This is a genomic window from Escherichia sp. KTE52, assembly GCF_000408325.1.
Classification (GTDB): Bacteria; Pseudomonadota; Gammaproteobacteria; order Enterobacterales; family Enterobacteriaceae; genus Escherichia; species Escherichia marmotae.
Map to the genome: position 1 here is coordinate 2,519,759 of NZ_KE138680.1, position 48,465 is coordinate 2,568,223.

Sequence of the window (48,465 nt, forward strand, 5' to 3'; positions counted from 1 at the left end):
TTGAGAGCTTGTCGGAGATCGACAGCCTTTACCAGTCAACCGCTTCTTCATATTTAGGGGGGGCTGTATCGTCGAGAATGCGCCCCGGCAAATTGGCTGCTAATGCATGTTCTTAATACACTGAAATTGCAGAACATGAAATTTTGCTGGCATTTCGCGCATTATTATCCTCGGATGAGGAACGATTTAAGCAGTCCACCTGGCAGCGATTCATTCATCAATTAAATCATTGCTCAATGGAATAGATTGATAAGTTACGCTGGTTGCTGTGCAGGATAACCATGAATGCTGCCTATTTATCTTTCGAGTATGTCGTGTTATTAGCAGAAAGAGTGCGGTGGTTGCAGGAGGAAAATGCCGGGATAATAGACGAAAAAGAACTGGAATCCTTTTTATATGCCATTGACAGGGGTAATGTTTTTAACTTCCAGACCATCCTGTATTTACCCGTTGCATTCTCCATTTAGTTGGCTGATAAAAATCTTAATGTGCGGGAAGCTCTGCAAGTAATTCTTCCGCATTTTTATAATGTTGTTCCGCTGCCAGTTTCAACCATTTGCGGGCTTCATAATTATTGACGTTTATGCCTGTGCCGTTTCTGTAGATCAAACCCAATGTGTATTGTGCATGAACATACCCTTGTTTAGCGGCTTCTTTATACCAGAGAATTGCTTTACGGGTATCGGGTTTGACTCCCAGCCCTTTCAGGTAGATCCACCCTAGTTTGCTCTGCGCGCGCGGATTTTCCTGTTCCGCCGATTGCTCATACCAGTACCTCGCCATTGCATAATCCAGCGGTTTACCATTACTACCATGAAGATAAAATTCGCCAAGGCGATATTGCGATGTTGAGTGACCATGAATGGCGGAAAGTTCCGTTGCTGCCGTGGTAAACGGAAGGCTGCCCGGTGCGCTTAAATAATCAAAGACATAATTCGCCATAGCTTTATCGCGCAAGGTCGTTTTCTTAGGTTGGCTAATACAAGTGATTGCCGCAACTATAAATATTGTGAATATAAAATATATTTTTTTGTTCATTTATCAATGCTTCGATTTTCTTTTTATTTTGAAAGCGTCAAGTTTATACTCATCATTAATAAAAAAGTAGTCAGTTAATGTACTTAAAGGATTGTTAATAAATGGATAAGGATGAACAACACCTTCTATTTGCGCTTTCTACGCCAATGGAAATTCTTAATCAGGGATGCAAGCCTGCACACGACTCGCCAAAAATGTATACCGGAATAAAAGAATTTGATCTCTCATCATCCTGGGGAATAAATAATCGTGATGATTTAATTCAGACTATTTACCAAATGACTGATGATGGCCACGCGAATAATTTAGCTGGTTTATATCTGGCATGGCATCGCTCTTCCCCTGATGAGTGGAAAGCATTAATTGCTGGTGGCTCCGAACGCGGGTTGATTTATACCCAATTCGTTGCCCAAACCGCTATGTGCTGTGGGGAAGGGGGAATCAAAGCCTGGGATTATGTTCGGATGGGGTTTTTGTCGCGCGTCGGTGTACTCAATAATTGGCTGACAGAAGACGAAAGTTTATGGCTGCAATCGCGCGTTTATGTTCGGGCACACTATTACTATCACAGTTGGATGCACTATTTTTCCGCCTATTCGTTAGGGCGTCTCTACTGGCAATCCTCCCAGTGTGAAGACAACGCTTCGCTACACGAGGCGCTAACCCTGTACAAATACGATAGTGCCGGAAGCCGAATGTTTGAAGAATTGGTGGCAGGAAGCGATCGTTTCTATGCCACGCTTCCCTGGCGGCCATTAACTGTTCAGCCTGAATGCCCGGCAACGCTTAAGGATGTGAGCGACCTATGAAAACATGTTGGCAAATTCTCGAAATCGAAAGCACAACGCAAATTGATATTATCCGTCAGGCTTATCTTGCTCGCTTACCGTTGTGTCATCCCGAAACCGATCCGCAAGGGTTTAAAGCATTACGTCAGGCCTATGAAGAGGCGCTGCGACTGGCGGTAAATTCTGTAGAAGAATCAGTTGATGAAAAGAGCAGCACCGCAGTTGAACATGAAGCACTGAGCGCATTCAGGGCATTACTGAATTCAGAAAGTGAACGTTTTCAGCCCTCCGCCTGGCAGAAATTTATTCAGCAATTAAATAACTACAATATGGAAGAGGTGGATCAATTACGCTGGTCGCTGTGCGCAATCGCCATAGAAGCGCGATACCTTTCATTAAATTGCGCTTCTTTGCTGGCCGGGCGTTTGAACTGGCATTCATTTAGTGACAGCGAAGGAATGGATGAAGAAGAGCGGGAGGCTTTTCTTGAGGCTATTCAGGCTGGGGATTGTTTCGATTTTCTTAGCCTTCTGGAATACCCCGTCGCGTTACAAAACCAGACGATTGAGTATTACTTCGCGCTGGAACGCTGCTGTCGTTACCATCCTGACTATGTTACTGCGTTTTTAGCGATGGAGGGTCCGTGGTTCATTCCTGATGATGCGAAGTTACATCGCAAACTGTTGCGCTGGTACAGCTCGGTGCAAACAGGTATGGCGGAACTCATTCCTGTGGCTCAACAGTGGCAAGCGGCAGAACCAGAAAGCGAAGATGCCCGTTATTACCAGTGTGCACAACGGTTGTACTGCGGCGAGGGGGAAAGCCTGCTTGCCGATCTCTGTGCATACTGGGAGAGTCATTCATCGACGCAAGCGGATAATTTGTTGTTGCAGTGGAGTGCGCAACATTGCCCGGATTATTTCGCGCTGTTAGTGATGGTTATCGAAGCGCAGAGCATGGTTGATGCACAAGGTAAGCCGCTGAAATATGTTCCAGGCGAGAGCGCCCGAACACGGCTTTTGTGGGCGCAAATATTACATAGCGGTAAATTATCGTCTTTAGGGCAATCATTTATTGAATCGCTGTTTTATAAGCGCAAAGCATGGGCGTGGTGGAAATCAAAAGTCGGTAGCGAGACAGAGCAAGATTCACCGTTACTGAATCTGTATCAGGTAGCGGAACAGGTTGTGCTGGAAGCGTTTCCGAAACAAGAGAAGCTGGCCCGCCTGAAGGCGCGGCTGGAATGCGGAGAAGCACATCCGTTAGAAGCGATTATCACTCGTATGCTGTTGACGAAAGTGAAGCTGGAGCCGGTGGATGAAGATGTCGATGAGCCAATACCTGAAAAACATGAAGAGAAGAATGATGAGATTGAAAAACCACAGAGCATTATCAGCATTATCAAAATCAGCTTAACGGTGCTGGTGATAGGTTATGCACTCGGCAAAATTGCGATGTTGTTCAGTTAGATGTGAGGCTAACGCATCCTATCCTTCAATGTCGGATGCGATGCTAACGCATCTTATTCGACCTACGGGTAGGCCGGATAAGGCGTTTACGCCGCATCCGGCAGCCGTGCTTAAGGGATCTCAATGGCCAGATAATCGCTCGCCCGCCGACGAACTTCATCGACGCGCGCTATGTCGTTTGACTGCAATGCCGCATCAAAATCGGCAATCACCCGGCCAATCTCTTCTCTTTCATCGCCCAGCGCTCGTGCCCATAACTCTTCCAGTTTGGCTTTAAAAGTTCGGTTAATAAGCATATCGCGCGGATAAATTTTTAATGCCGATAACCGCGCCCGACTCTCTTCTATTTGCTGCGCATTTAACGTCACCGGGCTGTGATTAATCACTCTGGACTTAACGTTACCATCTTCCAGAAGCACGTCAACTTCAAGCAATCCGTTGATATCATAGCTAAAACGAATATCGATAGACTGGTAAGCGCCGGTTTTTTTCAGCGGCACATCGAAGGACTCCACCAGAATATTGTTCTTAACTTTGTGGTTTTCCCCCTGGTAGACATTAACCGTAATTGAATCCTGCTCCGGGTGCATGGTCGAGTAAGTTTCTACACGCGATACAGGTACAGTCGTGTTTCGTTCAATAATCGGTGAGAAAATGCCGGAAACCCCCTGACGGTTTACTTCTACGCCCAAAGAGTAAGGGCAGATATCGGTGAGGATCACTTCTTCAATATCTTCACTGCGTAAGCGGCAGGCGGCCTGGATTGCTGCGCCCAATGCGACAATGGTGCTCGGATCGTAGCTTTGATACGGCAACTTGCCAAACAGACGTACCGCAATTCGCTGTACTAATGGCATTTGCGAAGCGCCACCAACCAGCACCAGACTGTCGATTTGACTCGGTTTCAAACGTGCATCGCGCAATGCCTGTTCGATAGGCACACGCAAGCGGTTGAGTAGCGGTAACCACAAATCTTCCAGTTCGTTCTCGTAAAATTCGCACTCCCGCGTTTCTTCCTGGTACTGCCAGTGAATGTGCAGCGGTAATTGATTGCCACATTTTGCCGCTTCTACACAGACATACAGCGCCGCCAGTTCACTTTCGTTGAGCGTGTTTTTAGCCACTGCGGCGCGTTTTAACACTTCATCCACCAGCATATGAGTAAAATCTTCGCCACCAAGGAAGTTGTCGCCAGCGGAGGCGTGAACTTCAATCACCGGCGTGGCGTATTCGAGCACCGTGACGTCAAACGTGCCGCCTCCGAGATCAAAAACCAGCGAGCGGGTGTTTTGTTGCGTATGCAGGCCATACGCCATCGCGGCTGCTGTGGGTTCATTAATTAAGCGTACTGCATTTAACCCGGCTAACTCCGCTGCTAAACGGGTATGCTTGCGTTGTTCATCGCTGAAATAAGCCGGAACGGAGATCACCACATCTTTAATCGGACGTTGCAGAAATTCTTCGGCATCTTCTTTTAATGAGCGTAATACCAAAGAGGATAGTTCTGGCGCGTTAAATGTGTCGCTGCCTAACCGCCAGTTGGTATTACTGCCCATTGCGCGTTTAAATAACGCTGCGGTTTTATCCGGATGCGAAGTGCGCCGTGATACAGCCGGTTTTCCGACCAGAATATGATTATTTTCATCCATGCTAATTATGGATGGTGTTAAATATTCACCGAATTTATTTGGAATTAATTGTGCGGCACCGCCTTTCCAGACGGCAATTAAACTATTGGTAGTACCGAGATCGATACCAATGGCGAGTTCTGCATTATCCATTGCATTTATATCTTGAAGGAAAAAGAGAGAGTCAGAGTAAGATCACCCCATTTTCACGTGGTGATCTTAATCAATGACGTGTATTAAGCGTAAAATTTCAGACGATCGGCCAGTAAATCAACAAAGCCCTGACGATCCACATCGACCATTATGGTGGTATTTGGTTTATTACCAGTGAGATAGTAATAATCAACAACCGTCATACCCTGAGTATATTTCCCTTGTGTTTCGACACCAACCCAGCGTTCAACGGTGGTAAACAGTTCAGGTTTTAGCAGCCAGGCGATGGTGCATGGATCATGCAACGGTGCGCCGACAAAGCCCCATTTTTCGTCTTTGTGATATTCGAGGAAGAAATCCAGCAGTTCGGCAACGATGGTTGAAACAGGGTTACCAATAGCGCGGAAACGCTCGGTATCCTCAACGTGAATTTGCGCTTTGTGGGTGACATCCAGACCAGCCATCACCACCGGAATCCCTGACTGGAAGACAATTTCCGCCGCTTCCGGGTCAACGTAAATATTAAATTCTGCCGCTGGCGTCCAGTTACCGAGTCCCATCGCGCCGCCCATAATCACAATTTGAGCGATTTTGTTATGCAGCTCCGGGTGGCTGTTGAGCAACAACGCAACGTTAGTTTGTGGTCCGGTGGAAACTATCGTGACGGGTTCAGCACTTTCGCGCAGCGTTTTCGCCATCAGCTCCACCGCCGTGCAATTTTGCGGCGCAAACGCCGGTTCCGGCAATGCCGGGCCGTCCAGGCCGCTTTCGCCGTGCACATTGTCCGCGATAATCAAGTCACGCATTAACGGTTTTACTGCGCCACCAGCCACCGGAATATCGGTGCGATTAAGTAGGGTCAGCATACGCAGAACATTACGTAATGTTTTATCGGGCGTCTGGTTTCCGGCGGAGGATGTGATGGCTTTGACATCAAGCTCTGGTGAGGCGAGGGCGAGAACTATTGCGATAGCGTCATCATGACCTGGGTCGCAATCTAACAGAATTGGCAGTGCCATTGTTGCTCCTTGTTGTGTGCTTCTTTGCGACAAGGGTAACGCCGGGATGTAACAGATACGAGAGGCGAAACGATAAAGCGTGAGATGGCGCGCACTTGAGTATGCGCGCCTGACTTATTAGTGCAGTATTTTCGCGAGGAAGTCTTTTGCGCGGTCTGATTTCGGATCATCAAAGAACGCGTCTTTTGGCGAGTCTTCGACAATTTTACCTTCATCCATAAAGATCACCCGATTTGCTACTTTACGGGCAAAGCCCATTTCGTGGGTGACCACCATCATAGTCATTCCTTCATTCGCCAGCTCCACCATCACATCCAGCACTTCGTTGATCATCTCCGGATCCAGTGCCGATGTCGGTTCGTCGAACAGCATCGCAATAGGATCCATACATAATGCGCGGGCAATCGCTACACGCTGCTGCTGACCACCGGAAAGCTGCGCCGGAAACTTATTGGCATGCGCAGAAAGTCCCACGCGTTCCAGCAGTTTCAGGGCCTTTTCGCGGGCGGGCGCTTTATCGCGTTTAAGCACTTTTACCTGCGCCAGGGTCAGGTTTTCGATAATCGACAGATGGGGAAACAACTCAAAATGCTGGAACACCATTCCGACGCGGGAACGCAGTTTTGCCAGATCGGTTTTCTTATCGTTAACCACGATGCCATCAACGGTGATTTCACCTTGCTGCACCGGTTCGAGGCCGTTGACGGTTTTAATCAGTGTCGATTTACCGGAGCCGGACGGGCCGCAAACCACCACCACTTCGCCTTTTTTTACTTCGGTTGAGCAGTCGGTCAGCACCTGAAAGTGACCATACCATTTTGAAACATTTTTCAGGGTAATCATTATGCTGTCCTTCTTTTCAAGTAGCTGACCAACAACGATGCGCTAAGGCTAATGATGAAATAAACAAATCCGGCAAACAGGATCATCTCCACCTGCGTACCATCACGTTCACCAATGGTTGAGGCGGTACGGAAGAAATCGGCCAGAGATAACACATACACCAGCGAGGTATCCTGAAACAGGACGATGCCCTGAGTGAGCAGCAGCGGCACCATCGCACGGAACGCCTGCGGCAGAATAATCAGTTTCATCGACTGCCAGTGGGTCATTCCTAACGCCAGCGCAGCGCTCGACTGACCACGAGAAATACTTTGAATACCGGCGCGGATAATCTCGGAATAGTAGGCCGCTTCAAACATCGAAAATGCCACCATTGCAGAAATTAAGCGGATATCGGTTTTGGGTGATAATCCCAGCACGTTTTGCAGAAAACCCGGCACGATCAGGTAAAACCACAACAGAACCATCACTAACGGTATTGAACGGAACACGTTGACGTAGGCTTTGGCAAACCACGCCACGGGTGCAAAGCTGGACAGGCGCATTACCGCCAGCATCGTGCCCCACAAAATACCAATCACGACTGCCGTGATGGTGATTTTCAGGGTGATCACCAGCCCATCCAGCAGATACGGCAGGGAAGGAACGATTGAACTCCAGTCAAACTCGTACATTATTTGCCTCCCATGTTGCCGGGCAGGCGAACTTTACGTTCGACCAGCGTCATCACCAGCATAATAACGGCGTTAATCAGCACATACGCCAGCGTGATGGCGGTAAACGATTCCCAGGCGTGGGCGGAGTAATCGAGCAATTTTCCGGCCTGTGCTGCCATATCTACCAGACCAATGGTTGAGGCGATGGCGGAGTTTTTCACCAGGTTCATCATCTCAGAGGTCATCGGTGGGACGATAACACGATAGGCGTTAGGTAACAGAACATAGCGGTAGGCTTGCGGCAGCGTCAGCCCCATCGCCAGTGCGGCATTCTTCTGCCCTCGTGGCAGCGACTGGATCGCGGCGCGTACCTGTTCGCAAACACGAGCGGCAGTAAACAGCCCCAGGCAGAGCATGGAAGAAAGGAAAAACTGAATATTGGGATCCAGCTCCGCCTTAAACCACATGCCGATTTTTTCCGGCAGTAGTTCTGGGATCACCAGATACCAGGTAAAGAATTGCACAATCAGTGGCACGTTGCGGAACAGTTCGACATACAACGTGCCCAGACCGGAGAGAAAACGGTTTGGAACGGTACGTAAAATGCCGAATAACGAGCCGACGAGGAAAGCGATAATCCAGGCGCAGATCGACAGAGCGATAGTGACCTGAAAGCCGCTCCAGATCCAGCCGAGATAGGTGGTGTTGCCGAACGGGGCTTGTTGTAAAAAAATACCCCAGTTCCAGTCTATAGACATAAATCTACTCCAGAAAAAAAAGGGTAGCAGCGTTAACTGCTACCCTCGAAGATTGTTACCCAGCGTATTGCGGTTTTCAGGCCCGATGGGGAACGACCATCAGGCGTATAGTCTGTCCGTGCTACGTAACAATCGAGAGGGCTGAACTTTCCGCCCCTGGTTCTTGTAATTAGTTCAGTGCTTTGTCATTAGGTTCTTTGAACAGTGCTTTCATTTCGTCCGACAACTCGAAATTCATGTTCAGGTTTTTCGGTGGAATGGGGTTTTTGAACCACTTATCAAACCATTTTTCCGCTTCACCGGAGGTCTGCACCTGGGCGATGGTGTCATCCATCAGCTTTTTGAATTGCGGATCATCTTTGCGCAGCATGCAGCCGTAAGCTTCCTGAGACTGCGGTTTGCCGACGATTTCCCAGTTATCAGGCTTCTTCGCTTTCGCACGTTCACCGGCCAGCAGGGCGTCATCCATCATAAAGGCAACGGCACGACCGCTTTCCAGCGTGCGGAAAGAGTCACCATGGTCTTTGGCGCTGATGATGCGCATATTCATCTTCTGATCTTCATTCAGTTTGTTGAGCAGAACTTCAGAAGTGGTGCCGGAAGTGACTACTACGGCTTTGTCTTTCAGATCAGCAAAATCTTTAACATCGCCGTCTTTTTTGGTCAGCAGGCGCGTACCGACCACGAAAATGGTGTCAGAGAAAGCCGCCTGTTTCTGGCGTTCGAGGTTGTTGGTGGTAGAACCACATTCAAAATCGAAAGTGCCGTTTTGCAGCAGCGGAATACGGTTTTGTGAGGTGATCGGGATCAGTTTCACCTGCAGATCCGGTTTGTTGAGTTTCTTTTTCACTGCCTCGACAATGGCGTTGGAATAATCCTGAGAGTAACCCACCACTTTTTGCTGGTTGTCGTAATAAGAGAAAGGCACCGAAGATTCGCGGTGACCGACGACAATCACGCCGTTTTTGGCGATTTTGTCCAGCGTACTGCCTGCAGTCGGGGCAGTGTCTTCTGCCTGTGCCAGACCTGCGGAAAGCGCCAGGGCCAGGATTGCTGTGGCAGATTTACGTAATTGCATATCCAACTCCTTTATCTTCTGCGTTAAGAACGCATGGATACCCGTTGTGAGTGTTTGTGTTGTTATCATCTGCAACTTTATTGTGCAGTGTTGTGCTTGTTAGGTAACATTTAGTTTGTATAAATGTAAAGATATTGATGTTTTATTGTTTGTTTTTGCGAGATGCACCGCACCATTCCGAAGCAAAATTCTCAAGATGCACTCTTTTGGTGCTATCGGTGGATTGCTATGGTGCAACCTGGTTGTACCGACACCGGTTCAAGGTTTGCCTTGTATAACAAAGCAATAGATGTGCCAAAGTTGGATAGGGGAATTTTGTCATCCGGATAACGCATTGACGCCGCATCCGGTGAGCGTGCCGAAATACGTAATGTATTCCGGCACAATTAGAAGGGATTATTTACGTCGCTGACGGAGACTCATCAACACAGAGGCAAAACCAAACAGTGCTGTCAGCACCCACAGCGGCCAGTTGCCGGTACGTGCGTACGGTGTGAGTCCGGTAGTCGGCGTCACGTTAGTGGTTAATACTTCGCGGGTGAATTGCGGGATCATCGCCTGAACCTCACCCTGTGGGCCAATCACCGCCGTAATGCCGTTGTTGGTGCTACGCAGCAGCGGGCGCGCCAGTTCCAGCGCACGCATTCGCGCCATCTGGAAGTGCTGCCACGGGCCAATAGACTTACCAAACCATGCATCGTTGGAGATAGTCAGCAGATAGTCGGTATCCGGGCGGAAGTTATCGCGCACTTGCTCGCCAAGGATGATCTCGTAGCAAATGGCTGCGGTAAGCTGAATACCATTCACTGACAGCGGCGGCTGGATATAAGGCCCGCGGCTGAATGACGACATCGGCAGATCAAAGAACGGCGCTAACGGACGCAGAATCGACTCCAGCGGGACAAACTCGCCAAACGGCACCAGATGGTTTTTGTTATAGCGATTGGTCGATTCATAGCTGTAAGGTGCACCTTTACCCAGCGTGATGATGGTGTTGTAGGTATCGTAGCGGTTCTGCTTATTGAGGCGCGCGTCGACAATCCCGGTGATCAGCGAGCTACCTTTTTCACGCAGCACGCCATCCAGCTCTTTGAGGAACGGTTGCTGATTCATTTCCAGATCGGTAATTGCTGACTCTGGCCAGATAATCAATGACGATTTACCCATCAGCGGTGCTGTCGCGTTGTAGTAAATCTTCAGCGTATTAAGAAGCTGGCTTTCATCCCACTTCAGTGATTGTGGAATATCACCCTGAACCATTGAAACCTGAATGGTTTTCTCCGGTTGCGGGGTAAACCACTGGATGTAACGCAGAGGGAAGGGGAGTGCAAACAGCACAACGGCCACCACCAGCGGACGCCAGTTGCGTTTGACCAGCGCCAGCGCCAGCAGGCCACTAACCATCATCAGCAGGAAGTTAATGGCTTCCACGCCCATTATCGGTGCCAGCCCTTTTAACGGCCCGTCAATCTGGCTATAGCCGAACTGCAACCACGGAAAGCCAGTTAGCACCCAACCGCGCAGAAACTCGGTGACTTGCCAGAGGGCAGGGGCGGCAATCGTCACGCGCAGCCAGGTGGTTTTCGGCCACAGCCGCGCCAGAACACCAGCAAACAGCCCGGTATACAGCGAAAGATACGCCGCCAGCAGCACCACCAGGAAGATGTTTACCGGGCCAGGCATCCCGCCAAAGGTCGCGATGCTGACATATACCCAGTTAATACCGGTGCCAAACAGGCCAAATCCCCAGCAGAAGCCGATAGCGGCAGACTGAAGTGGGCGGCGGTTAAAGGTCAGAGCCTGAAGCCCCATCAGCGAAACAATCGCCGCAGGCCAGACGTCATAAGGGGAGAAGGCCAGCGTTCCGCAGGCACCGAATAATAACGCCAGCAGCAGGCGAATGCGCTGGCGTTCAAGTAATGAGGCAAAAGCCATGTAGTTATCTATCCAGTTTCGGTTTTATTCATCCAGCTTCGGCTGGGGTGAGTCATCCGGGATTTTGACATGAACCTGAATAATACGCCGACTGTCGGCCATCGCCACTTTGAACTGGTAACCGTCGATGTCGATGGTTTCGCCACGCGCCGGAAGATGCCCAAACGCCTGCATCACCAGACCACCGATGGTATCGACCTCTTCATCGCTAAAGTGGGTGCCGAACGCTTCGTTGAAATCTTCGATGGAAGCCAGCGCACGCACGGTCCAGGTGTGACGGCTAAGTTGACGGAAGTCGATATCATCTTCTTCGTCATACTCGTCTTCAATCTCACCAACAATCAGTTCCAGGATGTCTTCAATGGTCACCAGACCGGAAACACCGCCGAATTCGTCAATGACGATCGCCATGTGGTATCGCTGAGAGCGAAACTCTTTCAGCATCCGGTCTACGCGCTTACTTTCAGGAACGACAACCGCCTGACGTAACACTTTGTCCATGCTGAAGGCTTCAGCATCGCTGCGCATAAACGGCAGCAAGTCTTTCGCCATCAGAATCCCTTCAATGTGATCTTTATCCTCGCTGATCACCGGGAAACGCGAGTGGGCAGACTCGATGATGACATCAAGGCATTCATCCAGCGTCTGGTTGCGTTTCAGAGTAATCATCTGGGAGCGCGGGATCATGATGTCGCGAACGCGTTGGTCTGCGATGTCCATTACCCCTTCGAGCATATCGCGCGTATCTTCGTCGATAAGGTCGTTCTGCCCGGAATCACGGATCAGCGCCAGCAGTTCGTCACGGTTTTTCGGTTCACCGTGGAAAAGTTGGCTGAGTAACAGGGAGAAAAATCCCTTCTTGTTGCTTATCGTGTCACTACTGTGTGAATTGTCGTCGCTCATGGCGTCGTATGGGTTCTCATGTTAGTTAATCAAAACACCGTCGTTACTTACCAACGGCGGGGACGTCTGCCAGTCAAATGCCCGGCAAATTATTCTTTCTCGGCAATGTACGGATCCTCATAGCCCAGAGCAAGCATAATCTCTGTTTCGAGGGCTTCCATCTCTTCTGCTTCGTCATCTTCGATGTGATCGTAACCTAACAAATGCAGACTGCCGTGCACCACCATATGCGCCCAGTGCGCCTCCAGTGGTTTACCTTGTTCCTGCGCTTCTTTCTCAACCACCTGACGGCAGATAACCAGATCGCCCAGCAGCGACATCTCCATGCCAGGCGGCACTTCAAATGGGAAGGAAAGCACGTTGGTCGGCTTATCTTTACCGCGATAGGTCAGATTCAGACTGTGGCTTTCGGCGGTATCGACCAGGCGAATAGTCACTTCTGATTCTTCCTGAAACTGCGGGATCACCGCATTCAGCCATGTCTGAAACTGGCTCTCTTCCGGTAGCCCGGAATTATCTTCACAGGCCAGTTGTAAATCGAGGATCACCTGACTCATTTTTGTTCCTGTTCTTCACGCTTGCGCTCTGCCGCCAGCGCCGCTTTACGTTTTTGTTCGGCTTCTTCCCAGGCTTCATAGGCGTTAACGATACGCGCCACTACCGGGTGACGAACAACGTCTTCGCTGTGGAAGAAGTTAAAGCTGATCTCTTCGACATCGGCCAGCACTTCGATGGCGTGGCGTAGACCCGATTTGGTATTACGCGGCAGGTCGATCTGCGTGACGTCGCCGGTGATAACCGCTTTTGAGTTAAAACCGATACGGGTCAGGAACATCTTCATCTGTTCGATGGTGGTGTTCTGGCTCTCATCAAGAATGATAAATGCGTCGTTCAGTGTTCGACCACGCATATAGGCCAGCGGCGCGACTTCAATAACGTTGCGCTCAATCAGTTTCTCGACTTTTTCAAAGCCAAGCATTTCGAACAGCGCGTCGTATAGCGGGCGCAGATACGGGTCTACTTTCTGGCTTAAATCGCCGGGCAGAAAACCTAATTTTTCACCAGCTTCTACTGCCGGACGGGTCAGCAGAATACGACGGATTTCCTGACGTTCCAGCGCATCAACCGCCGCAGCCACTGCCAGGTAGGTTTTACCCGTACCCGCCGGACCCACGCCGAAGGTGATGTCATGGTCAAGAATATGGGCGATGTACTGCGCCTGGTTCGGTGTGCGTGGTTTAATGACCCCGCGTTTGGTCTTGATATTGACCGCTTTGCCGTACTCCGGCACGCTTTCCGCACTTTGTTCCAGCACTCGCGCTTCTTTAATCGCAAGGTGGATCTGCTCCGGTTCGATATCCTGGATCTGACCGCGCATTGGGGCAGTATCGACATACAGGCTGCGCAGAATGTCTGCCGCGGCAGTGACGCAAATCGGACGACCGGTCAGTTTAAAGTGGTTATCGCGGCGATTGATTTCGATGCCGAGACGGCGTTCGAGTTGCTTGATGTTGTCATCAAACGGGCCGCACAGGCTCAACAGACGCGCGTTGTCTGCTGGCTCCAGGGTGATTTCGCGAGTGTCTATGTTCAAACCGTTCCTCTTATTTGTATGCCGCCGGAAGCTGAACATTCACCGGCCTATAAGGAAATTATTCACGCCACAGGAAAAAGGCGCAAGCATTGCGATAAAAATGGGGATAAAGAGAGAAAAAACAAGGCCCACCGGAACGGCGGGCCTGAGAATTACGGCTGATAATAACCCACGCCAAGGTCGTTTTCTTTGCGGGTACGGGCAATCACCGATTCCGGAGCCTCTGCCACGCGCAGACCCATTTCCTCTTCGGTACGTACCACTTTACCGCGCAGGGAGTTCGGGTAAACGTCGGTAATTTCCACATCGACGAATTTACCGATCATATCCGGCGTGCCTTCGAAATTGACCACGCGGTTATTTTCGGTACGCCCGGAAAGTTCCATGATGTTCTTACGCGAAGTACCTTCCACCAGAATACGCTGGGTGGTGCCGAGCATCCGGCGGCTCCATGCCATCGCTTGCTGATTGATACGTTCTTGCAGAATATACAGACGCTGCTTCTTCTCTTCTTCCGGAACATCATCAACCATATCGGCGGCTGGTGTACCCGGACGTGCGGAGAAGATGAAGCTATAGCTCATGTCGAAATTGACGTCGGCAATCAGCTTCATGGTTTTCTCAAAGTCTTCGGTGGTTTCGCCAGGGAAGCCAACGATGAAGTCAGAACTGATCTGAATATCCGGACGCGCCGCACGCAATTTACGGATGATCGCCTTGTATTCCAGCGCCGTGTGGGTACGGCCCATCAGGTTGAGGATGCGATCGGAACCGCTCTGTACCGGCAGGTGCAGGAAACTCACCAGTTCTGGCGTATCGCGATAAACCTCGATGATATCGTCGGTAAATTCGATCGGATGGCTGGTGGTAAAGCGAATACGATCGATCCCGTCGATAGCGGCAACCAGACGCAGCAGATCGGCAAACGAGCCGGTGGTGCCGTCGTAGTTCTCACCGCGCCAGGCGTTCACGTTCTGACCGAGCAGATTGACTTCACGCACGCCCTGAGCGGCAAGCTGGGCAATCTCAAACAGAATATCGTCGGATGGACGGCTTACCTCTTCACCACGGGTGTAAGGCACCACGCAGTAGGTGCAATATTTATTGCAACCTTCCATGATGGAGACAAACGCGGTTGGTCCTTCGGCGCGCGGTTCTGGCAGACGGTCAAACTTCTCGATTTCCGGGAAGCTGATATCTACGACCGGGCTGCGGTTTCCGCGCACGGAGTTGATCATCTCCGGCAGACGGTGCAGCGTTTGCGGCCCAAAAATAATATCGACGTAGTGGGCGCGTTGACGAATGTGGTCGCCTTCCTGCGAAGCCACGCAGCCGCCAACACCGATAATCAGGTCCGGATTCTTCTCTTTTAACAGTTTCCAGCGACCCAACTGATGGAAGACTTTTTCCTGAGCCTTCTCGCGGATTGAGCAGGTGTTCAGCAGCAGCACATCCGCTTCTTCCGCCACGTCGGTCAGTTGATAGCCGTGGGTGGCATCCAGCAGATCGGCCATCTTCGATGAATCGTACTCGTTCATCTGACAGCCCCAGGTTTTAATATGGAGTTTTTTGGTCATCGACTTGCTCTTGCGAAATAGTAGCCAGGAATGCAGGGCGCATAGTGTAATGCTTTGCTGCCGTTGTGACCAGTATGAGCGTTATCAGCCCTTGGGGGTAAAAATCCTGTAAACTTAAAGCATATTGCTAACAGGATGATTGACCATGACAAATCAACCAACGGAAATTGCCATTGTCGGCGGAGGAATGGTCGGCGGCGCACTGGCGCTGGGACTGGCGCAGCACGGATTTTCGGTAACGGTTATTGAACACGCTGAACCTGCGCCGTTTGTAGAGGACAGCCAGCCTGACGTGCGTATTTCAGCGATTAGCGCTGCGTCGGTATCATTGCTTAAAGGTTCAGGTGTCTGGGATGCGGTACAGGCTATGCGTTGCCATCCTTATCGCAGACTGGAAACGTGGGAGTGGGAAACGGCGCATGTGGTGTTTGACGCCGCTGAACTTAAGCTACCGTTGCTTGGCTATATGGTGGAAAACACCGTTCTGCAACAGGCGTTGTGGCAGGCACTGGAGACGCATCCGAACGTGACGCTACGTGTACCGGCCTCGCTGATTGCGTTGCATCGCGATAATGATCTTCAGGAGCTGGAGCTGAAGGGCGGAGAAGTGATCCGCGCGAAGCTGGTGATTGGTGCCGATGGGGCAAATTCACAGGTGCGGCAGATGGCGGGAATTGGCGTTCATGCCTGGCAGTATGCGCAGTCGTGTATGTTGATTAGCGTGCGGTGCGAGAATGATCCTGGCGACAGCACCTGGCAGCAGTTTACACCTGACGGGCCGCGTGCTTTCCTGCCGTTGTTTGATCACTGGGCGTCGCTGGTGTGGTATGACTCTCCGGCGCGCATTCGCCAGTTACAGAATATGAATATGGCGCAGTTACAGGCGGAAATCGCGAAACATTTCCCGTCGCGTCTCGGTTATGTGACGCCGCTTGCTGCGGGGGCGTTTCCACTGACGCGTCGTCATGCATTGCAATATGTTCAGCCAGGTCTGGCACTGGTGGGCGATGCGGCGCACACCATTCATCCGCTGGCGGGGCAGGGCGTGAATCTTGGTTATCGCGATGTTGATGCTCTGATTGACGTTCTGGTGAGCGCGCGCAGTCATGGCGAAGCGTGGGCCAGTTATCCAATCCTCAAGCGTTACCAGATGCGTCGCATGGCGGATAACTTCATTATGCAAAGCGGTATGGATCTGTTTTATGCCGGATTCAGCAATAATCTGCCGCCACTGCGTTTTGTACGTAATCTTGGTTTGATGGCGGCGGAACGTGCTGGCGTCTTGAAACGTCAGGCGCTGAAATATGCGTTAGGGTTGTAGCCTCACAACATTGCCGGATGCATGCCAACCGTAGGTCGGATAAGACGCGGCAGCGTCGCATCCGACTTCGTAGGGTAAGGCGTGCCAACATCGCATTCGATATTGAATAAACGCAGAAAAGCAAAAAGCCCGCTGTAGCGTTCTTTTTTAATTTGGCTGGGGTACGAGGATTCGAACCTCGGAATGCCGGAATCAGAATCCGGTGCCTTACCGCTTGGCGATACCCCAACAAATTTTTTTGAACTTGCCGAACCTGTTCGACACATTCAGAATTTGGTGGCTACGACGGGATTCGAACCTGTGACCCCATCATTATGAGTGATGTGCTCTAACCAACTGAGCTACGTAGCCAGATTATTTCTTCGATGGCTGGGGTACCTGGATTCGAACCAGGGAATGCCGGTATCAAAAACCGGTGCCTTACCGCTTGGCGATACCCCATCCGTACAACGCTTTCTGGTGAATGGTGCGGGAGGCGAGACTTGAACTCGCACACCTTGCGGCGCCAGAACCTAAATCTGGTGCGTCTACCAATTTCGCCACTCCCGCAAAAAAGATGGTGGCTACGACGGGATTCGAACCTGTGACCCCATCATTATGAGTGATGTGCTCTAACCAACTGAGCTACGTAGCCATCTTTTTTTCGCGATACCTTATCGGCGTTGCGGGGCGCATTATGCGTATAGAGCCATGCAGCGTCAACCTCTTTTTCAAGGAAAATTGCTTGGAATTGACTGTTTGGTTAGGTTGCGAACAGCGTGGCGCTATATTCGTCAATTATTGTTTACTTTGTGTTTTTTCTACAGCCTGCAGCCATTCTTTTGTCATACGGGGTGAAATTCAGAATTCAACAATAGCGGCGGGAAATTAATCTATGAAATACTGACCCGTTGCAACAGGACAGAACAGGGATCGCTACGCCTGCATCTCTGCTACCACTTCAGGCGATTTATTGAGGGAATAATATGTTGCGTTTTATGACGGTGCTGGTCAGTGCTTTATTACTTATGCAATCGGCGTTTGCCGATACAGCCCGACCGGAAATTGGTAAGTATGTCTTTGGTTATCGTGGTCAGGAAGGAGCAGTGGTCTGGATGATGCGAATTGGGCCGAAAGCGGAAAATGAAGCCCTTGTTCAGGTATCTCATGTTGATAATGACATCGATGGTCAGATTTTTCGCTGCAAAGTAAAAGCATTACAGGAAGGTGAGAAATCGTATACCGCTGTAATCAAGGGCGAATCTTTTGAGTTATTACGCCTGAAAGAGGGAAATGGAAGCCTGCATATCCCGGATGAATCGGCAGCCTGGTCAGTCGCCTACAGTAATGAGTTATCTGACAGCGATGTAGCAAATCCGGAACATTTCCTCACAGCCTATCAGAATCAACAAGTTCCCCAGTAACTGAAATTGCCCCGGATTTCTCCGGGGCATTATTACACGTCTTATTTATACGCCGACTGGTGAACACCGACTGCACGACCCGATGGATCGTCCATTTTCTTGAACGCTTCATCCCACTCAATCGCTTTGGCAGAAGAACAGGCAACGGACGGCCCCCCTGGTACGCACTCTGCGGCACTTGGGAGCGGGAACAGTTCTTCAAAGATTTCGCGATACAGATACGCTTCTTTTGAGGTCGGCGTATTGTATGGGAAGCGGAAGCGGGCCGTTTCCAACTGTTGATCAGAAACCTGCTGCGCCGCCACTTCTTTCAGAGTGTCGATCCAGCTATAACCGACGCCATCTGAGAACTGCTCTTTCTGCCGCCAGGCCACACTTGCGGGCAGATACGCTTCAAAACATTCACGCAGGATGTGTTTTTCCATCTTGCCGTTGCCGCACATTTTGTCCTGCGGATTAATGCGCATCGCTACATCAAGGAATTTCTTGTCAAGGAACGGCACGCGTGCTTCCACGCCCCAGGCCGACATCGCTTTGTTGGCGCGTGCGCAGTCATACATATGCAGGGCCAGCAGCTTACGCACCGTCTCTTCATGCAACTCTTTGGCGTTCGGCGCTTTGTGGAAATAGAGATAACCGCCAAACACTTCGTCAGAACCTTCACCGGACAGTACCATCTTAATGCCCATCGCCTTGATCTTACGCGACATTAAATACATCGGCGTTGAAGCGCGAATCGTGGTCACATCATACGTTTCAATGTGATAAATCACGTCGCGGATGGCATCGAGACCTTCCTGTACGGTGAAGTGAATTTCGTGATGCACAGTGCCCAGATGATTTGCCACTTCCTGGGCCGCTTTCAGATCCGGTGAACCAGGCAGACCCACGGCAAAAGAGTGCAATTGCGGCCACCAGGCTTCTGAACGTTCCTGATCTTCCACGCGGCGGGCGGCGTATTTTTTGGTGATAGCCGAAATAATTGAGGAATCCAGACCACCGGAGAGCAGCACGCCGTAAGGCACGTCAGACATCAGGTGGCTTTTAACGGAATCTTCCAGTGCCTGACGCAGCTCGTTTTTGTCGGTCACGTTATCTTTCACCGCATCGTAGTCGAACCAGTCGCGGTGATAATAAGAACGGATTTCGCCGTCCTGACTCCACAGATAGCTCCCTGCCGGGAACTCTTTAATGGTGCGGCAAACCGGCACCAGGGCTTTCATTTCTGAGGCCACATATAGCTGGCCGTGTTCGTCATAACCCATATACAGAGGGATGATCCCCAGATGGTCGCGACCAATCAGATATGCATCTTTTTCGCTGTCGTACAGGGCAAAGGCAAACATGCCCTGCAAATCGTCGAGAAATTCCGCCCCTTTTTCCTGATACAACGCGAGGATCACTTCGCAGTCAGATCCAGTCTGGAACTGGTAACGATCGCCATACTCAGCACGCAGCGCCTGGTGGTTGTAGATTTCCCCGTTCACTGCCAGTACGTGGGTTTTTGATTGATTGTAGAGAGGCTGCGCGCCCGCGTTAACATCAACAATTGACAGACGTTCGTGGGCGAGAATTGCATTATCGCTGGCATAAATACCGGACCAGTCCGGGCCACGATGACGCATCAGGCGTGACAGCTCGAGTGCTTTCTTCCGCAGCTCAACTGCGTCTGTTTTGATATCGAATACGCCAAAAATTGAACACATAACCTTCTCCGTTAACCTGGTGTTTGCTGCTTGTTGTGTTTGCTTGTTTAAAAAAATGCCGCAAAGCAGCAATGTGCGCAAGAGATTTGGCGGTGAAAAAATAAAAAACGTAATGGTGATTGATGAATGGTGAAAAAGAGTGGGGTGTAGTGACCTGTTTATTGATGAATCGATAATTTTTAGCGGGTTTTATTGAATGGATATATTTTGCAGGGGGATCAGAAACCAAATCGCTTACAAAGTGAGATTTGTTCATGCCGGATGTGGCGTGAACGCCTTATCCGGCCTACAAAATTATGAAAATTCAATATATTGCAGGAGCTGCGTAGGCCTGATAAGCGTAGCGCATCAGGCAGTTTGGCGTTTGTCATCAATATCAACCACGTCCTGAGACGTGGTTGATTTTCAGATAACGTCGATTTCAGCGACTGATGGGTAAATCCAGCTAGGGCGGAACGGCATACTGTCGATATCGTCGAGCGACGAAACACCAGAGAGTACCAGAATCGTCTCCAGACCCGCCTGGAAGCCAGCCAGAATGTCGGTACGCAGGTTATCGCCAACAATCACCGTTTCTTCCGAGTGCGCCTGCATTTTGTTTAATGCTGCACGGATGATCCACGGGCTGGGTTTACCAACATAGAACGGTTTACGTCCGGAGATTTTCTCGATCCCCGCGCACAATGCGCCACAGGCCGGATAGAAACCACGTCCGTGAGTATCCGGGTTGGTGGCGATAAAACGTGCGCCGTTGGCGACGAAATATGCCGCTTTATGCATCATGTCCCAGTTGTATGAGCGCGTTTCGCCAACAATCACAAAGTCAGGATTAACATCGGTAATGGTAAAACCGGCTTTGTACAGTTCATGGATCAGCGCGCCTTCGCCCACTACATACGCTTTTTTGCCTTCCTGTCGACGCAGGAAATCGGCAGTTGCCATCGCGGAGGTATAAAACACACTGTCTGGCACATCGACACCGGCAGTGGCAAAGCGGTTTGCCAGGTCTTGCCCGGTCTGCGAAGGATAGTTGGTCAGCAACACCAGCGGCAGGCCTTTATCCATAATCCCGTGCAAAAACTCCGCTGCACCCGGTACGGCGACGTTATCGTGCATCAGCACGCCGTCGATATCGCAAATTACATTTTTAATGGTCATGGACTACCCAGAATATTGACAACAATAAGCGCCACTATAAAAGCACATTAATTTTCCAGCAAATGCTGGAGCAAAATACCGTTGAGCATGGCGCGTTTTACCAGTGCAAAAGCACCGATTGCTGAGCGGTGATCCAGTTCGGAACGCACTACCGGCAGATTAGTGCGAAACGCCTTCAACGCCTGGGTATTAATGCAGCTTTCAATGGCGGGCAGCAGCACTTTATCGGCTTCGGTGATCTCACCGGCAATAACAATTTTTTGCGGGTTAAATAAGTTGATGGCAATGGCGATGGTTTTACCCAGATGGCGACCGACATACTCAATCACTTCCGACGCCAGACTGTCGCCTTTGTTTGCGGCTTTACAGATAGTTTTGATGGTGCAGTCATCCAGCGGCACGCGGCTCTGATAGCCCTGCTTTAACAGATTCAACACTCGTTGTTCAATGGCGGCGTTGGCAGCGATAGTTTCCAGACAACCGAAATTTCCGCAGTGGCAGCGTTCACCCAGCGGTTCAACCTGAATATGGCCAATTTCACCAACGTTGCCGTTGCGGCCGATAAAAATGCGCCCGTTAGAGATGATTCCGGCACCCGTTCCGCGGTGCACGCGCACCAGAATGGAGTCTTCGCAATCCTGACTTGCACCGAAGTAGTGCTCTGCCAGCGCCAGACTGCGGATATCGTGACCGACAAAACAGGTCACTTTAAAACGTTCTTCCAGAGCCTCTACCAGCCCCCAGTTTTCCACCTGGATATGCGGCATGTAATGAATTTTGCCGCTGTCCGGGTCGACAAGCCCTGGCAGAATAACCGAAATGGCGATTAACTCTCGCAGTTTGCGCTGGTAGCCATCAATAAACTGGGCGATGGCGTTTAAGAGCGCATGTTCCAGCGTTTGCTGGGTACGCTCTGGCAGCGGGTAATGTTCTTCTGCCAGCACTTTGCTGCTGAGATCAAACAGGGTGATGGTAGCGTCGTGACGACCAAGTCGTACGCCGATAGCCTGGAAATTGCGGGTTTCGGTGACAATAGAGATTGCGCGGCGGCCTCCGGTGGAGGCCTGCTGATCAACTTCTTTGATCAACCCGCGTTCGATAAGCTGACGCGTAATTTTAGTTACGCTGGCGGGGGCAAGCTGGCTTTGTTCGGCAATCTGAATTCGCGAGATTGGCCCATGTTGGTCAATCAGGCGATAAACCGCCGCGCTGTTAAGCTGTTTTACGAGATCAACATTACCTATCTGAGCTTGTCCGCCTGGTGTCATACTTTCTCTTATTGAGTTACGACCTCGTTACCGTTAACGATGGTCCTGGTGATTTTAAAATCAGGTGTGAATGCGGTCAGGTTGGCCACTTTACCTGCGGCGAGAGTGCCGAGACGTTTCTCAACGCCAATTGCACGCGCCGGATAGAGCGACGCCATACGCAGCACTTCATCCAGTGCGATACCACAATGTTCGACCAGATTACGCACGCCTTCAATCATGGTTAAGGATGAACCACTTAACGTACCGTTCTCATCCACACAAAGTCCGTTGCGGTAGTATATTGTTTTACCCGCAAAAATGAACTGTTCAATATTGGCACCTGCTGGCGCAGTCGCATCGGTAACCAGACACAGTTTGTCGCCTTTCAGACGTTTGGCGTTGCGAATGTTAGCGTAATCAACGTGCAGGCCATCGGCAATAATACCGCAATAAATGTCAGCTTCGTCGAGGATCGCGCCCGCCAGACCCGGCTCACGCCCCGTAATATACGGCATCGCATTGTACAGATGGGTGGCAAAGGTAATCCCCGCGCGGAAACCGGCTTTCGCTTCTTTCAATGTGGCGTTGGAGTGACCGGCTGAAACCACAATACCAGCATTTGCCAGTTTACTGATCACTTCCGTTGGCACCATTTCCGGCGCTAGTGTGACTTTGGTAATAACATCGGCATTTTCACAAAGGAAATCGACCAGCGCGGCATCGGGCTTACGCACGAAATTCGGATTATGAGTGCCTTTTTTTACCAGATTCAGCCACGGACCTTCCAGATGCAGACCTAATGCCTGATTCGGATGTTTTGCCAGGTATTCGCGCATTACGCGCACACCCTGTTTCATCAGCTCATCGCTGGTGGTGATAAGCGTCGGCAGGTAGTTAGTACAGCCTGATTTCTCATTGGCTTTCTGCATGATTTCCAGCGTTTCCACGCTGACCGCTTCAGCAGTATCGTTGAACTGTACGCCACCGCAGCCGTTTAACTGCACATCGATAAAACCGGGGGAGAGAATGGCCCCGTTCAGTGAACGTTGTTCAATCTCTGGCGGCAGTTCCGCTACTGGACAGACGCTTTTAATCAGGCCATCAGCGATAACAACCGCATGGTCATCAAGAAATTCGTGGCCGGTAAAGATCCGGCCCTGGGTTAATGCATACATTCCGACCCCCGATATCAAAAATAATACAGCCCTGAACGAAACGTCAGGGCAGGGATAACAATTACAGACCTTTGATGTTTTCTGCTTCTAATTCATTGAAATATCTTAAAGTCTTAACTTTCAGCTCCATGGTCGAAGGTTCATCACACACCATGATCGCTTTCGGATGCAGTTGCAGACAGCTAATAGTCCACATGTGGTTAACGCAACCTTCAACGGCCGCCTGCAGTGCCAGTGCTTTCTGGCTACCCAGCACCAGAATCATCACTTCTTCGGCATCCAGCAGTGTACCCACACCGACGGTCAGCGCATATTTTGGCACCTGATTAACATCATTATCAAAGAAACGAGAGTTTGCGACGCGAGTGTCATGTGTCAGGGTTTTGATACGGGTGCGAGAGGCGAGAGAAGAGGCTGGTTCGTTAAATGCAATATGACCGTCGTTACCTACACCGCCCATAAACAGATGAATTTTACCGTAAGAGCGGATTTTTTCTTCATACTGGCGGCATTCGGCGTCGATATCCGGGGCGTTGCCATTGAGAAGGTTGATATTTTCTGCTGGAATATCAACGTGATCGAAGAAATTACGGTGCATAAAGCTGTAGTAGCTTTCCGGATGCTCTTTCGGCAGACCGACATACTCGTCCATGTTGAAGGTGACAACGTGCTTAAAGCTGACCTGGCCTGCTTTATGCATTTCGACTAACGCTTTATAGGTGGTCATCGGTGTGCCACCGGTCGGCAAGCCAAGCACGAACGGGCGATCGGCAGTCGGTTTGAACGCATTGATGCGATTGACGATATGGCGCGCAGCCCATTTGCCGACCTGTTCAGCAGTAGTCAGGGGGATCAGTCTCATTATTCACCTCGATAAGAAAAATTAAGCCGTTGGCGGATTTGGCATCTTTAAGCGTAACCTGGATTTGCGCAGACAGGCGTCAATCCGACCTGATTTTTTGAATGATAAAATAAGTTTTCTGGTTTAGCCAGTAAAAGGGAGTGATGATAACGATATTTGGTGACAAAACTCACAAAAGACACGCGTTTAATTTGCGGTACGAATTAATTTTTTACACACTCTGTAGCAGATGATCTAACAACCTGATTACAGAACATCGGCAGTACAGTTTGCAGCAAAATAAAAATACGGCTTTAAACAAGCCAAATAGGGTTCTCGTAGGGGGAATAAGATGAATATTTTAGGGTTTTTCCAGCGACTCGGTAGGGCGTTACAGCTCCCTATCGCGGTGCTGCCGGTGGCGGCACTGTTGCTGCGATTCGGCCAGCCAGATTTACTTAACGTTGCGTTTATTGCCCAGGCGGGCGGTGCGATTTTTGACAACCTTGCGCTTATCTTCGCGATCGGTGTGGCATCCAGTTGGTCAAAAGACAGCGCGGGCGCGGCGGCGCTGGCGGGGGCGGTCGGGTATTTTGTACTGACCAAAGCGATGGTAACCATCAACCCGGAAATTAACATGGGTGTTCTGGCGGGTATCATTACCGGTCTGGTCGGTGGTGCAGCCTATAACCGTTGGTCCGCGATTAAACTGCCTGACTTCCTGAGCTTCTTCGGCGGTAAACGCTTTGTGCCGATTGCCACTGGCTTCTTCTGTCTGGTGCTGGCAGCCATTTTTGGTTATGTCTGGCCGCCGGTGCAGCACGCTATTCATGCAGGTGGCGAATGGATCGTTTCTGCAGGCGCGCTGGGTTCCGGTATCTTTGGTTTCATCAACCGTCTGCTGATCCCAACGGGTCTGCATCAGGTGCTGAACACTATCGCCTGGTTCCAGATTGGTGAATTCACCAACGCGGCGGGTGCTGTATTCCACGGCGATATCAACCGCTTCTATGCGGGTGACGGCACGGCGGGGATGTTCATGTCCGGCTTCTTCCCGATCATGATGTTCGGTTTGCCGGGTGCAGCGCTGGCGATGTATTTTGCCGCGCCGAAAGAGCGTCGTCCGATGGTTGGTGGGATGCTGCTTTCCGTGGCTATCACCGCGTTCCTGACCGGTGTGACTGAGCCGCTGGAATTCCTGTTCATGTTCCTCGCTCCGCTGCTGTACCTCCTGCACGCACTGCTGACCGGCATCAGCCTGTTTGTCGCAACGTTGCTGGGTATCCACGCGGGCTTCTCCTTCTCTGCGGGTGCCATCGACTATGCGTTGATGTATAACCTGCCGGCCGCCAGCCAGAACGTCTGGATGCTGTTGGTGATGGGCGTTGTTTTCTTCGCTATCTACTTCGTGGTGTTCAGTGTGGTTATCCGCCTGTTCAACCTGAAAACGCCAGGTCGTGAAGATAAAGAAGACGAAATTGTTACTGAAGAAGCCAACAGCAACACTGAAGAAGGTCTGACTCAACTGGCGACCAACTATATTGCTGCGGTTGGCGGTAGTGACAACCTGAAAGCGATTGACGCCTGTATTACCCGTCTGCGCCTGACGGTGGCTGACTCAGCTCTCGTCAACGATGCGATGTGTAAACGTCTGGGTGCTTCTGGTGTGGTGAAACTGAACAAGCAGACTATTCAGGTGATTGTCGGTGCGAAAGCCGAATCTATCGGTGATGCAATGAAGAAAGTCGTTGCCCGTGGGCCGGTAGCAGCAGCGTCTGCTGAAGCCGCTCCGGCAACCGCTGCTCCGGCAGCAAAACCACAGGCTGTACCAAACGCAGTGTCTATCGTTGAACTGGTATCACCGATTACTGGTGATGTTGTGGCGCTGGATCAGGTGCCAGACGAAGCATTCGCCAGCAAAGCGGTGGGTGACGGTGTGGCGGTGAAACCGACGGATAAAATCGTTGTATCACCAGCCGCAGGGACTATTGTGAAAATCTTCAACACCAACCATGCGTTCTGCCTGGAAACCGAAAAAGGCGCGGAAATCGTAGTCCACATGGGTATCGATACTGTGGCGCTGGAAGGTAAAGGTTTTAAACGTCTGGTGGAAGAGGGCGCGCAGGTAAGCGCAGGGCAACCGATTCTGGAAATGGATCTGGATTACCTGAACGCTAACGCTCGCTCGATGATCAGTCCGGTTGTTTGCAGCAATATCGACGATTTCAGCGGCCTGGTTATTAAAGCCCAGGGGCACGTCGTAGCGGGTCAAACACCGCTGTTTGAAATCAAAAAGTAATCGGCTTTATGCCTGATGCGACGCTTGACGCGTCTTATCAGGCCCGTAGGTTGGATAAGACGCGTCAAGCGTCGCATCCAACAATGACAAGCGGTGGGGATCTTCTCTACCGCTTTTTTTTTCATCAATCATCCCCATAATCTTTGTTAGATTTTTCGATTTTCTCTAACTAACAGTTGTCAGCCTGTCTCGCTTATAAGATCATACGCCGTTATACGTTGTTTACGCTTTGAGGAATCCACGATGAGTGAGGCTGAAGCCCGCCCGACTAACTTTATTCGTCAGATCATCGATGAAGATCTGGCCAGTGGTAAGCACACCACAGTACACACCCGTTTCCCGCCGGAGCCGAATGGCTATCTGCATATTGGCCATGCGAAATCTATCTGCCTGAACTTCGGGATCGCCCAGGACTATAAAGGCCAGTGCAACCTGCGTTTCGACGACACCAACCCGGTAAAAGAAGATATCGAGTACGTCGAGTCGATCAAAAACGACGTTGAGTGGTTAGGTTTTCACTGGTCAGGTAACGTCCGTTACTCCTCCGATTATTTTGATCAACTCCACGCCTATGCTGTTGAACTGATCAATAAAGGCCTGGCATATGTTGATGAACTGACGCCAGAGCAAATCCGCGAATATCGTGGCACTCTGACGCAGCCGGGTAGAAACAGCCCATACCGCGACCGTAGCGTTGAAGAGAACCTGGCGCTGTTCGAGAAGATGCGTACCGGCGGTTTTGAAGAAGGTAAAGCCTGCCTGCGTGCGAAAATCGACATGGCATCGCCGTTTATCGTGATGCGCGATCCGGTGCTGTATCGCATTAAGTTTGCTGAACATCATCAGACCGGCAACAAGTGGTGCATCTACCCGATGTACGACTTCACCCACTGCATCAGCGATGCGTTGGAAGGTATTACCCACTCTCTGTGTACGCTGGAGTTCCAGGACAACCGTCGTCTGTACGACTGGGTTCTGGACAACATCACTATTCCTGTTCATCCGCGCCAGTACGAATTCTCGCGTCTGAATCTGGAATACACCGTGATGTCCAAGCGTAAACTGAACCAGTTGGTGACCGACAAGCACGTAGAAGGCTGGGACGATCCGCGTATGCCGACCATTTCCGGTCTGCGTCGTCGTGGTTATACCGCGGCTTCTATTCGTGAGTTCTGCAAACGCATTGGCGTGACCAAGCAGGACAACACTATTGAGATGGCGTCGCTGGAATCCTGCATCCGTGAAGATCTTAACGAAAACGCCCCTCGCGCAATGGCAGTTATCGATCCAGTAAAACTGGTTATCGAAAACTATCAGGGCGAAGGCGAAATGGTTACCATGCCGAACCATCCGAACAAACCGGAAATGGGTAGCCGCCAGGTGCCGTTTAGTGCTGAGATTTGGATCGATCGCGCCGATTTCCGCGAAGAAGCCAACAAACAGTACAAACGTCTGGTGCTGGGTAAAGAAGTGCGTCTGCGTAATGCTTACGTGATTAAAGCGGAACGCGTGGAGAAAGATGCCGAAGGCAATATCACCACTATCTTCTGTACTTACGATGCTGACACCCTGAGCAAAGATCCGGCTGATGGTCGTAAGGTCAAAGGCGTTATCCACTGGGTAAGTGCGGCACATGCGCTACCGGTTGAAATCCGTCTGTATGACCGTCTGTTTAGCGTGCCGAATCCAGGCGCTGCGGATGATTTCCTGTCGGTGATTAACCCGGAATCGCTGGTGATCAAACAGGGCTTTGCTGAACCGTCGCTGAAAGATGCGGTAGCAGGTAAAGCGTTCCAGTTTGAGCGTGAAGGCTATTTCTGTCTCGACAGTCGCCATTCCACTGCGGAAAAACCAGTATTTAACCGCACCGTTGGGCTGCGTGATACCTGGGCGAAGGTTGGCGAGTAACGTTAAGTTCCACTTTGCCGGATAAGGCGTCCACGCCGCATCCGGCATGAACAAAGTGCACTTCGTCAACAATCCCAAACGCCGCACTCTGCGGCGTTTTTTCTGCTTTTCTTCGCGAATTAATTCCGCTTTGTAATTTATCCATAAAACAAATTTAAAATCACCAGCCATAATTTAATCGAATGCGACTGCCTTCATCCCACTGGAAAGCCGCATATTTTTCTTCTACGCGCTCTCCTGGTACAAATTTAAACCTTGTAACAAAAATCATCAAAATATGTGCGGTTGCTCATGTTCTTACATTCTCGTTACAGAAAGAGATTGATAATTCGCGGCGCGAAAAATAGTCTGTTCCTGTAGTCAGCGAGACTTTTCTCAACGCTACTTTTTTAATTTTTTATTTTTTCGCTGTTCACCCTTGGTGCAGCAATTTATACGTCAAAGAGGATTAACCCATGCGTACGTTTAGTGGTAAACGTAGTACGCTGGCGCTGGCTATCGCCGGTGTTACAGCAATGTCGGGCTTTATGGCAATGCCGGAGGCTCACGCCGAAGGATTTATCGACGATTCAACCTTAACCGGCGGTATCTATTACTGGCAGCGTGAACGTGACCGTAAAGATGTTACCGACGGCGACAAATACAAAACCAACCTTTCTCACTCCACCTGGAACGCCAACCTCGATTTTCAGTCTGGTTATGCCGCGGATATGTTCGGCCTTGATATTGCTGCGTTTACGGCGATTGAAATGGCGGAAAATGGCGACAGTTCACACCCGAACGAAATCGCTTTTTCGAAAAGTAATAAAGCCTATGACGAAGACTGGTCAGGCGATAAAAGCGGTATAAGCCTGTATAAAGCAGCGGCCAAATTTAAATACGGTCCGGCGTGGGCGAGAGCAGGTTATATTCAGCCAACCGGTCAGACGCTGTTAGCGCCGCACTGGAGCTTTATGCCGGGTACTTATCAGGGCGCGGAAGCCGGGGCTAATTTTGATTACGGTGATGCTGGTGCGTTGAGCTTCTCCTACATGTGGAGCAACGAATATAAAGCGCCGTGGCATCTGGAAATGGATGAGTTTTATCAGAACGATAAAACCACCAAAGTTGATTACCTTCACTCCCTCGGGGCGAAGTACGATTTCAAAAATAACCTCGTGCTGGAAGCGGCATTTGGTCAGGCTGAAGGGTATATCGATCAGTATTTTGCTAAAGCCAGCTACAAATTTGATATCGCCGGTAGCCCGCTAACTACCAGCTACCAGTTCTACGGTACGCGCGATAAAGTTGACGATCGCAGCGTCAACGATCTTTACGACGGCACCGCCTGGCTACAGGCGTTGACCTTTGGCTACCGGGCGGCTGACGTAGTGGATTTGCGCCTGGAAGGCACCTGGGTGAAAGCTGACGGTCAGCAGGGGTACTTCTTACAGCGTATGACCCCAACCTACGCTTCCTCTAACGGCCGCCTGGATATCTGGTGGGATAACCGTTCTGATTTTAACGCCAACGGCGAAAAAGCGGTCTTCTTCGGCGCGATGTATGATCTGAAAAACTGGAATCTTCCAGGTTTCGCCATCGGCGCTTCTTACGTTTACGCCTGGGATGCCAAACCCGCTACCTGGCAGAGCAACCCGGATGCGTACTACGACAAGAACCGGACTATTGAAGAGTCTGCATACAGCCTGGATGCGGTCTACACCCTTCAGGATGGTCGCGCCAAAGGTACGATGTTCAAGCTGCACTTCACCGAATACGATAACCACTCCGATATCCCGAGCTGGGGCGGCGGTTACGGCAACATCTTCCAGGATGAGCGTGACGTGAAGTTTATGGTTATCGCGCCATTCACTATCTTCTGATGTCCGACGCGGCAGGTTTTTCGCCTGCCGCACGTTTGAGGAATTTGCTATGAAGAAACTGATTCTCATCGCCATGATGGCATCGGGGTTGGTGGCCTGTGCGCAATCAACCGCGCCACAGGAAGATAGTCGTCTGAAAGAGGCGTACAGCGCCTGTATTAATACCGCACAAGGCTCGCCGGAAAAAATTGAAGCCTGCCAGAGCGTGTTAAACGTGCTGAAGAAAGAGAAACAACATCAGCAGTTTGCCGAGCAGGAAAGTGTGCGCGTGCTGGATTATCAGCAGTGTATTCAGGCAACGCAAACCGGTAATGATCAGGCGGTGAAAGCCGATTGTGATAAGGTCTGGCAGGAAATTCGCAGTAATAACGCTACGCAGTAAAAAACAAAAAGCGAGAGCTGTAACTCTCGCTTTTCTTATTTCTCTTTATAAAAAAGCCAACCCGCAGGTTGGCTTTTTCTCGTTCAGGCTGACTTAATTGCCTTCGTGCGCATGCTCATCTTCGCGGCAATCGCCTTCGGCGCAGTGACCGTAAAGATAGAGACTATGGTTAGTCAGGCGAATGCCGTGTTTTGCGGCAATTTCACGCTGACGCGCTTCGATAGATTCATCACTAAATTCGATAACCTTGCCGCAATCGAGGCAGATCAGGTGATCGTGGTGATGTTGCTGGGTCAGTTCAAATACGGATTTACCGCCTTCAAAATTGTGGCGGGTGACGATACCGGCGTCGTCAAACTGGTTCAGTACGCGATATACGGTAGCCAGACCAATTTCTTCACCCATATCGATCAGACGTTTGTACAAATCTTCCGCACTGACGTGATGGTTGTCCGGCTCCTGAAGAACTTCCAGGATTTTTAAGCGTGGAAGCGTTACTTTCAGGCCAGCTTTCTTTAGGGCGGTATTGTTATCAGTCATGCGGAATCTGTCCTGTTACTAAGCGATTCACTTCATTAAAAGAAGTGACAGAATTTGCTCTTGAGATAATGCGTATCATTATAGAATTGCCATGCCTAAATGAAAACTACAAGTCCCTGGCAAATATTGTTAATAAAAACGTGGCTTAGCTTACATTTACATCGGTAAGGCCACTTCAACACTGGAACATTGTACAGGTACAACGGCAAAAGTTACAAATTTGTAGCAATTATTTTGATTGGCATTATCTATTAATACGGCGTAGACATGAGTCTACGCCGCATCACATCAGGCGTTGATAATTTCGTCGAGATGCAGCTCTTCAGAAATTTGTTTCACCCATTTTTCCACGCGTTCGGCGGTCAGTTCCGGCTGACGGTCTTCGTCGATAGCCAGACCGACAAAGTGGTTGTCATCCGCCAGACCTTTTGAGGCTTCGAAATGGTAGCCCGCAGTTGGCCAGTGACCAACGATGGTAGCACCACGCGGTTCGATGATGTCACGGATAGTGCCTAACGCGTCGCAGAAATATTCTGCGTAATCTTCCTGGTCGCCACAGCCAAACAGTGCAACCAGTTTACCATTGAAATCAATCTCTTCGAGAGTCGGGAAGAAGTCGTCCCAGTCACACTGCGCTTCGCCGTAGTACCAGGTTGGGATGCCCAGCAGCAGAATGTCATAAGCTTCCAGATCTTCTTTGCTGCTTTTTGCAATGTCATGGACATCGGCAACGTCTTTACCAAGCTGTTTTTGAATCATTTTTGCGATATTTTCGGTATTACCGGTGTCGCTGCCGAAAAAGATGCCAGTGATAGCCATGAGTGAAATAACCTCTTGAAACTTATTGAAATGGGGGTGGCAAATTGCCCACGGATAAAGGCAATCATAGCAGAACAGGCAGTCTTGCGGAATCAGCAAACTCGCAGGACTGCACACTGTGCTACACGATTTTTTTGTCCAACTTCAAGTTACATGGGCTGTAACCCGAATTATTTGAGTAAAGGATGGGATCAGACGATGCCCTGACTACGCAGCGCCGCGAGTTGTTGCATCAACATCTCTTCGATCAGTTCGCTACGGCTCATATTACGCGACTCTGCCAGCTCGTTCAGCGCCTCGACAGCTTCTGCATTCAGCTTCAGTTCGACACGCTTAAGACCACGTACTTTGTCGCGTTTTAGCTGGTTGCGTTTATTAATACGCAGCTGTTCATCGCGCGAAAGCGGATTGGTTTTCGGTCGTCCCGGTCGACGCTCGTGCGCGAACAGATCTAATGTCGTACGGTCCGTTTGTTCTTTGGCCATGATCTTGGTGACTTCGGGGGAAACAATCAGCCAGGCGTCTGCCCGGATGGATAGCGCGCCATAATACATCAGCGCGATGAGTCACGCCAACGCCCACGCGCGGAAAGCGACGCAGACGCTGGGTTTTTAATCAGTTGCATTAATCATTGAGATAGCGGCGGATGGCGCGCAGCACTGCATCAGGTTTTTCTGCGTGTACCCAGTGACCCGCACCTGCAATCACATGCGCCCGTGCCTGCGGAAATTGCGCCAGTAAATCATCACGATATTGTTCAGTAACATACGGCGAATTACCACCGGGGATAAATAGGGCGGGGTGATCCCACGCCGGGATTTTCTCCCAACCCACAATATGCGGATACTGATCCCACAACACCGGCACGTTAAAACGCCATTCGCCGTCAACGTAGGATTTCAACAGAAACTGAATCACCCCTTCTTCATTCAGATGCTGACGCATCACCGTCGCCGCCTGTTGACGTGTTTGTGCGTCAGATTCGCTGACCGCGTTGATGGCCGCGAAAATCTCATCATGACGGCGCACGTGATAATCGACGGGCGCAATATCGATTGCCACCAGTTTATCGATGCGATCAGGGGCCAGCGCGGTGAGCGCCATTACTGCTTTGCCGCCCATTGAGTGGCCAATAAATGTCGCCTTATCGATCTGCTGAGCATCCAGCGTATCCAGCAGATCCTGCGCCATCGCCGGATAATTCATCACAGGATCGCGCGGTGAAAGTCCGTGGTTACGCATATCCACCTGGATGATATCGTGGTCGCTCACCAGGTCGCGTGCCAGCACGCCGAGGTTGTCGAGACTACCAAACAGACCATGAACAAGGACGATGGGAGAATTATTGTGCTGATTTTGTGTAGATTGCGCGCGGATATTCAATTTCATGGCAAAGTTCTTTTTTTCGCGAAGTCGGGTTAGGGTATTATGTTGACCATTGTGCCACAGGGCTGCAACAAATAAGGTTTAATCCGAGTTTTTCTGCAAGCCAGGCTTGACGCTATCCGCTGCCGGGATTTATTCATATACTCCTGGCGACTTGTATTCAGCTAAGACACCGCACTGGATTAAGATGAAAACGATTGAAGTTGATGATGAACTCTACAGCTATATTGCCAGCCACACTAAGCATATCGGCGAGAGCGCATCCGACATTTTACGGCGTATGTTGAAGTTTTCCGCCGCATCACAGCCTGCTGCTCCGGTGACGAAAGAGGTTCGCATTGCGTCGCCTGCTATCGTCGAAGCGAAGCCGATCAAAACGATTAAAGACAAAGTACGCGCAATGCGTGAACTTCTGCTTTCCGATGAATACGCAGAGCAGAAGCGTGCGGTCAACCGCTTTATGCTGCTGTTGTCTACACTATATTCTCTTGACGCCCAGGCGTTTGCCGAAGCAACGGAATCGTTGCACGGTCGCACGCGCGTTTACTTTGCGGCAGATGAACAGACGCTGCTGAAAAATGGTAATCAGACCAAGCCGAAACACGTGCCAGGCACGCCGTATTGGGTGATCACCAACACTAACACTGGCCGTAAATGCAGCATGATTGAACACATCATGCAGTCGATGCAATTCCCGGCGGAATTGATTGAGAAGGTTTGCGGGACAATTTAAAACAACGTTGCAGATAAAGGACAAAGCAATGGCAATCCACAATCGTGCAGGCCAGCCTGCACAACAGAGTGATTTGATTAATGTCGCCCAACTGACGGCGCAATATTATGTACTGAAACCAGAAGCAGGGAATGCGGAGCACGCGGTGAAATTCGGTACTTCCGGTCACCGTGGCAGTGCAGCGCGCCACAGCTTTAACGAGCCGCACATTCTGGCGATCGCTCAAGCGATTGCCGAAGAACGTGCGAAAAACGGCATCACTGGCCCTTGCTATGTGGGTAAAGATACTCACGCCTTGTCCGAACCTGCATTCATTTCCGTGCTGGAAGTGCTGGCAGCAAACGGGGTTGATGTCATTGTGCAGGAAAATAATGGCTTCACTCCGACACCTGCCGTTTCCAATGCCATTCTGGTTCACAACAAAAAAGGTGGCCCGCTGGCAGATGGTATCGTGATTACGCCGTCCCATAACCCGCCGGAAGATGGTGGTATCAAATACAATCCGCCAAATGGTGGCCCGGCTGATACCAACGTCACCAAAGTGGTGGAAGACAGGGCCAACGCACTGCTGGCCGATGGCCTGAAAGATGTGAAGCGTATCTCCCTTGACGAAGCGATGGCATCCGGTCATGTGAAAGAACAAGATCTGGTGCAACCGTTCGTGGAAGGCCTGGCCGATATCGTCGATATGGCGGCGATTCAGAAGGCTGGCCTGACGCTGGGTGTCGATCCGTTGGGTGGTTCCGGTATCGAATACTGGAAGCGCATTGGCGAGTATTACAATCTCAACCTGACCATCGTTAACGATCAGGTCGATCAGACTTTCCGCTTTATGCACCTCGACAAAGACGGCGCGATCCGTATGGACTGCTCCTCTGAGTGTGCGATGGCGGGTCTGCTGGCACTGCGTGATAAGTTCGATCTGGCGTTTGCTAACGATCCGGATTATGACCGTCACGGCATCGTTACTCCGGCAGGTTTGATGAATCCGAACCACTACCTGGCAGTAGCGATCAATTACTTGTTCCAGCATCGTCCGCAGTGGGGCAAAGATGTTGCCGTCGGTAAAACGCTGGTTTCTTCTGCGATGATCGACCGTGTGGTCAATGACCTGGGTCGCAAGCTGGTAGAAGTACCGGTAGGTTTCAAATGGTTTGTGGATGGTCTGTTTGACGGCAGCTTCGGCTTTGGCGGCGAAGAGAGCGCGGGCGCTTCGTTCCTGCGTTTCGACGGTACGCCGTGGTCAACTGATAAAGACGGCATCATTATGTGTCTGCTGGCGGCGGAAATTACTGCCGTCACCGGCAAAAACCCGCAGGAACACTACAACGAGCTGGCAAAACGCTTTGGTGCGCCGAGCTACAACCGTTTGCAGGCAGCAGCAACTTCCGCACAGAAAGCGGCGCTGTCTAAGCTGTCTCCGGAAATGGTGAGCGCCAGCACTCTGGCAGGCGACCCAATCACCGCGCGTCTGACCGCTGCGCCGGGCAACGGTGCTTCTATCGGTGGTTTGAAAGTGATGACCGACAACGGCTGGTTCGCCGCGCGTCCGTCAGGCACGGAAGACGCATACAAGATCTACTGCGAAAGCTTCCTTGGCGAAGCACATCGTAAGCAGATCGAGAAAGAGGCGGTTGAGATTGTTAGCGAAGTTCTGAAAAACGCGTAATCATATAAAGTAAAAAAAAGGGCGGTCGGAAGATCGCCCTTTTTTACTTATGACCGCCTGATGCGCTACGCTTATCAGGCCTACGAGAATGGTGCAATATATTGAATTTTCACTATTTTGTAGGCCGGATAAGGCGTTTTCGCCGCATCAGACAAATAACACCCTAAAGCATAAACCGATACCCAATACCGGTTTCAGTAATAAAATGGCGAGGTCGGGCCGGGTCTTGTTCCAGTTTTTGTCGCAGATGCCCCATATAAATCCGCAAATAGTGACTGTGTTCGACCGCATTTGGCCCCCATACCTGGTTGAGTAACTGGCGCTGGGTAAGCACTTTCCCGGCGTTGTTGAGCAACACAGCCAGCAGGCGGAACTCTATCGGCGTCAAATGCACTTCTTCCTCGCCGCGATGGATCACGCGGGCGGCCAAATCAACGGCCACATCGGAAAATGTCACCACCGGATCGGGCGCGGCGGTGGCGGAGTGGCGGCGTAACGCGACGCGTAGACGAGCCTGCAATTCACCAATGCCAAACGGTTTACTCAGGTAATCATCAGCTCCGGCATCCAGCGCGGCGATTTTGTCGCTCTCTTCGCTACGTGCGGAAAGCACAATTACCGGCACCGCGCTCCACTGGCGCAGGTCGCGGATAAACTCAATTCCATCGCCATCGGGCAGGCCGAGATCGAGAATAATCAAATCCGGCTTACGGGTTGCCGCCTCCAGCAGCCCACGTTGCAGTGTTTCGGCCTCAAAGACGCGCATACCGTCGCCCTCCAGCGCTGTGCGCAGAAAGCGACGAATAGCCTGTTCATCTTCAACAATCAGAACGTTTGTCACATATCCTCATGAAATTCTTCAAGTTCAGGAGCGGTTTGCTGAGGAAGTGTAACACGAAAACAAGCGCCACCTTCCGGTCGGTTGAATGCGATGATCGTACCACCGTGTATTTCTACAATCGCCCGACAAATTGCCAACCCAAGCCCGACGCCCGGCACTGCTGACTCTTTATTCCCACGGGCAAATTTATCAAAAATCGTCCGTTCCTGACCTTGTGGAATACCGGAGCCGTTATCCCAGACATCCAGTTGTAGTTGCTCTCCCTCGACATGGGCATCAATACCAATTTCAGCCTGCGTTCCCGCGTACTTCACCGCATTCTCCAGCAGATTAATCAGCACCCGCTCAAACAGTGGCCCGTCGACGTGGATCAAGGTCAGCGGTTCAGGCAGAGAGAGGTTGATGGGTGACGATAAACCTGGCTCCAGCATTTGCAGCGCACTGCCGACGACTTCTTCCAGCGTTAACCACTCTTTCTTCAAATTAAAGCTGCCGGACTGAATTCGCGCCATATCCAGCAAGTTATTTACCAGTCGGGTCGTGTTCAGCACATGCTGGCGAATTTCGCTGGCCTGGCGAGCGTGCGGAGAACCTTCGCTTGCCAGATCAAGCGTTAAGATTTCTGCCTGACCAAACAGCACCGTAAGCGGGGTGCGTAAATCGTGAGACAGCGCCGCCAGCAGCGCGTTGCGGATCTGTTCACGCTCGCTGGCCATCCGCGCCTGTTCTTCGCTGGCGGTCAGCATCAGGCGCTCAAGAGCATTGGCCACTAACAGCGTAAACGTTTCCAGCAGGCGCTGTTGTTCCGGGATCATCAACTGGCGCAAATTTCCCGGTTCCACCACCACCAGTCCGTAGGTTTTCTCGCCGCTTTTTAACGGCAAAATCTGGTACGGCACGCCGGGTAAAGTGTCGGTGCCCGCACCCGCAGGCAGACCTTTATCAAAGCTCCAGCGGGCGATAGCATCGTCCCACGGCGTCATCCCCTGCGGATGTGTTAGCGGCAGTAATATACCGTTGTCATCAGGTAACAACACCTGACTGCGGGCATGAAAAGTAGAAGCAATAAACTGCTCGCTGGTGGCGGCGATGTCCTGGGGACTGCGGCCTACCGCCAGCGTTTTTGACATTTCATATAAGTGTCGCGTGCGTTGCTCGCGGTAACGGGCTACCCGCGCCTGGTAACGCACGCCAGCGGTAAGGTTCCCGATCACCAGCCCGACGGTTAACATCACCGTGAAGGTCAGCAGATACTGCACATCAGAGACGGCGAGCGTGCCGCGTGGGGCGATAAAAAAGAGATCGAAACTCACCACGTTAATGACGGTGGCAACCACCGAAGGCCAGCGACCATAAAAAAGTGCCACCACCACCACGCCCAACAGATACAGCATCACCAGGTTAGCGGCATCGAAGGCCATCAGCCACTGCATGGCAATTAAAGTGATAACGGCGCATAACGCGGCGGCAACCACGCAGCCCTGAATTTGCACCCGCCATTTGTCTTTAAAAGAGCGGCTATCCGGCGCGTTATTAATTGTGCGCGCAGGTGGTTCATCAAGCGCGACCAGTACCTGATCGAGGTCGGGGGCGATGCGCGCCAGTCGGTCGGCAAAGGTTTCCCGACGCCACCAGCGGCGCGAGGCCGGGCGACCGAGAATTATCTTGCCGAGATTATGCTCCCGGGCATAACGCACTACGGCTTTTTCTTCTGCCGGATCAGAAAGTGTTGCTGTCTCTGCGCCTAACTCCTGCGCCAGACGCAAGGCGCTGAGAATGGCTCGACGTTTTTTCTCCGGTAAGCGGTGCAGGGCAGGGGTTTCAACATATACAGCGTGCCAGACGCTCCCCAGCCTTGACGCCAGCCGCGCCGCCGCCCGAACCAGTTTTTCGCTGCCCGTATTATGCCCAATACATAAAAGGATCGCGTCGCGCGTGTGCCAGACTTTCTCTTCGCCAGGACTCCCCCGCCAGGCGCGCATTTGCTCATCTACGCGATCGGCAGTACGGCGCAGCGCCAGTTCGCGCAGGGCAATCAAATTGCCTTTGCGGAAAAAATGTTCAATGGCGCGCTCAGCCTGCCCGGCAATATAGACTTTGCCTTCTTTCAGGCGCTGGCGCAGATCGTCCGGAGGCAGGTCCACCAGCACCACGTCGTCGGCGGCATCGAAAAAAGGATCGGGCACGGTTTCCCGTACCTGAATTCCGGTGACGCCACTGACCACATCGTTCAGACTTTCCAGATGCTGAACGTTGACGGTAGTGAAAACATCAATGCCTGCTTCCAGTAGCTCTTCGATATCCTGCCAGCGTTTAGGATGACGGGAACCTGGCGCATTACTGTGCGCCAGTTCATCCATTAATATCAGCGCCGGACGGCGGGCGAGGGCGGCATCGAGATCAAACTCGCTGATATGCCGCCCACGGTACGCCTGGCGTTTCAGTGGCAGAACAGCCAGACCTTCCAGCATTGCGGCGGTATCTTTCCGCCCGTGGGTTTCTACCACGCCAACCACAATATCCAGCCCTTGCGCCCGCAGTCGCTGGGCTTCCGCCAGCATCGCCCAGGTTTTCCCGACGCCCGCACAGGCACCGAAGAAAACTTTTAGCTTTCCGCGATGCGGCGCGGCAGTTTGTTCCAGCAGACGGTCGGGGTCGGGACGTAAAGGTTCGTTATTCATCAAGCTTATCCAGCGCCAGATTGAGTTCGACAATGTTGACGACCGGCTGGCCGATATATTTCACCAGCGGTTGTTGGCTGTATTTTGCGACCAGTTGTGTGAGCTGTTCAACGCTGAGATTACGCGCTTTCGCCACCCGTGGGATCTGCCAGGTCGCCGCTTGCGGGGTAATGTTATTGTCCAGCCCGCTTGCCGAAGCCGTGACCAGTTCAACCGGAACGCTCGCGCTGGCATCCGGGTTAGCGGCTCGTAAAGCAGCAACGCGTGCTGCTATTTGTTTATTCAGCGCCGGATTACTGACCGCCAGATTGCTCCCGCCAGAAGCCTGTGGATTATAGGGCATTTCTGCCGTTGCCGACGGACGGCCATGAAAATAGCCGTTATCGGTAAAATTCTGCCCGATTAATGCCGAACCGCGCACTGTATCACCTTCACGGATCAACGAACCGTTGGCCTGCCAGGGAAACCACCATTGCCCAAGCAGGGTGGTTAGCAGCGGGTAAACGCCGCCAGTAATCAATAACAGAAAGAGAAAAGTCGAGAATGCCGGACGTAATCCACGCATGGTAAACCTCACACCAGACCGCAAACGGTCAGCAGTAAATCAATGACTTTGATACCGATAAACGGCACCAGCAGCCCACCCATACCGTAAATCCATAAGTTACGGCGCAACATGGCAGAAGCGGTAAGCGGTTTATAACTCACGCCTTTTAATGCCAGGGGAATCAAAAAGACGATAATCAAGGCATTGAAAATAACTGCACTGAGAATGGCGGAGTCGGGCGAATGCAGGCGCATGATGTTCAGCGCATTCAACTGCGGATACGTTGCCGCGAACGCCGCCGGAATAATGGCGAAGTATTTCGCCACATCGTTGGCAATGCTGAAGGTCGTAAGCGAACCACGGGTCATCAGCATCTGTTTGCCAATATGCACCACCTCGATCAACTTGGTCGGATTGGAGTCGAGATCCACCATATTGCCCGCTTCTTTCGCCGCCTGAGTGCCGGAGTTCATCGCCACCGCGACGTCGGCTTGCGCCAGCGCTGGGGCATCGTTGGTGCCGTCGCCAGTCATTGCCACCAAACGGCCTTCCGCCTGGTACTGACGAATCAACGCCAGCTTGGCCTCTGGTGTCGCTTCGGCAAGGAAATCGTCGACGCCCGCTTCCGCTGCAATGGCGGCGGCGGTCAGACGGTTATCGCCGGTAATCATCACCGTTTTAATGCCCATTTGGCGCAGTTGGGCGAAACGCTCTTTAATGCCACCTTTGATGATATCTTTCAGCGCAATAACGCCCAGCACGCGAGAACCTTCCACCACTACCAGCGGCGTGGCACCCTGACGCGCAACCTGATCGACTTTTTGGTCGACATCGGCAGGGAAGTGGCTACCGTTAGCCTCGACATGACGGCGAATGGCATCGACAGAACCTTTACGGATCATGCGGTTATCAATGTTGATCCCACTCATCCGGCTTTGCGCAGTAAAGGGTACAAAGGTGGCATGGAGCGACTGCACATCGCGCTCGCGCAGGTTAAAACGCTGCTTGGCGAGGATCACAATACTGCGGCCTTCCGGCGTTTCATCGGCCAGCGAAGCCAGTTGTGCGGCGTCGGCCAGCGTTTTTTCCTCCACGCCCTGCGCGGGGATAAACTCTGATGCCTGGCGGTTACCGAGGGTGATGGTGCCGGTTTTATCCAGCAGCAGGACGTCCACGTCGCCCGCAGCTTCAACTGCACGTCCGCTGGTGGCGATCACATTCGCGCCCAGCATCCGGCTCATCCCGGCGACGCCGATAGCTGACAGCAAGCCGCCGATAGTCGTTGGGATCAGACAGACCAGCAGCGCTACCAGTACCGTCACGCTGACTGCGTTACCGCCCCAGGCGGTAAATGGCCATAGCGTTGCGGTTGCCAGTAAAAAGACGATGGTCAGGGCAATCAGGAGAATGGTCAGGGCAATCTCGTTCGGCGTTTTGCGTCGTTGTGCGCCTTCCACCATCGCGATCATCCGATCCAGAAACGTCTCGCCGGGGTTAACGCTGCACTCAATTACCAGCCAGTCAGAAAGAATACGCGTGCCGCCAGTGACGGAGGCAAAATCGCCGCCGGACTCACGGATCACCGGTGCCGATTCCCCGGTGATGGCGCTCTCATCGACCGATGCGCCACCTTCAATAACTTCACCATCGCAAGGGATAATATCGCCCGCTTCTACCAGCACGATGTCGCCTTTACGCAGTTGATCGGCCGGAACTTTGTCTGCCACAGCACCATATTTCGGCTCGCGCAGCTTGCGAGCAAAGGCGGTTTTTTTCACCCCTTTCAGACTGTTGGCCTGCGCTTTACTGCGGCCTTCCGCCAGCGCCTCTGCGAAATTGGCGAACAGCACGGTGACCCAAAGCCAGCCACTAATTGCCGCGCTAAATAGCGCATTGCCGGGCATCGCACCGCTCACCATCGCGATACTAATAAAGGTGGTCAGCAGACTGCCGATCCAGACGATAAACATCACCGGATTGCGCCATTGCGCCTGCGGACTTAATTTTTTCACCGCTTCTTTCAGCGCCTGGGCGACAAGTGTGGGTTCGAATAGCGCCAGTTGTTTACGACTCATATTCAGTGCTCACTCAATATCATCAGGAGAGATATTCCGCCACCGGACCAAGCGCCAGGGCAGGGATAAAGGTCAGTGCGCCAACCAGCAACACGGTGCCGATTAACAGGCCAATAAACAGCGGGCCGTGCGTTGGCAGTGTACCGGAGCTGGCGGGTTGGCTCTTTTTACTCACCAGCGAACCGGCAATCGCCATCACCGGGATAATCACCCCGAAGCGCCCGACAAACATGCAGAACGCCAGTAAGCAGTTCCAGAACGGTGAGTTGGCGCTTAATCCGGCAAAGGCACTGCCGTTGTTGTTGGCGGCGGACGACACGGCGTACAGCACTTCGCTAAAACCATGCGGGCCAGGGTTGAGCATGGCGCTACGACCGGCATCGGTCATCATCGCCAGCGCCGCGCCCATCAGCACCAGCGTTGGGGTAACCAGAATCGCCAGCGCAGTCAGTTTCATCTCGCGCACGTCGATTTTTTTACCCAGATATTCCGGCGTGCGACCAATCATCAGCCCGGCAATAAACACCGCCAGCAGGACGAACAGCATCATGCCGTAAAGGCCAGAACCCACGCCGCCGAATACCACTTCACCAATTTGCATCAACCACATCGGCACCATGCCGCCGAGAGCGGTAAACGAATCATGCATCGCAATCACTGCGCCGCAGGAAGCCGCCGTAGTCACGACCGCAAACAGGCTACTGACCAGTACGCCAAAACGGCTCTCTTTACCTTCCATATTGATGCTGCTGTCTGCGCCCAGCGCCAACAGATGAGGATTACCCTGAATTTCTGCCCACATCACCACGGCCACGCAGATGACAAAAATCACCGACATTGCCCACAGCAACATGCGCCCCTGACGACGATCGCCCGCCACTTCGCCAAAGGCAAAGCAAAGCGCCGTTGGGATCAAGAAGATCGCCAGCATTTGCACGAAGTTGGTCAGTGCGGTCGGGTTTTCAAACGGATGCGACGAGTTGGCATTAAAGAAACCACCGCCATTAGTACCGAGCATCTTGATCGCTTCCTGAGAAGCCACCGGCCCCATCGGTAACAATTGCTGTGCCCCTTCAACGGTTGTCACAGCCTGATAAGGCAGAAAGTTTTGCAGCGCACCTTGTTGAATAAAAAACAGGGCGATCAACAACGCCACTGGGGCTAACACCCATAACGTGATGCGTAACAGATCGACCCAGGCATTGCCCAGTGTGCTCATGCTCTGGCGGGTAAACGCGCGGATGAGGGCGAAAATCACCGTAATCCCGCTGGCGGCAGAAAGAAAGTTTTGTACCGTTAAGCCCGTCATCTGACTGAAATAGCTCAACGTTGTTTCGCCGCTGTAAGACTGCCAGTTGGTGTTGGTGACAAAGCTGACAGCAGTATTCAGCGCCAGATCCCACGACAAACCCGGCAGTTGCTGCGGATTAAGCGGCAGATAGTGCTGACCGACCAGCATGAAAAACAGCACCGCCAGTCCCAGCAGGTTCAGGCAGAGAATGGCAGACAGATACTGCTTCCAGTTCATCTCACGGTCAGAGACGCCAAGTGCGCGAAAGAGTACGCGTTCAACGCCTGCCGTTCCGGGAAGAGGAATATCATTAATCAGCCGTGCCAGCCCGCTGCCTAAAGGGCGCGCCAGCACCATCAGCACCAGTAAAAACGTGGCGATCAGTAAGAACCCTTGCGCAGCCATCAGAACGCCTCCGCATTGATCAGGGCATAAACCAGATAACCCAGTAATAAAAACACCAGCAACACGCCGGTTATCACGCCTGCACTCACAGTGCACCTCCAGTGGCCTAAAAGTGATACCGGAAGGGTAGAATTGTGGCTGCAAAGATTTCGCAAAAATCTGCGGGCGGGGTGTAAAAAAAGTATAAAAATGGCAAAAGCCATGATTTAACTAATGGTTAGTATCATTTTAACTTTTATGTAACTTAATTACACGGTGAATGTAAATAAACCATCAATAAGCAAAAATAAGTGGTCGGATGAGTAGTAAAATTACACAAAAGGCGGTACTATTTTCATCAGATAAACGAATTCATTTTTCCGGTGTCATTCACCGGGTAGATACAAAAAAGGGGGAGAAAAGTATGGAACTCTATAAAGAATATCCTGCATGGCTTATCTTTTTACGCCGTACTTATGCGGTTGCAGCGGGCGTTCTGGCGCTGCCTTTCATGCTTTTCTGGAAAGACCGCGCCCGCTTTTACAGCTACCTGCACCGCGTCTGGTCGAAAACCAGCGATAAACCGGTGTGGATGGATCAAGCCGAAAAGGCAACCGGTGATTTTTACTGATTGCTAGCACATTTAAGCCAGCCTTGTATACGGGGCTGGCTTAGGCGTTCTGTATCAACGGATCTCATGACGCCTTCATTTCATCACTGTTTTATCTTCAAGTTTCGCTAGTACCCTTTTAAAAGGGTAACTCAGAATGCGGTTATCCTCATTGTCTCTCTAAGCGGCTCTATCGTCAGAAATCTCTGGTTAGGTTGGATACCCCATTACACTCTTTCCTGTAACTTCAGTGTAAAGTGAGAAAGTCGCTATCACTTTTGCTCACTCCAGCATCTAAATAAATTCCGAATTTTGCTATTAATATCGCTACTTCAATAAAAGTAGATAGTAAAGAGAGTAATATATACTTTATTGATATATTAAGAATAATTCATTGTTAATGAATCTAATGCGATAAGGTGTATTGGTGTTAATAAAAAGATATTGTATTTTTAGTTGATAATTAAAAACACACAATATTTCAGCCTTTTCTATGTAAGAACTCAATTTTATAAGGCATCCATTTTTATATGGAGGCGGTAGCGTGTCTGTTGTTGGTGGTTTTATTTACACGCTGAATATAATTGAATTATCGAATATATAACTATGTATCCGTTCCAGTCGTCGTAACTATTGATAATTATTTGATATTCTTAGTGATTGTTGCTGGAAAGATAAAAATGAGCGACAAAGCAGCAATAGACGTCACCTTCATGACTAAAAAATAAATAAAAACCCATCAAAAAATAATTCGTTTATTAAAAAGGACTCATGCCATTATGACGGAATATTACCTCAATGAGACAGTTATAACTTTCACCGGGAATATTATTCAGGACAGTACCATTAATATGTTGCGGCTCAGCAATCCCGACGCTGCACTCATTATCAGCCGGGGTCAGATGCAGGAAGGAGACGAATTAGCCTCTCAGGTTGAACAGCAAATGAAAAAGCTGGAAAAGCAGGTCAGGGAACTGCACCACACGCCCGTGCAGGTGACCCGCGTGGGGATTAATGACGCTGAGGAAGGGCTGGAGATACAGAGCCAGTTTCTCCGGGGTAACGAGCAGGTGTATCAGTGTCAGGTGGCATTTGTATTGCCGGGTGAGCGGGTCATGATGGCCTTCACTTACGCCAGAACCACACCGCTGACCCCGGCAGACATGACGCGCTGGGCTGAAATTAAAAAGAATCTGCGCTTCAGGATACGGCAGGAAACCAGGACGCATTAATCACACAGGGAACGGGACATGGAAGATGCATTCTGGGCGGCAAGGCAGGGTGATGCCCTGCTGCATACGTCGTTTATGGCAGATGTGCTGGGGGCGGTGCTGGAAGTGGCCGCAAATGTCGTTATTGATGCCCTCATTGTCGGCGCAACCTCGTTACTGGCGGCGTCAGTAGGGATCACGATGGGGTGCACGGCTGTCTTGCTGACCGGTTTTGTGGCGGGTGTGGCGATGGTGTACACCGGCGTGACAGAAACGGTCAGCGAAGCCTGTTCAGACCTCGCAGATATGCTTTTCCCGCCTCAGATTGAAGGTTACATCCTCACCGGCTCTGGTGACACATTGATCAACAGCAAACCTGCCGCGCGGGCAGCGGCCACAGCGGCATCGCGGCAGGAGATTGAGGCGCAGGAAGCGCAGGCGAAGGCGGAACAGGAAGAAGCGCAGCGTCAGGAGGACGCCAGAACGTTCCGGGATGTGGCCGGGGAATATCTGGAAATGGCGGGGGCAATAGCCCTGGCGGTTCATCCGGTGACTGGACCTGTTCTGATGTCCCGGGCGCTGCACGACCAGCTCAGTACAGAAGAAGGGCGTTCTGAGATGGTGGATGGCGTGACACATTTTGTGTCGGAACTATGGCAGCCCACCGTGGCCAGTGCGGCACCTGGCTCCACCCCGACCCCTGACGATAAAATCGACTGCCATAAACATCCTTCCTCACTGACTCAGTTACTCGCACAAAAAAAAGCCGCCTTTCTGGATGACCCTCTGGGAACGGCCCTTAACCTGTTGAGTCCGGACGGTCTGCTGGAAACCGCCTTTCAGGGAGTGAATGCGGTTATTGGTAGTATCAGTAATCTGTTCAAAGGTGATGACGAACCGCCCGCGGCGGAATATATCGCGGAAGGTGCGCGGGATGTGCGTGTCAACAGTCAGCCAGCGGCACGCAGCGGGGCACGCTGTACCTGCGAGGCCAGGGTGGTGAATGCGCCGGGGGACGGGGCGTTTGTGTCACCGGATGTCCGCATTGGCGGTCCGTTACTGGTGGTCAGGGATATCAGAAGCGGCAGGTCGCAGATAACCCTGGTGGCAACCGTGGCGCTGATGTTTCTTCGCCCGGGCAAAATGCTTTCTAAAATCGCCTGTTTTGCTGCCGGTATCGGGATGAGCATGATGACGCAGAAGGCCATCAGCGCCCTCCCGCATCCGGTCAACGCCGCCACCGGGGCCAAATACCTGGCTGATGATGATGACTTCGATTTCAGCCTGCCGGGCCACTTTCCGCTGGACTGGCAGCGTGTGTACAGCAGTCGTGACGAACGCACGGATGGGATGTTCGGTCAGGGCTGGAGCGTGATGTATGAAGTCAGCCTCGTGCGCACACCGGGTAACGCGGACGAAAACTGCATGACCTTTGTGTCGGGTATGGGGCGACGGCTGGATATGGAAGCCGTGCTGCCGGGGAGCGGTTTTTACAGCCCCGGTGAAGGACTGGCAGTACGGCGTGGTGAGCAGGGGCACTGGCTTATCAGCAGCGATGATGGACATTTTTTTCTGTTTGAAGCCGACCCGCATCACCCGCAGCGCCAGCGGCTGAAAATGCTGGGCGACCGTAACAGCAACTGTCTGAATCTGTACTACGACGACCGGGGGCGCATCACTGAAATCCGCGGCGAACAGCAGCGTCCGTGCATCCGTCTGTATTACGAACTGGCGGCGCATCCCCGGCGGGTGACACAGATTTATCAGCATTTCCCTGATACTGCACCTTTACTGCTGCGTCGTTACAACTATGACGAGGCTGGCCACCTGAACGGCGTGCACGACAGCACGGGGCACCTGTTGCGTGAGTTTGCTTACGACGAAAACAACTGCATGACGCTGCACCGGCAGCCCGGCGGCGAAGGATATTATTACCAGTGGGGCTGGTATGAAGGGCCGGATGATGCAGGCTGGCGCGTGACGGGCCACCATACCGACAGTGGCGCACGATACCGTCTGGACTGGCGGATGGCTGAACGTGTGGTATGTGTGACAGACGGGGCGGGCCGGACACGCTTTCATCAGTGGGATGCGCAGAATCAGGTGACGGCGTACCAGGACGAAGCCGGGCAGGTGATGACGTTCCGCTGGAGCGACGAAGAACGACTGCTGCTGGGGATGACCGACGCTCAGGGCGGCAAATGGCGCTATGTGTATGACCGCCTGGGGCATATCACGGAGACGCACGACCCGCTGGGGCGGGTGGCACAGACACAGTGGCACCCGGTATGGCACGAACCGGAAACGGAAGTGGATGCAGCGGGGAACAGTTGGCGCTGTGAGTACGATGAACGCGGCAATCTTCTTGCCGTGACCGACCCGCTGCAACAGAACACCCGGTATCAGTATGACCGCCACGGCCAGGTGGTACAGATAACCGATGCCCGTGGGGGGAATAAATACCTTCAGTGGAACGAAGACGGGCAGCTCACGCGGCATACGGATTGTTCCGGCTCGCAGACGACCTGGTTCTACGACGAACGCACGCGGCTGATACGGGTGACAGACGCGCAGAGCCACAGTACGCGCTACGGGTATGACGACAGCGGTCACCTGGTGGAGGTGATACTGGCGGACGGCCGCACGGCGCATTACCAGCCGGATGCGGCGGGCAGGCTGGTGAAGTATACCAGCCCGATGGGGAGGATAACGCGCTGGCAACGAGACGGGCAGGGGCGGGTGCGCAGCCGGACGGACGCGATGGGGCGCAGGACGGCATTCGGGTACGACGCCTACGGACGGCTGACCACCCTCACAAACGAGAACGGGGAGTGCTACCGGTTCCGCCATGATGTGCTGGACCGTCTGGCGGAGCAGATAAACCCGGATGGCTGTCGCCAGGCGTACCGTTACAACGCGCTGAACGCGGTCACG

At 51.7% G+C, this 48,465-nt stretch carries 41 protein-coding genes, 5 tRNA genes and 2 pseudogenes (1 of these 48 running past the window's edge); 14 read left to right on the forward strand and 34 right to left on the reverse strand.

The features are described from left to right. Window positions 1–29: pseudogene (locus A1SC_RS26000) on the reverse strand (hypothetical protein); its annotated part reaches 76 nt to the left of the window's first position; the annotation flags it as partial. Window positions 30–122: 93 nt separating this feature from the next. On the opposite strand from A1SC_RS26000, the pseudogene A1SC_RS25570 reads away from it, so the two are divergent. After that, a pseudogene (locus A1SC_RS25570) lies at window positions 123–455 on the forward strand (J domain-containing protein); the annotation flags it as partial. A gap of 28 nt (window positions 456–483) precedes the next feature. Here A1SC_RS25570 and A1SC_RS00245 read toward each other — a convergent pair. After that, window positions 484–1,038 (reverse strand): tetratricopeptide repeat protein, encoded by a 555-nt coding sequence (locus A1SC_RS00245; protein ID WP_016248462.1) that lies wholly within the window; start codon window positions 1,036–1,038, stop codon window positions 484–486. A 101-nt stretch (window positions 1,039–1,139) separates the two neighbouring features. Here A1SC_RS00245 and A1SC_RS00240 point away from each other — a divergent pair, with 101 nt between their 5' ends. After that, window positions 1,140–1,847: a DUF1266 domain-containing protein gene (locus A1SC_RS00240; RefSeq protein WP_016263043.1), complete on the forward strand. Its 708-nt coding sequence runs from the start codon at window positions 1,140–1,142 to the stop codon at window positions 1,845–1,847. Next, complete coding sequence (locus tag A1SC_RS00235; protein WP_016263044.1) at window positions 1,844–3,295, forward strand: co-chaperone; 1,452 nt, start codon at window positions 1,844–1,846, stop codon at window positions 3,293–3,295. The genes A1SC_RS00240 and A1SC_RS00235 overlap by 4 nt, the downstream gene beginning before the upstream one ends. 110 nt (window positions 3,296–3,405) lie before the next feature. Here A1SC_RS00235 and hscC read toward each other — a convergent pair whose 3' ends face one another. The 11 genes from hscC to miaB all read right to left on the reverse strand — a co-directional run bounded on the left by hscC (window position 3,406) and on the right by miaB (window position 15,439). After that, entirely contained in the window at window positions 3,406–5,076 is a 1,671-nt protein-coding gene (gene hscC / locus A1SC_RS00230; RefSeq protein WP_016248464.1) for a molecular chaperone HscC, read from the reverse strand. 83 nt (window positions 5,077–5,159) lie between these two features. Beyond that, window positions 5,160–6,095 carry a pyrimidine-specific ribonucleoside hydrolase RihA gene (rihA, locus tag A1SC_RS00225; protein ID WP_001515969.1) on the reverse strand — a complete coding sequence of 312 codons (936 nt, stop codon included), beginning with the start codon at window positions 6,093–6,095 and terminating at the stop codon, window positions 5,160–5,162. A gap of 117 nt (window positions 6,096–6,212) precedes the next feature. Next, the gene (gene gltL, locus A1SC_RS00220; protein ID WP_000631384.1) at window positions 6,213–6,938 is read right to left on the reverse strand and encodes a glutamate/aspartate ABC transporter ATP-binding protein GltL; all 726 of its coding nucleotides are present in this window, start codon (window positions 6,936–6,938) and stop codon (window positions 6,213–6,215) included. Then, on the reverse strand, window positions 6,938–7,612 hold the full coding sequence (gene gltK / locus A1SC_RS00215) for a glutamate/aspartate ABC transporter permease GltK (RefSeq protein ID WP_000272808.1): 675 nt from the start codon (window positions 7,610–7,612) through the stop codon (window positions 6,938–6,940). Before gltK ends, gltL begins: the two co-directional genes overlap by 1 nt. Further along, window positions 7,612–8,352 (reverse strand): glutamate/aspartate ABC transporter permease GltJ, encoded by a 741-nt coding sequence (gene gltJ, locus A1SC_RS00210; protein ID WP_000020950.1) that lies wholly within the window; start codon window positions 8,350–8,352, stop codon window positions 7,612–7,614. Before gltJ ends, gltK begins: the two co-directional genes overlap by 1 nt. A 169-nt stretch (window positions 8,353–8,521) precedes the next feature. After that, the gene (gene gltI, locus A1SC_RS00205; protein ID WP_001515970.1) at window positions 8,522–9,430 is read right to left on the reverse strand and encodes a glutamate/aspartate ABC transporter substrate-binding protein GltI; all 909 of its coding nucleotides are present in this window, start codon (window positions 9,428–9,430) and stop codon (window positions 8,522–8,524) included. A gap of 396 nt (window positions 9,431–9,826) precedes the next feature. Further along, complete coding sequence (gene lnt, locus A1SC_RS00200) at window positions 9,827–11,365, reverse strand: apolipoprotein N-acyltransferase (protein ID WP_016263045.1); 1,539 nt, start codon at window positions 11,363–11,365, stop codon at window positions 9,827–9,829. Between the two features lie 24 nt (window positions 11,366–11,389). Further along, on the reverse strand, window positions 11,390–12,268 hold the full coding sequence (corC, locus tag A1SC_RS00195) for a CNNM family magnesium/cobalt transport protein CorC (protein WP_001278605.1): 879 nt from the start codon (window positions 12,266–12,268) through the stop codon (window positions 11,390–11,392). A gap of 89 nt (window positions 12,269–12,357) precedes the next feature. Next, window positions 12,358–12,825, reverse strand: coding sequence for an rRNA maturation RNase YbeY (gene ybeY / locus A1SC_RS00190; protein WP_000084457.1), 468 nt, complete (start codon window positions 12,823–12,825; stop codon window positions 12,358–12,360). Continuing rightward, entirely contained in the window at window positions 12,822–13,862 is a 1,041-nt protein-coding gene (locus A1SC_RS00185) for a PhoH family protein (RefSeq protein ID WP_024191850.1), read from the reverse strand. The genes ybeY and A1SC_RS00185 overlap by 4 nt, the downstream gene beginning before the upstream one ends. A gap of 152 nt (window positions 13,863–14,014) precedes the next feature. Further along, on the reverse strand, window positions 14,015–15,439 hold the full coding sequence (gene miaB, locus A1SC_RS00180) for a tRNA (N6-isopentenyl adenosine(37)-C2)-methylthiotransferase MiaB (RefSeq protein ID WP_001515972.1): 1,425 nt from the start codon (window positions 15,437–15,439) through the stop codon (window positions 14,015–14,017). Window positions 15,440–15,584: 145 nt separating this feature from the next. Here miaB and ubiF point away from each other — a divergent pair, with 145 nt between their 5' ends. Further along, a complete protein-coding gene (gene ubiF, locus A1SC_RS00175) occupies window positions 15,585–16,760 on the forward strand; it encodes a 3-demethoxyubiquinol 3-hydroxylase (protein WP_000184597.1) in 1,176 nt (391 codons plus the stop codon). A gap of 153 nt (window positions 16,761–16,913) precedes the next feature. Here ubiF and A1SC_RS00170 read toward each other — a convergent pair. The 5 genes from A1SC_RS00170 to A1SC_RS00150 all read right to left on the reverse strand — a co-directional run bounded on the left by A1SC_RS00170 (window position 16,914) and on the right by A1SC_RS00150 (window position 17,394). Beyond that, window positions 16,914–16,988, reverse strand: a tRNA-Gln gene (locus A1SC_RS00170). Between the two features lie 46 nt (window positions 16,989–17,034). Next, window positions 17,035–17,111: transfer RNA gene (locus tag A1SC_RS00165), tRNA-Met, on the reverse strand. 15 nt (window positions 17,112–17,126) lie between these two features. Beyond that, window positions 17,127–17,201 (reverse strand) — tRNA-Gln (locus A1SC_RS00160). 23 nt (window positions 17,202–17,224) lie between these two features. After that, window positions 17,225–17,309 (reverse strand) — tRNA-Leu (locus A1SC_RS00155). A gap of 8 nt (window positions 17,310–17,317) precedes the next feature. Further along, window positions 17,318–17,394, reverse strand: a tRNA-Met gene (locus A1SC_RS00150). A gap of 331 nt (window positions 17,395–17,725) precedes the next feature. Between A1SC_RS00150 and A1SC_RS00145 the strand changes: the two genes are divergently transcribed. Then, entirely contained in the window at window positions 17,726–18,163 is a 438-nt protein-coding gene (locus A1SC_RS00145; protein ID WP_000943492.1) for a hypothetical protein, read from the forward strand. A gap of 41 nt (window positions 18,164–18,204) precedes the next feature. Here A1SC_RS00145 and asnB read toward each other — a convergent pair whose 3' ends face one another. From asnB to nagB, 5 genes are all read right to left on the reverse strand, one after another. Next, window positions 18,205–19,869, reverse strand: coding sequence for an asparagine synthase B (gene asnB, locus A1SC_RS00140; protein ID WP_000337102.1), 1,665 nt, complete (start codon window positions 19,867–19,869; stop codon window positions 18,205–18,207). Between the two features lie 405 nt (window positions 19,870–20,274). Next, window positions 20,275–21,027: a ribonucleotide monophosphatase NagD gene (gene nagD, locus A1SC_RS00135; protein WP_000153129.1), complete on the reverse strand. Its 753-nt coding sequence runs from the start codon at window positions 21,025–21,027 to the stop codon at window positions 20,275–20,277. Between the two features lie 47 nt (window positions 21,028–21,074). Further along, complete coding sequence (nagC, locus tag A1SC_RS00130) at window positions 21,075–22,295, reverse strand: DNA-binding transcriptional regulator NagC (RefSeq protein ID WP_000187581.1); 1,221 nt, start codon at window positions 22,293–22,295, stop codon at window positions 21,075–21,077. An 8-nt stretch (window positions 22,296–22,303) separates the two neighbouring features. Further along, window positions 22,304–23,452 (reverse strand): N-acetylglucosamine-6-phosphate deacetylase, encoded by a 1,149-nt coding sequence (nagA, locus tag A1SC_RS00125; protein ID WP_001515973.1) that lies wholly within the window; start codon window positions 23,450–23,452, stop codon window positions 22,304–22,306. A gap of 61 nt (window positions 23,453–23,513) precedes the next feature. Continuing rightward, window positions 23,514–24,314, reverse strand: coding sequence for a glucosamine-6-phosphate deaminase (gene nagB / locus A1SC_RS00120; protein ID WP_001237072.1), 801 nt, complete (start codon window positions 24,312–24,314; stop codon window positions 23,514–23,516). A 331-nt stretch (window positions 24,315–24,645) separates the two neighbouring features. On the opposite strand from nagB, the gene nagE reads away from it, so the two are divergent. The 4 genes from nagE to chiQ all read left to right on the forward strand — a co-directional run bounded on the left by nagE (window position 24,646) and on the right by chiQ (window position 30,744). Next, the gene (nagE, locus tag A1SC_RS00115; protein WP_001023084.1) at window positions 24,646–26,592 is read left to right on the forward strand and encodes a PTS N-acetyl glucosamine transporter subunit IIABC; all 1,947 of its coding nucleotides are present in this window, start codon (window positions 24,646–24,648) and stop codon (window positions 26,590–26,592) included. A 243-nt stretch (window positions 26,593–26,835) separates the two neighbouring features. Then, entirely contained in the window at window positions 26,836–28,500 is a 1,665-nt protein-coding gene (gene glnS, locus A1SC_RS00110) for a glutamine--tRNA ligase (RefSeq protein WP_016263046.1), read from the forward strand. Between the two features lie 455 nt (window positions 28,501–28,955). Further along, the gene (chiP, locus tag A1SC_RS00105; RefSeq protein ID WP_016263047.1) at window positions 28,956–30,362 is read left to right on the forward strand and encodes a chitoporin ChiP; all 1,407 of its coding nucleotides are present in this window, start codon (window positions 28,956–28,958) and stop codon (window positions 30,360–30,362) included. 49 nt (window positions 30,363–30,411) lie between these two features. Next, window positions 30,412–30,744: a ChiQ/YbfN family lipoprotein gene (chiQ, locus tag A1SC_RS00100; RefSeq protein WP_001515975.1), complete on the forward strand. Its 333-nt coding sequence runs from the start codon at window positions 30,412–30,414 to the stop codon at window positions 30,742–30,744. Between the two features lie 93 nt (window positions 30,745–30,837). Here chiQ and fur read toward each other — a convergent pair whose 3' ends face one another. From fur to ybfF, 5 genes are all read right to left on the reverse strand, one after another. Beyond that, window positions 30,838–31,284 carry a ferric iron uptake transcriptional regulator gene (gene fur, locus A1SC_RS00095; RefSeq protein WP_000131707.1) on the reverse strand — a complete coding sequence of 149 codons (447 nt, stop codon included), beginning with the start codon at window positions 31,282–31,284 and terminating at the stop codon, window positions 30,838–30,840. After that, window positions 31,277–31,363, reverse strand: coding sequence for a fur leader peptide (gene uof / locus A1SC_RS0122655; RefSeq protein WP_010380762.1), 87 nt, complete (start codon window positions 31,361–31,363; stop codon window positions 31,277–31,279). The genes fur and uof overlap by 8 nt, the downstream gene beginning before the upstream one ends. Before the next feature lie 209 nt (window positions 31,364–31,572). After that, window positions 31,573–32,103, reverse strand: a complete 531-nt coding sequence (fldA, locus tag A1SC_RS00090; protein ID WP_001515976.1) for a flavodoxin FldA — start codon at window positions 32,101–32,103, stop codon at window positions 31,573–31,575. Between the two features lie 191 nt (window positions 32,104–32,294). Beyond that, the gene (gene ybfE / locus A1SC_RS00085) at window positions 32,295–32,588 is read right to left on the reverse strand and encodes a LexA regulated protein (protein WP_001300829.1); all 294 of its coding nucleotides are present in this window, start codon (window positions 32,586–32,588) and stop codon (window positions 32,295–32,297) included. A 139-nt stretch (window positions 32,589–32,727) separates the two neighbouring features. Further along, window positions 32,728–33,492: an esterase gene (gene ybfF / locus A1SC_RS00080; protein WP_001515977.1), complete on the reverse strand. Its 765-nt coding sequence runs from the start codon at window positions 33,490–33,492 to the stop codon at window positions 32,728–32,730. Between the two features lie 184 nt (window positions 33,493–33,676). Here ybfF and seqA point away from each other — a divergent pair, with 184 nt between their 5' ends. Next, window positions 33,677–34,222, forward strand: a complete 546-nt coding sequence (gene seqA / locus A1SC_RS00075; protein ID WP_001515978.1) for a replication initiation negative regulator SeqA — start codon at window positions 33,677–33,679, stop codon at window positions 34,220–34,222. 28 nt (window positions 34,223–34,250) lie between these two features. Further along, a complete protein-coding gene (pgm, locus tag A1SC_RS00070) occupies window positions 34,251–35,891 on the forward strand; it encodes a phosphoglucomutase (alpha-D-glucose-1,6-bisphosphate-dependent) (RefSeq protein ID WP_010380767.1) in 1,641 nt (546 codons plus the stop codon). Window positions 35,892–36,054: 163 nt separating this feature from the next. Here the strand turns inward: pgm and kdpE are convergent, their stop codons facing one another. From kdpE to kdpF, 6 genes are read right to left on the reverse strand one after another with little or no spacing between them, the layout of a single operon-like run. Continuing rightward, the gene (kdpE, locus tag A1SC_RS00065) at window positions 36,055–36,732 is read right to left on the reverse strand and encodes a two-component system response regulator KdpE (RefSeq protein WP_016263048.1); all 678 of its coding nucleotides are present in this window, start codon (window positions 36,730–36,732) and stop codon (window positions 36,055–36,057) included. Beyond that, window positions 36,729–39,413: a two-component system sensor histidine kinase KdpD gene (gene kdpD, locus A1SC_RS00060; RefSeq protein WP_016263049.1), complete on the reverse strand. Its 2,685-nt coding sequence runs from the start codon at window positions 39,411–39,413 to the stop codon at window positions 36,729–36,731. Before kdpD ends, kdpE begins: the two co-directional genes overlap by 4 nt. After that, window positions 39,406–39,978: a K(+)-transporting ATPase subunit C gene (gene kdpC / locus A1SC_RS00055; protein WP_001515981.1), complete on the reverse strand. Its 573-nt coding sequence runs from the start codon at window positions 39,976–39,978 to the stop codon at window positions 39,406–39,408. The genes kdpD and kdpC overlap by 8 nt, the downstream gene beginning before the upstream one ends. An 8-nt stretch (window positions 39,979–39,986) precedes the next feature. Next, window positions 39,987–42,035, reverse strand: coding sequence for a potassium-transporting ATPase subunit KdpB (gene kdpB, locus A1SC_RS00050; RefSeq protein WP_000087925.1), 2,049 nt, complete (start codon window positions 42,033–42,035; stop codon window positions 39,987–39,989). 22 nt (window positions 42,036–42,057) lie between these two features. Then, window positions 42,058–43,731 carry a potassium-transporting ATPase subunit KdpA gene (gene kdpA / locus A1SC_RS00045; protein ID WP_000741116.1) on the reverse strand — a complete coding sequence of 558 codons (1,674 nt, stop codon included), beginning with the start codon at window positions 43,729–43,731 and terminating at the stop codon, window positions 42,058–42,060. After that, window positions 43,731–43,820, reverse strand: a complete 90-nt coding sequence (gene kdpF, locus A1SC_RS0122665) for a K(+)-transporting ATPase subunit F (RefSeq protein ID WP_001272653.1) — start codon at window positions 43,818–43,820, stop codon at window positions 43,731–43,733. The genes kdpA and kdpF overlap by 1 nt, the downstream gene beginning before the upstream one ends. A 314-nt stretch (window positions 43,821–44,134) precedes the next feature. Between kdpF and A1SC_RS00040 the strand changes: the two genes are divergently transcribed. The 3 genes from A1SC_RS00040 to A1SC_RS00030 form a co-directional block, all read left to right on the forward strand. Continuing rightward, window positions 44,135–44,341 carry a YbfA family protein gene (locus A1SC_RS00040; RefSeq protein ID WP_000424791.1) on the forward strand — a complete coding sequence of 69 codons (207 nt, stop codon included), beginning with the start codon at window positions 44,135–44,137 and terminating at the stop codon, window positions 44,339–44,341. A 758-nt stretch (window positions 44,342–45,099) separates the two neighbouring features. Beyond that, window positions 45,100–45,552, forward strand: coding sequence for a DcrB-related protein (locus A1SC_RS00035; RefSeq protein ID WP_000141610.1), 453 nt, complete (start codon window positions 45,100–45,102; stop codon window positions 45,550–45,552). An 18-nt stretch (window positions 45,553–45,570) separates the two neighbouring features. Next, window positions 45,571–48,465: DUF6531 domain-containing protein (locus A1SC_RS00030; RefSeq protein WP_016263050.1), on the forward strand; the 2,895-nt coding region annotated here is incomplete at its 3' end.

Excerpts from the sequence above, each read along its gene's own strand:
- A1SC_RS00245 (WP_016248462.1), bottom strand. The coding sequence starts at position 1,038 with ATGAACAAAAAAATATATTTTATATTCACAATATTTATAGTTGCGGCA.
- A1SC_RS00240 (WP_016263043.1), top strand. The coding sequence starts at position 1,140 with ATGGATAAGGATGAACAACACCTTCTATTTGCGCTTTCTACGCCAATG.
- A1SC_RS00235 (WP_016263044.1), top strand. The coding sequence starts at position 1,844 with ATGAAAACATGTTGGCAAATTCTCGAAATCGAAAGCACAACGCAAATT.
- hscC (WP_016248464.1), bottom strand. The coding sequence starts at position 5,076 with ATGGATAATGCAGAACTCGCCATTGGTATCGATCTCGGTACTACCAAT.
- rihA (WP_001515969.1), bottom strand. The coding sequence starts at position 6,095 with ATGGCACTGCCAATTCTGTTAGATTGCGACCCAGGTCATGATGACGCT.
- gltL (WP_000631384.1), bottom strand. The coding sequence starts at position 6,938 with ATGATTACCCTGAAAAATGTTTCAAAATGGTATGGTCACTTTCAGGTG.
- gltK (WP_000272808.1), bottom strand. The coding sequence starts at position 7,612 with ATGTACGAGTTTGACTGGAGTTCAATCGTTCCTTCCCTGCCGTATCTG.
- gltJ (WP_000020950.1), bottom strand. The coding sequence starts at position 8,352 with ATGTCTATAGACTGGAACTGGGGTATTTTTTTACAACAAGCCCCGTTC.
- gltI (WP_001515970.1), bottom strand. The coding sequence starts at position 9,430 with ATGCAATTACGTAAATCTGCCACAGCAATCCTGGCCCTGGCGCTTTCC.
- lnt (WP_016263045.1), bottom strand. The coding sequence starts at position 11,365 with ATGGCTTTTGCCTCATTACTTGAACGCCAGCGCATTCGCCTGCTGCTG.
- corC (WP_001278605.1), bottom strand. The coding sequence starts at position 12,268 with ATGAGCGACGACAATTCACACAGTAGTGACACGATAAGCAACAAGAAG.
- ybeY (WP_000084457.1), bottom strand. The coding sequence starts at position 12,825 with ATGAGTCAGGTGATCCTCGATTTACAACTGGCCTGTGAAGATAATTCC.
- miaB (WP_001515972.1), bottom strand. The coding sequence starts at position 15,439 with ATGACCAAAAAACTCCATATTAAAACCTGGGGCTGTCAGATGAACGAG.
- ubiF (WP_000184597.1), top strand. The coding sequence starts at position 15,585 with ATGACAAATCAACCAACGGAAATTGCCATTGTCGGCGGAGGAATGGTC.
- A1SC_RS00145 (WP_000943492.1), top strand. The coding sequence starts at position 17,726 with ATGTTGCGTTTTATGACGGTGCTGGTCAGTGCTTTATTACTTATGCAA.
- asnB (WP_000337102.1), bottom strand. The coding sequence starts at position 19,869 with ATGTGTTCAATTTTTGGCGTATTCGATATCAAAACAGACGCAGTTGAG.
- nagD (WP_000153129.1), bottom strand. The coding sequence starts at position 21,027 with ATGACCATTAAAAATGTAATTTGCGATATCGACGGCGTGCTGATGCAC.
- nagC (WP_000187581.1), bottom strand. The coding sequence starts at position 22,295 with ATGACACCAGGCGGACAAGCTCAGATAGGTAATGTTGATCTCGTAAAA.
- nagA (WP_001515973.1), bottom strand. The coding sequence starts at position 23,452 with ATGTATGCATTAACCCAGGGCCGGATCTTTACCGGCCACGAATTTCTT.
- nagB (WP_001237072.1), bottom strand. The coding sequence starts at position 24,314 with ATGAGACTGATCCCCCTGACTACTGCTGAACAGGTCGGCAAATGGGCT.
- nagE (WP_001023084.1), top strand. The coding sequence starts at position 24,646 with ATGAATATTTTAGGGTTTTTCCAGCGACTCGGTAGGGCGTTACAGCTC.
- glnS (WP_016263046.1), top strand. The coding sequence starts at position 26,836 with ATGAGTGAGGCTGAAGCCCGCCCGACTAACTTTATTCGTCAGATCATC.
- chiP (WP_016263047.1), top strand. The coding sequence starts at position 28,956 with ATGCGTACGTTTAGTGGTAAACGTAGTACGCTGGCGCTGGCTATCGCC.
- chiQ (WP_001515975.1), top strand. The coding sequence starts at position 30,412 with ATGAAGAAACTGATTCTCATCGCCATGATGGCATCGGGGTTGGTGGCC.
- fur (WP_000131707.1), bottom strand. The coding sequence starts at position 31,284 with ATGACTGATAACAATACCGCCCTAAAGAAAGCTGGCCTGAAAGTAACG.
- uof (WP_010380762.1), bottom strand. The coding sequence starts at position 31,363 with ATGATACGCATTATCTCAAGAGCAAATTCTGTCACTTCTTTTAATGAA.
- fldA (WP_001515976.1), bottom strand. The coding sequence starts at position 32,103 with ATGGCTATCACTGGCATCTTTTTCGGCAGCGACACCGGTAATACCGAA.
- ybfE (WP_001300829.1), bottom strand. The coding sequence starts at position 32,588 with ATGGCCAAAGAACAAACGGACCGTACGACATTAGATCTGTTCGCGCAC.
- ybfF (WP_001515977.1), bottom strand. The coding sequence starts at position 33,492 with ATGAAATTGAATATCCGCGCGCAATCTACACAAAATCAGCACAATAAT.
- seqA (WP_001515978.1), top strand. The coding sequence starts at position 33,677 with ATGAAAACGATTGAAGTTGATGATGAACTCTACAGCTATATTGCCAGC.
- pgm (WP_010380767.1), top strand. The coding sequence starts at position 34,251 with ATGGCAATCCACAATCGTGCAGGCCAGCCTGCACAACAGAGTGATTTG.
- kdpD (WP_016263049.1), bottom strand. The coding sequence starts at position 39,413 with ATGAATAACGAACCTTTACGTCCCGACCCCGACCGTCTGCTGGAACAA.
- kdpC (WP_001515981.1), bottom strand. The coding sequence starts at position 39,978 with ATGCGTGGATTACGTCCGGCATTCTCGACTTTTCTCTTTCTGTTATTG.
- kdpB (WP_000087925.1), bottom strand. The coding sequence starts at position 42,035 with ATGAGTCGTAAACAACTGGCGCTATTCGAACCCACACTTGTCGCCCAG.
- kdpA (WP_000741116.1), bottom strand. The coding sequence starts at position 43,731 with ATGGCTGCGCAAGGGTTCTTACTGATCGCCACGTTTTTACTGGTGCTG.
- A1SC_RS00040 (WP_000424791.1), top strand. The coding sequence starts at position 44,135 with ATGGAACTCTATAAAGAATATCCTGCATGGCTTATCTTTTTACGCCGT.
- A1SC_RS00035 (WP_000141610.1), top strand. The coding sequence starts at position 45,100 with ATGACGGAATATTACCTCAATGAGACAGTTATAACTTTCACCGGGAAT.